The 45463-nt window shown below is 71.1% G+C and carries 48 protein-coding genes and 2 pseudogenes; 29 read left to right on the forward strand and 21 right to left on the reverse strand.

Features of this window, described 5'->3' with window-relative positions; genetic code table 11:
* The first annotated feature begins 158 nt into the window (after positions 1-158).
* The 5 genes from CHC11_RS39095 to CHC11_RS39110 all read left to right on the forward strand — a co-directional run bounded on the left by CHC11_RS39095 (position 159) and on the right by CHC11_RS39110 (position 3724).
* A complete protein-coding gene (locus CHC11_RS39095) occupies positions 159-707 on the forward strand; it encodes a hypothetical protein (protein WP_143227474.1) in 549 nt (182 codons plus the stop codon).
* 418 nt (positions 708-1125) lie between these two features.
* The gene (locus CHC11_RS39100; RefSeq protein ID WP_089316956.1) at positions 1126-1641 is read left to right on the forward strand and encodes an RNA polymerase sigma factor; all 516 of its coding nucleotides are present in this window, start codon (positions 1126-1128) and stop codon (positions 1639-1641) included.
* Positions 1642-1832: 191 nt separating this feature from the next.
* Positions 1833-2021 (forward strand): helix-turn-helix domain-containing protein, encoded by a 189-nt coding sequence (locus CHC11_RS43165; RefSeq protein ID WP_281258444.1) that lies wholly within the window; start codon positions 1833-1835, stop codon positions 2019-2021.
* A 492-nt stretch (positions 2022-2513) separates the two neighbouring features.
* Positions 2514-2771, forward strand: a complete 258-nt coding sequence (locus CHC11_RS40905) for a hypothetical protein (RefSeq protein ID WP_143227475.1) — start codon at positions 2514-2516, stop codon at positions 2769-2771.
* Positions 2768-3724: a hypothetical protein gene (locus CHC11_RS39110; protein ID WP_089316957.1), complete on the forward strand. Its 957-nt coding sequence runs from the start codon at positions 2768-2770 to the stop codon at positions 3722-3724. Before CHC11_RS40905 ends, CHC11_RS39110 begins: the two co-directional genes overlap by 4 nt.
* A gap of 75 nt (positions 3725-3799) precedes the next feature.
* Here CHC11_RS39110 and CHC11_RS39115 read toward each other — a convergent pair whose 3' ends face one another.
* From CHC11_RS39115 to CHC11_RS39130, 4 genes are all read right to left on the reverse strand, one after another.
* Positions 3800-4747, reverse strand: a complete 948-nt coding sequence (locus CHC11_RS39115) for a hypothetical protein (protein ID WP_089316958.1) — start codon at positions 4745-4747, stop codon at positions 3800-3802.
* Positions 4744-6996: a type IV secretory system conjugative DNA transfer family protein gene (locus CHC11_RS43640; RefSeq protein ID WP_089316959.1), complete on the reverse strand. Its 2253-nt coding sequence runs from the start codon at positions 6994-6996 to the stop codon at positions 4744-4746. Before CHC11_RS43640 ends, CHC11_RS39115 begins: the two co-directional genes overlap by 4 nt.
* 65 nt (positions 6997-7061) lie before the next feature.
* The gene (locus CHC11_RS39125; protein ID WP_089316960.1) at positions 7062-8513 is read right to left on the reverse strand and encodes a DUF2637 domain-containing protein; all 1452 of its coding nucleotides are present in this window, start codon (positions 8511-8513) and stop codon (positions 7062-7064) included.
* A complete protein-coding gene (locus CHC11_RS39130) occupies positions 8513-8770 on the reverse strand; it encodes a hypothetical protein (RefSeq protein ID WP_143227476.1) in 258 nt (85 codons plus the stop codon). The genes CHC11_RS39125 and CHC11_RS39130 overlap by 1 nt, the downstream gene beginning before the upstream one ends.
* A gap of 128 nt (positions 8771-8898) precedes the next feature.
* Between CHC11_RS39130 and CHC11_RS39135 the strand changes: the two genes are divergently transcribed.
* The 4 genes from CHC11_RS39135 to CHC11_RS39150 all read left to right on the forward strand — a co-directional run bounded on the left by CHC11_RS39135 (position 8899) and on the right by CHC11_RS39150 (position 12309).
* Positions 8899-9711 carry a GntR family transcriptional regulator gene (locus CHC11_RS39135; RefSeq protein ID WP_143227477.1) on the forward strand — a complete coding sequence of 271 codons (813 nt, stop codon included), beginning with the start codon at positions 8899-8901 and terminating at the stop codon, positions 9709-9711.
* Positions 9708-10247, forward strand: coding sequence for a GNAT family N-acetyltransferase (locus tag CHC11_RS39140; RefSeq protein WP_089316963.1), 540 nt, complete (start codon positions 9708-9710; stop codon positions 10245-10247). Before CHC11_RS39135 ends, CHC11_RS39140 begins: the two co-directional genes overlap by 4 nt.
* A 515-nt stretch (positions 10248-10762) precedes the next feature.
* Positions 10763-11470 (forward strand): ParA family protein, encoded by a 708-nt coding sequence (locus CHC11_RS39145; protein ID WP_089316964.1) that lies wholly within the window; start codon positions 10763-10765, stop codon positions 11468-11470.
* 2 nt (positions 11471-11472) lie between these two features.
* Complete coding sequence (locus tag CHC11_RS39150) at positions 11473-12309, forward strand: hypothetical protein (RefSeq protein WP_143227478.1); 837 nt, start codon at positions 11473-11475, stop codon at positions 12307-12309.
* Between the two features lie 119 nt (positions 12310-12428).
* Here the strand turns inward: CHC11_RS39150 and CHC11_RS39155 are convergent, their stop codons facing one another.
* Genes CHC11_RS39155 through CHC11_RS41875 form a run of 3 tightly spaced genes read right to left on the reverse strand, consistent with a single transcriptional unit; the run spans position 12429 to position 13770 of the window.
* Positions 12429-13046 (reverse strand): hypothetical protein, encoded by a 618-nt coding sequence (locus CHC11_RS39155; RefSeq protein WP_089316966.1) that lies wholly within the window; start codon positions 13044-13046, stop codon positions 12429-12431.
* Positions 13040-13492: a hypothetical protein gene (locus CHC11_RS41870; RefSeq protein WP_089316967.1), complete on the reverse strand. Its 453-nt coding sequence runs from the start codon at positions 13490-13492 to the stop codon at positions 13040-13042. The genes CHC11_RS39155 and CHC11_RS41870 overlap by 7 nt, the downstream gene beginning before the upstream one ends.
* Positions 13489-13770, reverse strand: a complete 282-nt coding sequence (locus tag CHC11_RS41875; protein WP_089316968.1) for a hypothetical protein — start codon at positions 13768-13770, stop codon at positions 13489-13491. The genes CHC11_RS41870 and CHC11_RS41875 overlap by 4 nt, the downstream gene beginning before the upstream one ends.
* A 177-nt stretch (positions 13771-13947) precedes the next feature.
* On the opposite strand from CHC11_RS41875, the gene CHC11_RS39170 reads away from it, so the two are divergent.
* Positions 13948-15198 (forward strand): NsdA family TPR-like regulatory protein, encoded by a 1251-nt coding sequence (locus tag CHC11_RS39170; protein WP_089316969.1) that lies wholly within the window; start codon positions 13948-13950, stop codon positions 15196-15198.
* Here the strand turns inward: CHC11_RS39170 and CHC11_RS39175 are convergent.
* On the reverse strand, positions 15185-15886 hold the full coding sequence (locus tag CHC11_RS39175; protein ID WP_218826445.1) for an HAD family hydrolase: 702 nt from the start codon (positions 15884-15886) through the stop codon (positions 15185-15187). The two genes, CHC11_RS39170 and CHC11_RS39175, sit on opposite strands and share 14 nt — an antisense overlap.
* Positions 15887-15953: 67 nt before the next feature.
* Complete coding sequence (locus CHC11_RS39180) at positions 15954-16628, reverse strand: hypothetical protein (RefSeq protein ID WP_143227479.1); 675 nt, start codon at positions 16626-16628, stop codon at positions 15954-15956.
* Positions 16629-17310: 682 nt separating this feature from the next.
* On the opposite strand from CHC11_RS39180, the gene CHC11_RS39185 reads away from it, so the two are divergent.
* From CHC11_RS39185 to CHC11_RS39205, 6 genes are all read left to right on the forward strand, one after another.
* Positions 17311-17538 (forward strand): hypothetical protein, encoded by a 228-nt coding sequence (locus CHC11_RS39185; RefSeq protein ID WP_089316971.1) that lies wholly within the window; start codon positions 17311-17313, stop codon positions 17536-17538.
* Between the two features lie 24 nt (positions 17539-17562).
* On the forward strand, positions 17563-17730 hold the full coding sequence (locus tag CHC11_RS41880) for a hypothetical protein (protein ID WP_179279234.1): 168 nt from the start codon (positions 17563-17565) through the stop codon (positions 17728-17730).
* A gap of 13 nt (positions 17731-17743) precedes the next feature.
* Positions 17744-18430, forward strand: coding sequence for an Lsr2 family protein (locus CHC11_RS39190; RefSeq protein WP_089316972.1), 687 nt, complete (start codon positions 17744-17746; stop codon positions 18428-18430).
* Positions 18431-18470: 40 nt separating this feature from the next.
* Entirely contained in the window at positions 18471-18659 is a 189-nt protein-coding gene (locus CHC11_RS39195) for a hypothetical protein (protein WP_089316973.1), read from the forward strand.
* A gap of 82 nt (positions 18660-18741) precedes the next feature.
* A complete protein-coding gene (locus CHC11_RS39200; protein WP_425427385.1) occupies positions 18742-19587 on the forward strand; it encodes a deazapurine DNA modification protein DpdA family protein in 846 nt (281 codons plus the stop codon).
* A 34-nt stretch (positions 19588-19621) separates the two neighbouring features.
* Entirely contained in the window at positions 19622-19978 is a 357-nt protein-coding gene (locus CHC11_RS39205) for a helix-turn-helix transcriptional regulator (protein WP_089316974.1), read from the forward strand.
* On the opposite strand, the gene CHC11_RS39210 is transcribed toward CHC11_RS39205, so the two are convergent.
* The 3 genes from CHC11_RS39210 to CHC11_RS39220 all read right to left on the reverse strand — a co-directional run bounded on the left by CHC11_RS39210 (position 19975) and on the right by CHC11_RS39220 (position 21842).
* A complete protein-coding gene (locus CHC11_RS39210; RefSeq protein WP_089316975.1) occupies positions 19975-20283 on the reverse strand; it encodes a hypothetical protein in 309 nt (102 codons plus the stop codon). The two genes, CHC11_RS39205 and CHC11_RS39210, sit on opposite strands and share 4 nt — an antisense overlap.
* A gap of 570 nt (positions 20284-20853) precedes the next feature.
* Entirely contained in the window at positions 20854-21159 is a 306-nt protein-coding gene (locus CHC11_RS39215; RefSeq protein ID WP_089316976.1) for a hypothetical protein, read from the reverse strand.
* Entirely contained in the window at positions 21159-21842 is a 684-nt protein-coding gene (locus CHC11_RS39220; RefSeq protein ID WP_089316977.1) for a hypothetical protein, read from the reverse strand. The genes CHC11_RS39215 and CHC11_RS39220 overlap by 1 nt, the downstream gene beginning before the upstream one ends.
* Positions 21843-22055: 213 nt before the next feature.
* On the opposite strand from CHC11_RS39220, the gene CHC11_RS39225 reads away from it, so the two are divergent.
* Entirely contained in the window at positions 22056-22787 is a 732-nt protein-coding gene (locus CHC11_RS39225; RefSeq protein ID WP_089316978.1) for a hypothetical protein, read from the forward strand.
* Positions 22788-23639: 852 nt separating this feature from the next.
* On the opposite strand, the gene CHC11_RS39230 is transcribed toward CHC11_RS39225, so the two are convergent.
* Positions 23640-24215, reverse strand: a complete 576-nt coding sequence (locus CHC11_RS39230) for a hypothetical protein (RefSeq protein WP_089316979.1) — start codon at positions 24213-24215, stop codon at positions 23640-23642.
* A 184-nt stretch (positions 24216-24399) separates the two neighbouring features.
* Between CHC11_RS39230 and CHC11_RS39235 the strand changes: the two genes are divergently transcribed.
* The 3 genes from CHC11_RS39235 to CHC11_RS39245 all read left to right on the forward strand — a co-directional run bounded on the left by CHC11_RS39235 (position 24400) and on the right by CHC11_RS39245 (position 27392).
* On the forward strand, positions 24400-24657 hold the full coding sequence (locus tag CHC11_RS39235) for a hypothetical protein (RefSeq protein WP_143227480.1): 258 nt from the start codon (positions 24400-24402) through the stop codon (positions 24655-24657).
* 326 nt (positions 24658-24983) lie between these two features.
* On the forward strand, positions 24984-26534 hold the full coding sequence (locus CHC11_RS39240; RefSeq protein ID WP_089316981.1) for a hypothetical protein: 1551 nt from the start codon (positions 24984-24986) through the stop codon (positions 26532-26534).
* A 60-nt stretch (positions 26535-26594) separates the two neighbouring features.
* Positions 26595-27392 (forward strand): hypothetical protein, encoded by a 798-nt coding sequence (locus tag CHC11_RS39245; protein ID WP_143227481.1) that lies wholly within the window; start codon positions 26595-26597, stop codon positions 27390-27392.
* A 22-nt stretch (positions 27393-27414) separates the two neighbouring features.
* Here the strand turns inward: CHC11_RS39245 and CHC11_RS39250 are convergent, their stop codons facing one another.
* Both CHC11_RS39250 and CHC11_RS39255 read right to left on the reverse strand, forming a co-directional pair.
* The gene (locus CHC11_RS39250) at positions 27415-27771 is read right to left on the reverse strand and encodes a hypothetical protein (protein WP_143227482.1); all 357 of its coding nucleotides are present in this window, start codon (positions 27769-27771) and stop codon (positions 27415-27417) included.
* Between the two features lie 8 nt (positions 27772-27779).
* Positions 27780-28139, reverse strand: a complete 360-nt coding sequence (locus CHC11_RS39255; protein ID WP_143227483.1) for a hypothetical protein — start codon at positions 28137-28139, stop codon at positions 27780-27782.
* A 713-nt stretch (positions 28140-28852) separates the two neighbouring features.
* Between CHC11_RS39255 and CHC11_RS39260 the strand changes: the two genes are divergently transcribed.
* The 4 genes from CHC11_RS39260 to CHC11_RS39275 all read left to right on the forward strand — a co-directional run bounded on the left by CHC11_RS39260 (position 28853) and on the right by CHC11_RS39275 (position 30533).
* Positions 28853-29173 (forward strand): hypothetical protein, encoded by a 321-nt coding sequence (locus tag CHC11_RS39260; protein ID WP_089316985.1) that lies wholly within the window; start codon positions 28853-28855, stop codon positions 29171-29173.
* 29 nt (positions 29174-29202) lie between these two features.
* Positions 29203-29520, forward strand: a complete 318-nt coding sequence (locus tag CHC11_RS39265; RefSeq protein ID WP_089316986.1) for a FliH/SctL family protein — start codon at positions 29203-29205, stop codon at positions 29518-29520.
* A gap of 37 nt (positions 29521-29557) precedes the next feature.
* Complete coding sequence (locus CHC11_RS39270) at positions 29558-29965, forward strand: RapZ C-terminal domain-containing protein (RefSeq protein WP_089316987.1); 408 nt, start codon at positions 29558-29560, stop codon at positions 29963-29965.
* 277 nt (positions 29966-30242) lie between these two features.
* Complete coding sequence (locus tag CHC11_RS39275) at positions 30243-30533, forward strand: hypothetical protein (protein ID WP_089316988.1); 291 nt, start codon at positions 30243-30245, stop codon at positions 30531-30533.
* Positions 30534-30558: 25 nt separating this feature from the next.
* Here the strand turns inward: CHC11_RS39275 and CHC11_RS39280 are convergent, their stop codons facing one another.
* The 3 genes and pseudogenes from CHC11_RS39280 to CHC11_RS40910 form a co-directional block, all read right to left on the reverse strand.
* The gene (locus CHC11_RS39280) at positions 30559-31203 is read right to left on the reverse strand and encodes an effector-associated constant component EACC1 (protein WP_143227484.1); all 645 of its coding nucleotides are present in this window, start codon (positions 31201-31203) and stop codon (positions 30559-30561) included.
* A gap of 632 nt (positions 31204-31835) precedes the next feature.
* A pseudogene (locus CHC11_RS44030) lies at positions 31836-31943 on the reverse strand (hypothetical protein); the annotation flags it as partial.
* The gene (locus CHC11_RS40910; protein ID WP_143227485.1) at positions 31897-32292 is read right to left on the reverse strand and encodes a hypothetical protein; all 396 of its coding nucleotides are present in this window, start codon (positions 32290-32292) and stop codon (positions 31897-31899) included. The pseudogene CHC11_RS44030 and the gene CHC11_RS40910, both read right to left, overlap by 47 nt.
* 758 nt (positions 32293-33050) lie before the next feature.
* Between CHC11_RS40910 and CHC11_RS40915 the strand changes: the two genes are divergently transcribed.
* Positions 33051-33491, forward strand: coding sequence for a hypothetical protein (locus CHC11_RS40915; RefSeq protein WP_143227486.1), 441 nt, complete (start codon positions 33051-33053; stop codon positions 33489-33491).
* A 390-nt stretch (positions 33492-33881) separates the two neighbouring features.
* Here CHC11_RS40915 and CHC11_RS39295 read toward each other — a convergent pair whose 3' ends face one another.
* The gene (locus tag CHC11_RS39295) at positions 33882-34877 is read right to left on the reverse strand and encodes a tyrosine-type recombinase/integrase (protein WP_089316992.1); all 996 of its coding nucleotides are present in this window, start codon (positions 34875-34877) and stop codon (positions 33882-33884) included.
* A gap of 105 nt (positions 34878-34982) precedes the next feature.
* Positions 34983-35636, reverse strand: coding sequence for a hypothetical protein (locus CHC11_RS39300; RefSeq protein WP_089316993.1), 654 nt, complete (start codon positions 35634-35636; stop codon positions 34983-34985).
* Between the two features lie 144 nt (positions 35637-35780).
* Between CHC11_RS39300 and CHC11_RS39305 the strand changes: the two genes are divergently transcribed.
* Together CHC11_RS39305 and CHC11_RS40920 are read left to right on the forward strand one after the other, a co-directional pair.
* Positions 35781-37229 (forward strand): coiled-coil domain-containing protein, encoded by a 1449-nt coding sequence (locus CHC11_RS39305; RefSeq protein WP_089316994.1) that lies wholly within the window; start codon positions 35781-35783, stop codon positions 37227-37229.
* Between the two features lie 5 nt (positions 37230-37234).
* Positions 37235-38017, forward strand: a complete 783-nt coding sequence (locus CHC11_RS40920; protein WP_143227487.1) for an HNH endonuclease family protein — start codon at positions 37235-37237, stop codon at positions 38015-38017.
* Here CHC11_RS40920 and CHC11_RS39315 read toward each other — a convergent pair.
* Positions 38014-38730, reverse strand: coding sequence for a nuclease-related domain-containing protein (locus CHC11_RS39315; protein ID WP_089316995.1), 717 nt, complete (start codon positions 38728-38730; stop codon positions 38014-38016). The two genes, CHC11_RS40920 and CHC11_RS39315, sit on opposite strands and share 4 nt — an antisense overlap.
* Positions 38731-39292: 562 nt before the next feature.
* On the opposite strand from CHC11_RS39315, the gene mobF reads away from it, so the two are divergent.
* Positions 39293-44482, forward strand: a complete 5190-nt coding sequence (gene mobF, locus CHC11_RS39320; protein ID WP_179279235.1) for a MobF family relaxase — start codon at positions 39293-39295, stop codon at positions 44480-44482.
* Between the two features lie 33 nt (positions 44483-44515).
* A pseudogene (locus CHC11_RS39325) lies at positions 44516-45453 on the forward strand (IS5 family transposase).
* Positions 45454-45463: the final 10 nt, after the last annotated feature.

The following is a 45463-nucleotide window of genomic DNA, read 5'->3' on the forward strand; positions in this document are numbered from 1 at the left end:
CGTGGCAACCCGCTACGACAAACGCGCCTACGTCTACCTCGGCACCGTCACCGTCGCCACCCTCGCGATCTGGCTTCGCACCTGATCCAAGAAACAGGACCTAGGCCGCTGAGCCCCGACGAGATGACCGTCCAGCCCGCCAGCGTTACCGTGACGCCATGAGCACCGCCGGCGGCCGCGATGATGGGAAGCTGCAACCGCCTCCCATGTGGTGGGAAATCGCGGATCAGTTCAAGGACGTTGAGGCGCCCGACAGCACCCCCCTCAGCGACCAGGAACGCGCCGAGCTGCGGAAGCGACTGAACGAGCCAGGCAGGCAGCGCGGACTGACCAGCCGCGAGCAAGCGGCCCGCTGGGAGATGGGCATCATTCGCCCAGGGCCCGCAGTGGAGGAGCTCTACCAAGAGGTAAAGCGCAGCCTGGATGCGCCCAGCACCAGCCCGACCAGCCGACTATTTGGCCGGGGCATCCTGGCGGCGATCGAGTTCGCGACCGGAGTGCAACCGACTGCGCCGGTATCGGGCGAACCTGCCGAGGAGAACCCGCCGCCGGTCGGGCAGCTCTCCCGGGAGGAGGAGCGGGCCGCAGACATCGCCGCTGGCCACGTCCGCGCCCAGGTCAGCCGGGATTACGCCACCGGGGTGGAGCACACCATCATGTGGTTGCTCGCCCGTACTGACACCCGCCCGTGGGGCCGTCTCCGCTGAGCAGTCTTCGAGGTCGTGGGCGGCCGTCGTTCGTTCGCCTTCTGCGGCGAGCCTGAGAATCCGATGAGCACCGGATTGCACGATCGGGCCGCTTCCGCGCTCTTTGTAGGTGATGCGTGCCGCGGCCGGTGTCGGCCGCGGGCCTATGAAGGGATTCGGGGATGGGGACGGCACTGGAAACAGGGCTTGGGATGGTGTCGCCCGCTGTCGGGGTGCGGGTGCTCATTGGGGCCGCGGTCATGCGGGCGGGAAACGTGCGTCAACTGCTGGTGGACCACGCACAGCGGCGGACTCTGCTGACTGTTTCCCAAGCCGTTCCGGAAGGAAGCGTGCTTGTGGACGAACGACCTGATGACAGCAAGCGCATGCTCCGGGCCGGTGTCGCCGCACGGCCGCCCCTAGCTGCGGAGGCGAGGCGATGAGCGCCGAGGCGCATGCCGAGCCGCCGCTACATGAGGACCTCGACGCCCAGTACGGCAAGCTGATCGAGAAGCAATGGCCCAAGCTGCTCGCCCTGTGCCTGGCCTACGGACGGTCTCGGCCCGAGGCCGAGGACATCGTGCAGGAGGCGTTCTTACGCTTCCACGAACGACGCGCCAGCATCGAGCGCCCGGCCCCCTACCTTCGGGTGACTGTCGCGCGGCTGCTGGCCCGGCCCGTGCGTGAGCGCCCGCGCTCCGAGGTCGGCGCCGCGACCGCCGCCGATCGGTGCGGCATCGACGACTTCCTCGGGCATCACCTCACCCGCACGGCACTGGAACAGCTCCCCGTGCGGCAGCGCGAGGTGTTCGCCCACGACTTCATCGGATACTTCACCATCGCGGAGATCGCCGAGGCGCTCGGCATCGAACCCGCGACCGTACGATCCAACCTCCGGTTCGCCAAGGCAAGGTTGCGCACCTGGTGGGCCGAGCACGGAGAGGAGCTGCGGTGACCACCAGCGATCAGGCCGTCAAGGATGCGCTGCGCGCCGACTTCGACCAGCTGGCCAACGACATCTACGCCAACACGGACATGGACCAGGTGAAGGCTCAGCTCTACGCGGCCATGCGGCAGCGCCCGCCGCTCCCCGCGCCGCCGCCTGAACCACCGACACCCCTAGCCAGGCGCACCGGTGAGCGGCCGCTGTCGGACGTCCGATTCCTCACCGTGGCCGAGGTCGCCGCGATCATGCGGGTGTCGAAGATGACCGTCTACCGGCTGACGCATTCGGGCGAACTGCCCGCCATCCGCGTCGGCCGCTCCTTCCGCATCCCCGAGCAGGCGGTGTACGACTACCTGCGCGACGCCTACGAGCGCCACCAAGCGATGTGACCTCGAAGAGCAAGGCTCGGGTCGGCGGCTCCACCCGCCAACCCGAGCCCGGAAGCTTCGGCTCGATGCGTGCCGTCTTCCTGACGCGTCCCCGCTGCCCGCCCGAACCACCGACCAAGCACAAGGAGACTGCTAGCTCGGCGTTCCAATATCGAAACACCGTCAGACGGAGATTAGACACTAAGTACCCGCCCAAGAGCGAACGCCGACCTCATCTGTCGCCGTCAATCGCCGATGATGCACGAGGTTAAACACTTTTCACCACTCGTCCACGCCATTGATCGCCTGCCCGAATGCAGTTCAGTGGAAAGGGGTGCGTCCAGTTCGCCCGACTTGCGAAGTCCCCGGAGTTTCGTTGCGAACTCGTGAGCGAGTCATGGCAGAATGGCGAGCTAGCGACGCGCTGATCTTCACGGGCTCCACCCCCTGATCGGCCGCCGCCCCGCGAAATTCCCGCCCGAACCACGGCAACCACAATTGGAGTAACTGCACGTGAACAGCGACAACCCACCGGCCCGCCGAGGCCGGTCCGCCGGCGATCCCGAACCCGGCAGGCCCCAAGGGTGGCTGGAGGCGATCACCGCCATGGCCACCGTGTTCGGCATCCTCCTTCAGCAGGGCTACCCCGCCTTGTACGCGCTGCTGGTCGTCCTCGCTCTGGTCGTCGGCGCCACGATCGTCGTGCGCCAGCTCCAGCGCGGCCCGGACGACTCTGACGACGGCCCCGGGGCTCCTCGGTGGGCACAATGAGTGCCCAGCCCACCGGCCCAGATACGGCCACGGCCGAACTCCAGGCCGAGTACGAAACGTTCACCGTGGAATTGCAGCGGCTCCGCGCCGAGATGGTGGCGAAGAAACCGACCCTCAACCGGACGAAGGCCGAGTTGAGCGTCGTGGTGGCCCAGATCTTCGGGCGGCTGCTCAGGACGTACGGCAATCCCGAAACGGTTGCGGCCAGGGCGCGCATCGAGGAAGAGGACCTATGGTGGCTCCTCTCCGGCGAGTTCCCGCACAGTCGGATTGAGGGAAACGCGAGGATAGTCCAGATCCCGGAGACCTTGAAAAACCTCGTGGTCAGCCTTGCCCGGCTCGATCCCGACGAGCCATGGAAGACCGCCGCCGAAGCCGGACAGCACGTAGACCGTTACGTACGCCTCCTTGAGGAAGACCGGACACTCAGCCGCCGACGCGAAGAGGTCCGGATAAGGAGGGACAGGGTAAAGAGGCTGATTGAGAGGACCCAGGGTGAAGCTCGACCGTACCGGCAGGAGACGCCGCGGCAGAGCGCCACGTCTCGGCGTCCTCCGACCCAGCGTCCGTCGCCGCCCTCCGATGTGCAGGGGCACGAGTACAAGCCTGACCCGCTTCAGGCCCGCACGCCCGGCGAGTTCATCGACATGCTGGCGGCATACCGCAGATGGGCAGGGAATCCGAGCTTTCGGGAGATGGAGCGCAATGCCACTGGCCAGGCTTGCTACAGCACCTTCAGCAACCTGCTGCGCTCCAAGAAGGTGCCGCCCCGGCTCAAGACAGTGGAGGCCTTCGTGCTCGCCCTGGGCGGCGACGAAGAAGACAGGCGCCGGTGGGCGACGGCTTGGCGCCGATTCCAGGCCCTCGGAGACGAGCGGACCACCCCACTAGCCAGCGGAACGGACGAACTCACCATGATTAGGGGAGGCTTGGGCGAACGCCGAACCGGGTGAAGCGGTCTGGGTGAGGCACAGAGACGACAAGGACCGGTCTCCCCCGGAGACCGGTCCTAGTCTTTGGTGGACGCGTCAGCGCTGGTGTTCCTTACCGTCGCGCTCCTGTGCGTGTGCGAGGGCTTCCTCGGTCTCGCGGAGGGCGCGAAGGTACTGGTTGTAGTCGTCGTTGGTGAGTCCGTGCTCGTCCATGAGGGCGACGATGCGTTGTTGTGCATCTGCCACAGCGTCGGCGGGGTAGCCGGCGCCGGGTTGCCGTCGCAGGTTCAGGCGGTGGATCTCGGCCAGGACATCGCGGCGGGCGAGGTCTTCGAGGGCGGACAGGTCATCGCGCGGGGGCAGCGGCACCGCGTGCGGCGTGTCCTGCCCCGGTTGCGGGCAGCCTCGCGTCCGTCGCTCGGCGGTGGTCATGACGTCATCGAGCCAGCGGTGCCAGTCGGCCGCCGCGTGCGGCCGGGCGTTCTCGTCGTCGTAGGCCGCCCGGTAGGCCGACCGCAGCCACAACATCGCGTTGATCAGGTCCGGATGCTGGAGCCAGCAGCCGCGCAATGTCTGCTGTGTCCAGGGCCAGCCGACGAACACCACCTCACGCACCCACGCGACCAGGGCGCCGAGGACGTCGGGCAGGTCTTGGGGATCGATGTGGGCCAGGTCGACCGGCCGGGCGTCGAGTTCCTCGCCTGTTCCGCCGCCGTTGTCGGTGAGCGCCTGGACGCGGTCGGACAGGATCGCCACCTGCGTGGCCAGCGCCGACAGCTTGTTGATCCGGCCGGACACCTCACCGAGCTCGGCGAGGGACTCGCCGAAGTGGTCGCGCAGCTCGGCGAGGTGAGCGCGGGTCTCGCCGACTTCGGTGGACACCACCGACAGCGCGGACAGCACGGAGGCGAAGTCCCCGCCGCCCGTGCTGGAGGCACCCGAGGAGGCGCCGGCGTCGGCCAGGCCGCCGAGGTACTCGTCTTTGGCCGGGCCCGCCGGGGCGGGGATGCCAGGCCCCGCCCCGGTCGGCTGGTCATCGCTCACCGGTCACCGCCCGCACGGCGCTGCCACGGCGACCACCCGGGCGGAACCGCCGAGGGCTCCCCTTCCGCCGACCCGTCCGCGGCCGCTTCGGTCGGCAGCGATTCGGCCGGGGCCGGTTGGGTCGGCAGCGGCAGCAGCGGCACACCGGCGGGCGGAGCGTCGCCGCGCTTGCCCGCCCCCCACATCGGATGATCCGGCACCGCCGAGGGCAGCTCAGGCAGCGGCGGCGGCGACGCTGGACCGGGCGCCGGGCCCGAGCTCGCCGGAGTCCCGTGCTGCGGGAGCGGCGGCGGACCCGGGCGGGTCGGCAGCGGCAGTAGCGGCGCCGCTTCCGGTGTCCGGCGGGCCCGCCGCGCGCCGAGCTCGTCGGGCGCCGCCGGTACCTGGTCGACCACTTCCGGGCGGACGGCCAGGTCCGGGCGCGGCCGGGGGATCTCCCGCGGCTCCACCGGGCTCAGCCCGGCCGCAGGCCGACCCGCCTTCACCCACTGCTTGAAGTACCGGCGCTTGCGGAGCTGGACCAGCGTGATCAGCGTCGGGGCCGCCGCGGTGCTGCGCAGCACCAGCGCCTTACCGGGCGGGATCTTGCGGATGTCTCCGGCCGGGGTCGCGTCGACCTCGCCCCACCGAGGCCGGCGAACCGGGTTGCCCCGCTGGTCATAGCTGACCTCGTCGGGGTCACGGACATCGATCTTCCCGTTGAGCTGCGCGACCTTGGCAAGGAGCCGTTCCTCCGTGACGCCCGCGCCGATGATCTTGCACTTTGCCGAGCCCCATAGCGCGTCCGCGCCCTCGCGGCCCCACCGCTCCACGATGCGCGCCCAGGTCTGGAAGTACATGTTGATCCGGATCCCCGACCCCGCGCACCACGACGCCCACTCATCCACCGCGATCGGTGCGGTGTTGCCGAGTTCGTCGCCCTCGATCGTCAGCGGCGGGTCCAGCCGCGAGACCTGCTGACCGTCCCGGTTGGTGTACTTGTTGCCCAGTTCCCATGACGTCGCCTTCATCTCGGCCAGGAACGCCGAGAAGATCGGCGCGGTTACGTTCCCCGCGCCCGCCGAGGACACCAGATAGACCGTGTCCCGGCTCAGAAGGAACGACTCGAAGTCGAACCCGGGGCCCGCGACCGGGTGCAGCATCTCGACCACGCCGGGGTGGAGCATGAAGCGCAGGGTGCGGGTCAGCGTGGTCTCCACGCCGCTGCGCGTGCGCTGGTCCATGGAGGTTTGGAAGTACCGGAGCGTTTCCAGCGACCGCAGGTCGGACCCGGCGTGCTCGTCCAGGATGTAGAGCGGGTGGTCGCTCTCCTCCTTGTCCAGGATCCAGGTGTAGACCTGCCGCATGGACCCGCCCATGAGCGCGGCCGCGTGCATCAGCGCGGCCAGGGTCATGCACCCCCAGTCGGCCCAGAACGAGGCTTCGCTCAGGCCCTTGTTCTCGCTGGCCTCCACCATGTGACCGGCCCGCCGGACGGCGACGGTGATGTCCTGGCAGCCCGCTACCGGGTTCCACCGCATCGTGGAGGCGTAGGAGCCCACCCCTTCGGGGTTGAAGATCGTGACGTTCCCGACCTGCTCGCGCAGGCCCGCAGTGTCGCGGATCAGGTCACCGCGAATCGAGGTGGCCACGACCGGGCCGGGCGCCTCCACCAGCGACGCCGCCGCCTTCTGCGACTTGCCTTCCTGCGGAGGCGCGATCATCAGCGTGAGGTCCTCGAACGTGCTGTAGACCCCCCACCGGTGGATCCAGCCCTGCGCACGCCCGTGGAAGCTCGCGTACTCCTCCCACGGCCCGAACCACCGGTCTTGCCAGGTCAGGGACTTACGCCCGAACTTGGCCACCCGGCGGGCGGACAGCCGCCCGTAGTCCTTGTACAGGGTCCAGCGGGAGGCGTAGCCGGGCCCCGGCCGGCGACGCAGGTAGGCCCGCGCCCGCGGCCCGAGACTCACCCCGCTCCGGTGGCGCCTGTGCCCCTTGCCGGAGCTGCGCCGCCTCATCGTCCCGGCGACCGCGGCGACGGCACCGCCCGCGAGCGCCGCGGGCACCAGCGGGCCGCTGCCAGCCAGCCGCCCGAGGTCGTCCACCGGCCCGGCCAGCGGCAGCAGCGGCACCCCGGCCGCCGCGAAGGCGGTCAGGTTCGGCGAGCGCCTCCAGGGCGCAGTCTTCTTGGAGTCCGTGTGCTCGCCGTTGTGCACCCGCTCACCTCCCGGACCGCCCGCGGCGGCCGCCGACTGATCATCGACCATTGTGCTTGCCGGTCCTGACAAATGGGAGTCGATTCCGTTTCGATTGGTTCCGCTCACGTTCGGATTCACGCGTACACCCCCTGTTCCGCGCGCTCAGCGAGGGCGGCTTCCACGATTTCGCCCATGTATGTCCGGGCCGTCCCCTCCGAGGCGAGCCCGGCCGCCGCGTACAGCTCGCGGGCGAGCTCGGCCACGTACGACCGGTCGAGGTACCGCGGGTCGCCCTGCTCGCCGAGCCGGGCGTACAGCTCGGCCAGGCGCACCTTCCCCGAGGAGTTCCGCATCACCCGGTCGTAAGCGGTGCGCGCCTGCCGGAGCTCCTGGTCACGCTCAGCCCGCTCGGCAGCCCACCGCCGTTCGACCGCGTCGACCCGCTGAGCCAGAGCCGTGCGCTCGCGCTCGACCTGGCGGAGTTGCTCGGCCGCACGCGCCCGCTCCTGCTCGACCAGCGCGCGAGCCTCCGCCCGCTCCTGCTCGACCAGCGCGGCGGCCTGCTGCTGCACTTCGCCGGCGGTCTGCTGCGACCACGACCGGGCATCCTCGATCTGCCGCTCTGCCTCCGCCCGCGCCGCGCTGATCTCCTGCTCGGCCCGCTTCCGGGCGGCCGCGATCTCCTCGGCCGCCTCGCGCCGCGTCTGGTCGGCCTCCTCCCGTGCGGCCGCCTTGATCTCCTCGGCCGCCGCGAGGGCCGCCTCACGCGCACGGGCCGCAGCCTCTTCGGCGCTGCCCGCCTGCTTGATGGCCCGATCGGCCCGCAGGCTCGCCGCCGTCCGACCGGGCGCGAGCGGCGCCTCATCCCTGACCCAGTCGAACAGACCGCCCCACGTCGACCGCCAGGCGATGCACATTCGCGCGAGCCACAGGCCGAGCCGCGCGACTAGCCAAGGCAGGCGCAGGAAGCTGGAGAGCACCGGACTCTCGTCCAGGTCCAGGCCCCGCCGGTTGCTCGCCCAGCGGCGGACCTCCACCACGAAGGACTCCAGCATCCAGGCGAGCGCAATCGGCGCGATGACGGCGACGAGCACGCCCTCCGGCGAGTGCTGGGCATACATCACCTGCGCGCCCAGCGAGAGCGCGAAGAAGATCAGGACACCGACCCGGGCCCGCACCGACGAGCGGCCCCGCAGCGCCGCGACCAGCGCGACCAGCGCCATGGCGACCCATCCGGCGTCCGGGAGCGCCGCCGTGATCGCGGCCCGGGTGTGGTCTCCCCCGTTGTGCGCGAGAGCGAACAGCCGCTGCGACTCGTAGGCGACGTAGCCGGCGCCGACCAGGGCGCCCGCGATGACCAGGCCCGCAACCGACAGCAGCGACCCCGACAGCACATCGCGGCCGCCGTCCTTGCGCTCGGCGCGGGACGGCCCGGTGTAGGCGTACTGCCGGATCTCGCGGACACCCGGCTCCGAGCCCCATGGGGCTCCGGGCGCGATCTGCCCGCCGTTGACCATGTGCGGCGTGACCCGGTCGAGGTCGGCGCTGTCGCCGCCCTTGCGACGCCATAGGCTTTTGATGCTCATCAGTGCTCCTTGCTGATGTGTCGAGGGCTCGGGACGCTGGTCTTTGGCGGAGTGGCGTCCCGGGCCACCTCTTCGGCGAGGTCTCGCAGCGACGGAAGCGCGCTGTCGAGCGCGGCGTTGACCGCCTCGCCGATCGTCATGTCACGGACCGCCGTGAACAGCCGGAGACGCCGCTCCACGTCGCTGGCGATGCGGGTCGACAACTTCTCGACCAGCGGCGCCGTAGCCGTTCCGCCTGAAAGCCTGGAAGCTGGCATTTCACCTCCCATGGATTGCTGACTCGTCTACCTGCGATGTCTTGTATAGAGCAGCTAGAGAACGAAAGTCAACGATCTCTGCGAGAATCTTGCCTAGACAAGCCAGAGGAGACAGCGAAGTGAGTCCAGTGAGCAGAGGCCGAGACGCCGCGCTCGGCGATATCAAGAGCCGCATAGCCGATCGGCTGCGTCAGGGGATCGCGGCCGGGACCTACCGGCCCGGTGACCCCCTGCCCAGTACCAACGAGCTCGCCGCCGACGAGGACGCAGCCCCCATGACGGTCCGGGCGGCCTACGCGATGCTCATCAGCGAGGGCCTGGTGATCAGCGTCCCGCGCAAGGGGTTCTTCGTGCGTGAGACGCTCGCGATGACCTGGCATATGAACGCTTGGCAGGACCCGCGGCGACTGGAGAAGGTTCCGCTCGACGGCTGGACCGCCGACGTTGAGGCCGCGGGTTTCGTTGGGCGGCAGACCATCGAGGTGCGCATGGTCACCGCCGATCACTGCATCGGCGGGCACACTCTCGGCGAGCTCCTGGACCTTCCTGCCGGCGAGCCGGTGGCCGTGCGCGGCCGTGTCCGCTTCATCGGCCGTCCCGAGAACGGAGGCACCGAGCCGGAGTCGATCGCCGATAGCTACTACCCGTACGCGCTGATCCGCGACACCGCGATCACCCGGCCCGAAAGCGTCAACACCGCGGCGATCCTCACCGAGCTCGGCGCCGCGCTGCACCACTACGACGACGAGCTCATCCCCCGCCTCGCCACCCAGGCCGAGGCGCAGCAGCTCCAACTACCGCCCAGCACCGCCGTATTGGAGATCATCCGATCGGGCTACACCAGCGAGGGCCGCCCCGTACTGATCCAGCACATGATTCGCCCCGGGCAGGGAAGCCGCTTCATCTACCACGTCAGCTACCCGGAGACCGACGAGCGATGACCTCCCCCTATGTGCTGCGCCACGCCGAGGCCGGCGACGTGCCCGCCATGGTCGCGATGCGCCGCGAGGCCGAGCAGTGGCTCGCCGAACGCGGCATCGAGCAGTGGACCGCGAAATGGACGACAGTCGGCGCTGAGAAGCTCGAACGCGCCGCACGCCAGCGCCGCGCGTGGGTACTCCAAGACGCCGGCGCCGTAGTCGCCACGGTGACGCTCGGCGGCCCCGACGAAGACCTCTGGCACGTCGAAGACGGCCCCGCCCTCTACCTCTACAAGCTCATGGTGGCCCGCAGCCACAGCGGGCGAGGCATCGGCGAAATGCTCCTCGATTGGGCATGCGACCAGGCCGCCCGCTACCGCTACCCCGCCCTGCGCCTGGACATCTGGCCGAACAACCACAGACTCGGCACCTACTACGAGTCCACCGGGTTCCGGCACGTCCGCACCGTCGACGTACCGGGCCGCGACACCGGGCGCCTCTACGAGCGCCCCGCGGCCCACGCCTCCCCGGCCTGCCTCGCCCAGCTCGGCCAGTAGAGGCACACTCCCCCGCTGTGAATCCAACAGAACCCATTGACGGCCTTATCTAGCTGCTCTATACAAGACAGAGCAGAAGTAAAAGCCCGGAGCGTCGACATCCGCCAAGACACCACGCCCCGGGCCTACCTCGAAAGGCAGGACCAGTATGTCCGATCAGCGCACCAGCAGCGGCGGGACGGCCACCACCAGCACCAAGGGCATGTACGGCAAGGGGCTTCCCCACGGCGGCGAGGACCGCAAGGGCAAGGGCAAGGGCAAGTGAGCAGCAAGGCGTGTTGCCCCAAGTGCAACACCAACCGCAACGTCACTGACCTAGGGCGTGCCGGCGGCAGCGGCCCCAGCCAAGACGTGTGGAGATGTGACGACCACGGGGAGTTCCGCACCCCCGCCCGCTGAGCGTCCCCATCCCAGAATGTGGCCGTCCCCCATCAGGGGGGCGGCCACACCGCTTTGTGGTGGCCTTAGTCATGAGGCGTGGCCCCTCCCCCGGCGGTCTGGCACTCTGAGTCGCTATGGACGTCGAGATCACGACGATCGCCGCCTGGAAGGGTGGCGTTGGCAAGACAACGCTTGCGTACGAGCTCGCATACCTACTGGATGCCGTGCTCGTTGACTTCGACTGGGACGCCGGCGGCGCCTCCAAAGCATGGGGCTACCGACACGAGGTCAGGCAAAAGGCGCCCTTGCTGGATGCGCTGGAGTCTGGCCGCACCCCGACGCCGCTGAGCGGCGGCCCCCGGAAACCTGATCTTCTGCCCTCGCACCCGGATTTCGCGGTCAACCAGCCCGAGCCGGAGGAGCTCGGCGAGCACCTCAGCCGGTGGGCAGCCGAATGGGGCCGCCCGGTCGTCGCCGACACCCACCCCGGGGGCGGCGATGCGACCTACGGGGCAATGTCCGTGTCCCGGTGCGTGGTCGTCCCCTCCGTCCTGGCGACCAAGGAACTCAGCGCCCTGGAGGGCATGCTCCAAGAAGTCCCGGACTATCCACTCCTCCTAGTCCCCAACATGGTCAGGGCTCCGAAGGCCAAGCACCGCCGGAAGTTCAGCGAGCTCGCGACCGAAGCGCAGGTCCCGGTCGCAACCCCCATCCCCTGGTGTACCTGGATCCCGGACCGCCAGCTCAGAATCGCGATCACGTCCGAGCCCGTCCCCAAACGCGCCGCCGACTACGCGGACAAGGTCCGAGCAGTCGCCGACGCGGTACGGCAGTATTCGTAGTCATGTCGGGACTAGACGACCTTGAAGCCCAGGCCGAGCAACGGCGCCGCACCCGTACGCCACCGCCGCCGCGCAACCCTCACGGTACGAAGGCGAACGTCCAGCCGAGTGCAGCCGGGCTCGCGTCCCTGACGGCCGAGTCTGTGGCCCGCGCCCTGCCGGCGCCCCACGAGCCGACCGCCAGCACGCCGACCCTCGCCGCAGCCGAGCGCAACGAGCTCGGCCGCTGCGAGACGGCTCTCCGCGCGGCAGACGTCGCGTTCTGGATCCGCGGCCGCATGTTCCAGACCATCCGGGACGCCCGGCTGTACCGCGAGACTCACGCGACGTTCGAGGAGTACTGCCTCCAGACCTGGCAGCGCACGGCTCGGCGCGTCAACCAGTTCATCGAGGCGTGGCCGCTCGCCGAGCGGCTCATCCTGGAGTTGGGAACAATTGTTCCCAAGATCAACGAGGGGCAGGTGCGTGCCCTCCTCCCCCTCGCGGACGAACACGGCGACGCCGCCGCCGTCCACCTGTACCGCGCGCTCGCTCAGGCGGACGTCCAGGTGACTGCTGAGGTGATCAAGGCCGTGATCCGGCTACTTCCGGTCGGTCCATGGGACGACGCGAACGCAGACAAGGCCGTCGCTGCCTATCTCGTCGGCCCGCGCGTCCTGCCTGCGGCCAACAAACGCGAGCAGCCCGACCAGTGGGCAACCACCCTCGCCCAGATCACCAAGGGCGTTGACCGACTCGCCGCCGCCGCGGCGGACGACCCCGAGCGCGCCCGCACCGTCGCCGACAGCCTGGAGGCGGCCGCGGCGAAGATCCGCGCTCGCCTCCCCCAAGGCGCATAGCTCCGGGGCCGGAGTGCGCCGATCCCGTGCAAGCGAGAAGACGGCCCCCGCCGGGTGCATCTCGGCGGGGGCCGTCGCGGGACGGAAGCCACGGCAGGGGGTCCGTGGTCCCAGAGAATCTATCCGTCCCGCAGATCGGGGCCCGCGCCGTAGCCGGCGCGGTGGGTGCCGAAGTCGAGCTCATGACGGCGGCCGCCGTCATGGACACCGATGGAGCGGAACCGCGCGGCGAGGAGATCAAGGCGGCGGCGGGCCTCAGGCCCGGGGATCCAGTACCGAGCCGGCGGGGTGCCCCACCCGGCCGCCCGGTAGCAGTGATCGGTGTAGTCACCCGGCTCCCACCGGTACCGCTCGCGGGATGTGGCGTGGGCGAGGGTGATCCGGGTGCGGGTCTGGATCCGGAGCCACACGGTGTACTGCGCGAGAAGCGCGTGCACCATCTCGTCTACCGGCGCGCTGACGGCGATCTCAGCGCCGTACTCGGCTCCTGCGGTGAGCTCGTGCAGGGCCGCCTTGAGGGCCAGGACCCGGAGCGCCTCGCCGAACAGCGGGGCGCCGTCGTCGGTGAAGCCCCAGCGGACCACGATCCCCACGCCGCCGAGCGTGGACCAGTAGTCCGGGTGGCGGTGGGTCGCCTCCGCGAGGTGGACCACATCGGGATCGGCGCGCAGCGCGGCGAGGATCTCGGCCGCGCGGACACCGACCAGGGCGGGCGGGGGCCAGTCGACATTCAGCACGCGCGCCCCAGCCCTTCGCCGCGGTGCTGCGGGCCGGCCGCAGGGCCACCGGGGATCCAGCCCCCGGCGCGGCCCCGGGCGATGCAGGGCTCAGCCGCCCGGGAGGGCTCGGGGTGGTAACCGTGGCGGTGCGGCCCGCCCGGGTCCGCACCGCCACGGCGGTCAACAAGGCCCCGGGCCTGGGCCTCACGTTCGGCCTCGCGCATGGCCGTCGCCAGGGTCTGCGGGTCGGCGCCAGCGAGCGCGAGCGCCGGGCACGAGGGCCACGCTGCGTATGCCCAGATTTGCCGGGACGCGGGCCCGTACATGACGACCCAGCCGGGCGAGGTCAGCGCGAGCTGCTCGGCCGCCGCGCGGCCCCGCCTGAGCGCCTCGCGCTCGGCCTGCCGCCGCCGCGCCTTCTCCCGGGCGGCCTCCCGCGCCGTCTCCGGCGTCCGGCCCCTCACCGGTCCTCACCGCCGTCCGATGCGGCGGCCTCAACCTCGGCACGGCGAGCCTGGAGCACCTCACCCTGGAGGACGAGCACGCGGCGCAGCTCGCGCAGGTCGCTCCCGTCCACGGTCTCGCAGACGTGGCCCTTCCGGAGCTCCTTGGGCAGGTGGGTCCGGCGGGTCGCGTACCAGTGCCCGCCGTCGCTCGCCCAGATCGACCAGTCCGGGAACTCCTCCGCGAGCGCCGTGCGCTCAGCGGCCGGAGAGGGAGGGCGTACCGTCCTGCCGGTCATCTGTCATCACCTGCTGTCGGCTCTGGAATCGGGCTCATGGGGACCGTCCCGGCCACGATGGGCTGTCGTGATGTGGTCACCATCAGTGAATCTGTGGCAGCCGCCACATCTCCAGGGGGAGACTGGCGGAGGGCAGGGGAGGGAACCCTCCCCCCGGCGTCGGAAGGTGCATCGCAGGTGACTCCCGGCAGCAAGGAGATCGGGCGGCGCCTGCGCGCGGCCCGGGAGGCGCCGCCGCGGTGGTCGCGTGCGGAGATGGCGCGCCGGTTGCGCGCCGCCGCCGACTCTGACGAGCGGGCGCGCCTGCCACACGTGGCGAGCCTGGCCGACCAGATCAAGCAGTGGGAGGTGGGCAAGTGGGCGCCGTCGGCCCGGTACCGCGAGTTGTACGTACGGGCCACCGGCCGCACCGCAGGCGAGCTGTTCGGCGCGGACACCGAGGCTCAGGCAGCCCCGCCCCCGTTGGACGCCCATCCCCTGCCGATGCTGCTGACGCCCCCCTCCGCAGGGGCCGAGTCGTCCCGCCCGCTGACGGTCGCCGGGGTCGAGGCGCTGCTCGGCAGGCTGTACCGCCTCGATGACGAGTTCGGCGGGAACGAGCTGTGCAAGGTCATCGAAGGCCAGGTCAATGCAGCGTTCCGGCTGTTCAACGAGGCCCTCAGGATCCAGACCGAGCGCCGACTCCTCACGGCGGTAGCCGGGCTGACCCAGATGGCCGGATGGCTGTCCATCGACGCCACCCGGCACGCCGACGCATCCCGCTACCTGTCCGCGACGGTGTACGCCGCGCACGAGACCGACGATCTCGGCCTGGCCTCACACGCCATGGGCTACATGAGCCTGCACGCCTTCTACCGCGACCAGCCGCAGCGGGCGCGCACCCTGGCCGATGCCGCCCTCAGCCTCGCCCGCGCCGAAGCCACCCCCCGCACCCGCGCCGCGCTCCACAATCGGTCAGCCCGAGCGCACGCGCGGCTCGGCGAGGTCACCCCGTGCCGCCGACAGCTCGACCTCGCCCGCGCCGAGTACGCCCGCGACCAGACCCGCGCCGAGCCGCAATGGACGACCTACGTCAGCCCGGCCGAGATCGCCGCCCAGCGCGGGGCGTGCATGCTGGACCTCGCACTTCAGAGGATGCTTTCCCCTGCTGAGGCCGTCGCCGCGCTCACCGAGGCGGTTCACCTCGCCGAGACCACCACCCCCGACCACGCCCGCGACATCGCGCACTACAAGACGCGCCTTGCCACGGCTCACCTGCTCCAGGACGAGCCGGAGCAGGCCGCCCGGGTCGCCGGCGAAGCCCATGACCTCGCCATCCGGATCGGGTCGGCGCGCATTGACGAGCGTTTCGCCGAGCTGGTCGCGCGGATGCAGCCCTACGACGTCCCGGAAGTACGGGCGTTGGTGGACCGCGTCACGACCCGCTGACGTCGAGCACCGCCCGGACAACGGCGTCGGTGTCGGCGAGGGACTCAAGGACGAGCTCCGCGCCGGCGGCCCGCAGAGCGCTCGCATCACTGGCCCCGGTAGCCACCGCCACCACCCGGGCGCCTCCCTCGTGCCCGGCCAGGACGTCGTTCGGAGTGTCGCCGACCAGGACCGTGGTGGTGGCGTCGAACGTCTCGCCGTAGCGGCCTTCCGCGCGGGCCTGCGCGAGCTTCACCAAGGGCGGCCGCTCGGCGTCGTCCAGGCCGTAGGCGCCCGCCTCGAAATCCACGAACCCATCCAGCCCGAACACCGCCAGCTTGCACACGGCGATCGGGCGCATGTTCCCGGTCAGCACGGACTGGAGGACATCGCCGCGGCGCTCCAGCGCCTCCAGCGCGGCACGCGCACCCGGCAGGGCCCGCCCGCGCGTCCTGATGTCGTCCTGCCGCGCCGAGAACGCCGCCGCCAGCGTCTCAGCGAACGTCCGCATGAGCTCGTCGGTGGGCTCGATGCCGTGCAGCCGCAGAGTGTCGGCAGTGATCGCCAGATCCGTGCGGCCGGTCATGTCCGCGAGCTTCTCCAGCGGGCGCCGGGTGACCCGGCGGAAGACGTCACCGTAGATCTCATCGCTGAGTTCACCGATGCTGATCAACGTGTGGTCTATGTCCCAAAGCACCAGGGTTCGCACGCACAGATCGTAGAGGCCACGCACGGCCGGTAGCGGGCATAGCCGCGGTTACCCTGGCGCGCTCATCTCAGCCGACCGGCACCACGGCGCCAACCAGCCGCCCCGCACCGGCCGCCGCGGCGAGGCGCTCACCCAGTCGTTCCAGCGCGCCGGAGACGCCGAGGCCCGAGGCGACCAGCAGCACGCAGCCGCCGACCGCCGCGGCCGCCGCCCACCCGTCCGGGAGGACGAGTTCGCCGTCATACAGGACGGCCCCGTCAGGCTGCGTGAGCGTCAACCGGTCCGAGCCGAGCGCGGCATGCCAGCCGGCGGCCGCGCCCACCTCAGGGAGCCCGGCCAGATCGGCGACCAGGCCGAGGCCCTGGCCGAGAAGATGCGCGGCGACCTGGTCGACGCGCTCGCCGCCGCGGTCGCCGCCGGCGACGGTATCGGCCAGGTCGACCACCAGCAACGGCACGTCACCGGCCAGGCCCGCGATTGCGGTCGCGGGTCGGGGCATCGCGAGTGACCTTTCCAGTCCGGACACGTCCCGGACCCCGTCAGGAACACACCACGGGTGCGCCAGCCGCGCCGCCGTCACCAGGCCCTCGCGCAGGAGCACAACCTCCGCGATGCCGTCCACGGCACCGGCTCCGCCGCATGTGACGCAGGCCCACCCCTCCGCCGCCGAGCGAGCGAGCTGCTCGACGTCGGCCGGGTCGATCTCGCCGACGAGCTCGGGTCCCACATCCACCATCACCACGGCGCACACTCCTCCGGTCAGATCCCGTGTTTCCACGGTAGGGCGCGCACCGGGGCGGGACCCTGCGATTCACAGCGTGGCCGAGCTCGGACGCCGACAGCCAGCCGTGCGGATGTCCGGCCGCAGACGGGCAGCGGGAAGGACCTCACAGGGGTGCGGTCGGCGCCCGGGTGCGGCTCGCCATGGGGCCTGATCAGTCGAAAATGTGTTCGGATACGATGCGCCTGTGCAGGTGGGAACCTTTGGCCCAGGGCCGCGATGGTGCCCCTACGGGCATCGACTGACGCCCGGGAACGTCCTGGTCGGCTGGTCGCCATGCATCTGCTCCGCGGCCACCGACGCCCGCCGGCGAGGACTCTGGGGACACCGGACGTACACATGCTGGGAGTGTCACCAGCACGCGATCACGAGTGTCTGCTACGACCCGCCGCACGTAGGAGGAGGCCACTCGGAGCGCGCCGGCGCCCGTCCTCCCCAAGGCCGCACCCAGTGCGACGAGCCGGGATCCCCGCCCCCCGCCGGCGACACCGGCAGCCCCAACGAGGCGTGACGCTCGGCCGATCCCCCCGAACGGGCATGTCGCGTGTCGCGCGACATCACCGCGATCCGCCGTCGCATCGCATTGCAGTTTTAAAACTGCTACAATGAGGAGGAAGCCAAGCCCCACGAGAGGACGACCCCCGTGACCCTCGCAACGATCACCCTCCTTTCGGCCCTCGCCGCACTGCTGCTCTACCTCGCCCCCCTTCACACGCTCGGCGCCGGCGCCGCGCTCGCCACCCTGCTTCGCCCGGACCTCACGATGACGGCCGGTCACCTGCTCGCCGTCCTGGTCATCACGGCGGCCGCCGCAGTCGCGTGGCGCGAGCTGCGCGACAGCGGATGGCGCCTGCTGATCATCCGCAGCTAGCGCAGTTTTAAAACTGGAGTTGTCATGCCGGACAAGCCCCGCTCGCGTCTCGACTGGAGCAAATCCCGCGTCAGCGCCGCACCGGAGCCGTGCGTGATCTGCGGAAAGCCCGCGCTGATGCGCTCGCCGGACCGCGACGTCCCTTGTCACAAGACCTGCGCCGAGCAGTGGCTCGGCGACCACGACCGCTGAGGAGGACCGCCCGATGATGACCGACGCCGACGCCGCTTGGATCCGCGACAACGTGTGGCCCCCGGCCATGCGCCGCACGTTCGGCGAGGTCCCCGGATTCTTCGTGGCGTGCGCGTGCCAGTACAGCGGCGCCGAGTGCCGCCACGGCGACCGGTGCCACCGCCGCGAGCCGCTCACGCTCCCGCTCGGCGCCGTCTTCCAGCGCGGCGGGGAGCACGCGGCGATCCACCCCGAGCCCTACCGGCACCCCACGCCGACCGCGACCGGGCCGAAGCGCACCCGGCACGCGCAGGTCTGGTACGCCGACCGCACATGCCGGTGGGTGTGCGACTGCGAGTGCCACACCGAGGCCGGACGCGCCGCAGTCCTGGCATGGCTGATCAAGACCGGGCTCTATCCCGAGGGGTCCACCGAGGACGAGCTCACGCCGCCCGCCTACCGCGCCTACCGCGCCGAGAAGGCGACCCGGGCCGGCATCACCGCCAGCCACGAGCGCCGCGAGCGCGCGGCTGCCGAGCAGGCCGCGGCGGCGGCCGCCGCTGACGCCGAGTTCCGCGCCACCCGCACCCGGCGCGAGGCCATCCGGGAATGGGCCGCCGAACACCACTGGCCGATCGGCAAGGGCCGCATCTCGGACGCCGTCATCGAGGCGTACGAGGTCGACCAGGAGGACGGCGCCGGACAGGGCGCCCTGTTCTGACACCACCCGCACACATCCCGCCTACCGAAGGAGCGCGCACGTGATCGGCAGAACCTACCTGAAACGCGGGCGGCCGGTCGTCGTCCTGACCCGCTGGGGACGCGGCCGCGGACCCCGCAACGTGCTGATCGAGCGGGAGACCGGGGAACGCGTCGTGCGCCCCTTCCGGGGCCTGCGGCGCCCCAAGGAGCCGCCGCACAGCGGCGCCGAGCAGGACGCCCTGTTCTAGGCCGACCACGGCCACGCCAAGCAGTTTTAAACCAGAGGGAGGGGCGGGGATCATCTGCGACGAGCAAGAGCTCACGTTCTACCTGGGCACGCACCGGCCGGGATGGCTGCTCACCGCGCCGCGCGAGGTCGCGCTGTTCATCTCCCACCACACCCTGCGCAAGCTCGTGACGCTGCCGCGCCCCGAGTACCGGCACTACGCGGTGGACTCCGCGGCGTTCACCGAGCTACAGCGGCACGGCCGGTTCACCACCAGCCCGCGCGAGTACGTCGAGGCCCTGGCCCGCTATGACGAGGAGATCGGCGACCTTGCGTGGGCCGCCCCGCAGGACTGGATGTGCGAGCCCGCCGTCATCGAGGGCGGGACGTGGCTCGGGCAGCAGTTCGCCGGGACCGGGCTGAGCGTCGCCGAGCACCAGGTCCGCACCGTCGCCAACTTCGTGGAGCTCGAAGCGCTGTGGCCGCAGTACGGGTACGGCGAATGCCCGGTGATGCCGGTCATTCAGGGCTGGACCATTGACGACTACCTCAGGTGTGTCGAGCTCTACGAGGACGCAGGCGTACGGCTCAGCACCGATTACCCGGTGGTGGGCGTCGGGTCGGTGTGCCGCCGCCAGGGCACCGCCGAAATCGGCACCATCTTCCGCGAGCTCGCTGCCCTGGACCTGCCGCTGCACGGGTTCGGCGTCAAGACCGCCGGACTGCTGCGGTACGGCCGCTGGCTCACCACGGCCGACTCCATGGCATGGTCGGCCGCCATGCGCAGGCGGCCGCCGGCGCCCGAGTGCGCCGGGCACCGCAAGCACTGCGGCAACTGCATGCACGCCGCCCTCGCATGGCAAGAGGGCCTGCTCGACCGGTTCCACGCGGCGATGGACGCGCCGCAGCAGCTCGACCTCATCCACGACGCCGAACCCGCCCTATGCTGACAGTTCTAAAACTGCCGACGAGAGGAGCCCCCTCATGGCCGACCGCGACGAGCCGACCGAACGCCGGGGAACTGAGCCGGTCGAGGCCGTCGACCTCGCCGAGCACGCCCAGCAGCTCGCCCAGGCCCGCGCCGCCGGAACGGCAGCCGCGGCCGGGCGCCTGCTCGGCCTGCCCGAGCTGCCCGGGGGAGACGTGTGGGCCGATATCGCCGGAGCGGCCGCCGTGACCGGCATCGCGCCCAAGACCATCAGCGGATGGCTCACCCGCGGGGGACCCAAGTCGGCCCCGTTCCCGGCCCCGCACCGCTTCCTGTACCGCAACTACTGGCCGTTGTCGGAGCTGGAGGACTGGACGGAGGGGTACCGCGCCGAGCAGCAGGCTGGCGCCTAGCTGGTCGGCATCGTGGGGGCGAACAGGTGGCACGCCCGGTGCCGCAGATCCTCGGCCGCGAGGATCCGGGCGGCGTCGCCGGCGCTCGCAGCCACCGCGCGACACTCGACGCAGGAGGGGCAGCCGGTCACGTAGTCCGGCACCTGGTCGAGATGGTCTGCGACCAGGTGCCGGGCGAGCTCCTCTTGAACCGTCAAGGTGGCGGCCTGCCGCCCCGCGGCGAGGTGCGAGCGGTAGAGCTCGTACAGGTCCACGCAGACCACGCACGCGAGCAGCCAAGCCGGGGGAGTGGGGAAGGGGACCATGTCGGCGACCCTACCCCCGGCCAGAACCGCAGGGCGGCCGCCGTTCGATCACCCGGCCCCCGAAGTGCGCCGATCACGGCCCCGCCCCTGCGGCAGGTGGCGCCGGCGGTTCCGGCCGGTCCCACAGCAAGCGCAGGAGACGGAAGATCCGTTCACAACGCGCGTCCGGAAGTGCGACGACCAAGGCGATCAGCAGCAGAACAGCGCCGATCTCACAAGCCAGCACGGCCAAGCCGTAGCTAGGACCCGCCACCCACGCGCCCGCGTTACCCGTCGCCGCGGCGGTCGCGGCGACGGAGCGGACTAGGCGTGTGCGGGTCTGTTTCGATGACCCGCCCCGGCTCATGCTGGATTCTGCGCAGCACAAGAGGAAGTGCCGCCGCCTGGCGGCACGAAACTAGCAATAAGTATTCTTTATGCCCCTCTAGTTCCCCCTTGCTAGGTCAACGCTATCGGATCAGGTGTTCGAAGGCGGGGGCCTCTAACCGCGTGTCGCCACGACCGCGCGCAGGCATGAAGACGGCCCCGGACCAGGAGGTCCGAGGCCGCTCGCTCGACGGTGCCCCCCGGTCAGGGGCCGGGGTCGAGGCGGGTTCGCGCCGGCGGTAGCGCTCGACTGCCGGGGGACAGGCCAGGGCGCGGTGAGCGCCGCGGCGGCGAGGAGGCCGAGGCGTCGCCGGCGTCGGCCCGTACGCGGACCGGCGGGCCCGCTGGCGTCACCTCCACCACGAGTCGCAGGCCCTCGCCGCGGCGGTTGGGGAGCTCGGTCTCGTCGCCGACGTGCATCAGGCCGGAGGCCCGCATCAGCGGGAGGAGGAGCTCGGCGACCTCGCGGACCTTGTCCGGGTCGTCGTGCATGATCCGGAGCTGCACCATCAGCGCGTCTCCCCGTTCGCGGTGGGCAGCGTGGCCAGCGGCGACCGGCGCCCCGCAGGCGTCGCGCGCACCACGTCCAGGTCCACGCCCGGGTGGTCGGCGACGCCGTCCAGGTCGAGGGCCCGGTACAGCGGCACGTACTGCCCGTAGCGCGAGCGCCCCCAGTCGGCCGGCGCCACGACGCCGGCGCGCACGAGGTGCCCGAAGTCGCTGCGCCGGATGCGCAGATAGGCCGCCGCTTCGCCAGCGATCATCAACCGCCCGTCCCGCTCGGCCTGCGCCAGCACTGCCGCGGCGTCCGCCCGCCCGGCCAGCGCCTCCAGGTCCCGCCCGCAGTACAGGGGCCGCTCCTTGTACGCGCCGATGACCTGGAGCTGCCCAGTACGGACCAGCTCGCGGACGGCGTCGCCGGAGACCTCGATACCGAGTCGCTCGCCGAGCACCTCCACCGCGCGGCCCGCGCCCATGTCCGGCAGCGCCCCGACCTTCGGCCGCAGCCCGTCCAGCCGCTCGCGGATCCGGGCGGCGGCGTCCGCCGACCAGCGCCCGCCCGCCCGGTCCGGCCCGTCGACCAGGCCGAGGCGCTGCGCTCGCTCCAGCCACCACCAGTGCGGCACGCCAAGGTGATCGGCCAGCTGTAGCGGCCCGAACGACGAGAGCCGCCGCTCCTTCGTCTGCGTCATCACATACCCCGTTTACCGGCCCCGCCGGCAGCCGGGCCGCACTCGCCGGACGGCACCCGCACCGGGTGCCGAGAACGCCCCGAACGTAACCCCCGCAGGCCCCTGCCGCAACCGCTTCGCGAAACCGGATATGGCCTCTGACCAGGGAACTTTAAAGTACGTTCTTTACCTTGGCGATTGACACGTACGTGTCAAAAATGCGAGGATGGGAGCATGACGACGACATCCGCCACCGTCCCGACCGACAGCGTTACCGCGCCGCTGGTCGCCGCCCTGGAACACGTGTGGGCCGCGATCATCCGGCGGCATCCGGACGTGCCGTCGGTCGTGGTCACCCTCGCGTCCGGCACGATCGGGGTCCCCGCGGGGAGCGTGACGCTCGGGCACTTCGCCGGAGCCCGGTGGGAGCACCTGGAGCACGGCGACCTCGCCGAGTTGTTCGTGGCAGGGGAGGGCCTGGCCCGTGGCGCCCGCGACGTGCTCGGCACGCTGCTGCACGAGGCCGCGCACGGCATCGGCCACACCCGCGGGATTCGCAACACCTCCCGCCAGGGCCGCTACCACAACACCGAGTACAAGAAGCTCGCCCAGGAGGTGGGCCTCACCGTGGCCAAGCTCGACCCGATCGGCTGGTCCGACACCGACGTCCCCGACAGCACCGCCGCCGACTACGCGCTTGAGATCGACCAGCTCACCGCCGTGATCCGAGCGCACCGCCGCTCCGAGCACACGGCCCGCATCGTCGCCGCCGGCGGGGGAGCAGGGCAGGACGGCGACGAGCAGGGCGCCGGCGACGACGTGCGCACCAGCAACAACAACGGCGTGTCCGCGCTGTGCGGGTGCCAGCCGCCGCGGCGTATCCGGGTCGCGCCGTCCGTCCTGGCTCTCGGCGCGATCGAATGCAAGGTCTGCGGAGAGCCGTTCACCGGCCCGGACGACGAGTGAGCACCCGCCCGCCCGGCGTCACGGTGAGATCAGGAGCTGGCCTACCCGGGGTCGCAAAGACTCGTGCAGCCAGGTCCCCTGGGGCGGCTATCCGCCGGTGGGTAAACCGGTGTACGGTCGAGACGCGCTAGACCACATAACTGGAATTTTTAGGCTGATCCCAAGGGATGACCTGGGAGAACAGCATAAGAAGAGGGCCCCTGCGGCGTCGCCGGCCAAGCAACCGCCACAGGAGCCCCTGCGCAGGAGGCCCTTCGGCTCGTTTCCTCGTCAGAGGAACGGCCAGGGGCCTTCACCGTTCAACCAGTCCCGGATCAGCCGGGCGACTCCGACTGCCAGGCGTCCTACGCCAGCGAAGGTCGTAGCCTTCTGCCAGTTCGACGCGCTCTCAGCGGGGGCCCGCCTTGCGCTTTTCCGAGTGGTGCGACGGCTCGGCACCTCCCGATCACCTCCTCTTCTCCCCGGCCTGAGGGCCGGATCCCCGCCGACAGGTGCCGGAGAGCCAGGAGGCGATGGGCGACACGGTACAGGGCCGCACCTGTCCCAGGCGCCTGCACAGTACGGGCTCCCTTGCCTGAACTACCTGCATTGGGAGTATTGGGAGCATCGAGTGCATGTAGAGTCCCCAGACCGCCGAGCGTCCGTCAGGGGCCGCCAGGGTGCGTTAGTGATTGCCCTGGTCAGGTGGCTGCCTGCGCTCCTTCCATAACTGGCGTTGGCCGTATCCGGCCACGACACGCCGTAGAAGGGGCAACCACGACCCGTCGAGCGGTACCCAGCACGCTGCATACACCGCCGGGACCTGGTGACTTTAAAGTACGTTCTTTAAAGCGACCGCTCCGCGCGGCCCCCTCAGCGCTGCTCGGCGCCGTCCTGGTCGGGCCACAGGACGCGCCCGAACCCGGCCCGCCAGATCTCGCCCGGCGTGGTGATCTGCGCGGTGAGCTCGTCGTACTCCCGGAGCCGGACCCCGGTCAGCAGGCCCGGGAAGGCGTCGCGGAACTCGCGCAGCTCGTCAATGGGGGAGGAGTGCCAGCAGGCCGCGCGGACCTGCTCGACCAGGCCGACCGGCAAGTTTGCGCCGATGCGCTCGGGCCACCCGGTCGACCGCGACCCGGGCCACCGCCCCGAGATCGCCGTCTCCGGCGCGTCCGGCCACTCGCGATCCCACCCGCGCGCCGCCAGCTCGGCGTGCACTCCGACCGCCAGCACCGCCGCGGCGGTGTCCAGCAGCTCGCCGCGCTCGCGGAGCTCGGCCAGCCACGCCACCCGGGCCACCTTGACCGCAGCACGGCCCGCGGCGCCAAGGTGCGAGTCGTCCCAGCGCGGATCGTCGGCGACCAGCAGCCGCCGGCGCGCCCGCTCCGACGCCACCAGGTCCGCCAGCCGCCCCTCAGTCCCCAGCCGCACCCACGCCGCGACACGCACAAGACCCTCCGCCACCGAAAAAGCGCCCCCACTTCATTGGAAAGAACGTGCTTTAAAGTTGGCCGGTCAGCGCCCATCCTGCCCGCTCAATCCGGAAGCCGCGATACAGGCCGCGACGAAATAGTTACCCGACACGCGCCCAAAGTCCCCAGTGTGGGCCCAGAGATCCGCCATGATCTCCCGCATGGCTACCCCGATCGGCGCACAGCAACGGCGGCAGAAGAAGCGCCGGGCGAACGGCCCCGGCGTGGAGCTCAAGGCGCGCACCTCCCCGGAGACGCGCGAGCTCGCCTCACACGGCGCCGCGGCTCGCAACGTCACGCTTGCTCGCTATATCGAGATGCTGATCGAGGAGGACGAGATCGCTCGTCATCACCAGCGGCAGCACCAACAGGCACAGATGCAGGACGAGCAGGACGAGGCTTCCAAGCGTCGGGCCTAGTACCTCAACGTTCGCCCAGGGAGGGCACCGCATGAGCTGAGCGAGCCGAGCAGGCTCGGAGAAAAGCAAGAGGCCCCAAGCGCAACGGCGTCGGAAACCACACGCGCTCTAGGGCCTCTCCCCAACACCCGGTCCCGACCGGCGGCTTTCTGTTGCCTCGAAACCGGGCCGAACGTCAGGAGCCCAGGATAGCCGACAGCCATGGGCTGAGTCTCCTATGCCCTGATTCGGGCGAGTCGCAGCAGGACAGCGACTCAGATTCAGCCGAGACGACAACTCACCGCGCCCGCCGCCGGCGACCCCGCCGTGGCAGCCCGGTCCACCACTTGAAGATCCCCGCCCCCGGCATCGGACGGCGCACGGCCGTCGCCCGAGCCCTGGCGGAGCTGGAGGGCTCCCGCCGCGCGGTCACCCTGGCCGAGTGGCTCGACTCACTCGACCAGGACGAGGAGCTCGCCTACGCCCGCGCCGACCGGCGCCGCAACGTCCTGGCCGTGCTCGGCGCGCTCGCCCGCGCCGCCGAGTGGCCGGACATGCCCGGACGCCCCCGCGGCGAGGAGATGACCAGCCGCCCCGGGTGGGAATGGCTCGCCGCCGAGGCCGACGTCTCCCGCTCCACCGTCGCCGCCATCCTGACGTGGGCCCGCCGCCGCGGCCGCCTCGCCGTGGTCGAGACCGGCACCACCCCCACCATCCGGGCCGGGAAGCTCTACCCGCTCCCCGACCCGCACGCCGACCAGGGCAACCGCGCCGCCGTCTACGTGCTCGCCGTCCCGATCCCGCCCCCCGACCAGCCCGACCCCACCGACGCCGAGCAACCCGCCGCCGCCCTGAGGACAGAAGTTGGACCCCTCCCCGCCTCCGTAGGAGCGGGGATCTCTAGCCCTGCGCGCGCAGGTACGCGCGCACGCGAGGAACAGGGCGAAACCCGACAAACCATCAACGAGGACGGGGGGCTGTGGAAAACCTCGCCCGTGCCGGGTAGCCGCAGCATCCGGCTCGCCGTCGCGGCCGCGATGCGCGCCGCTGACAGGACGCTGTCACGGCTGTCCGCGCGGCACCTCCGCCACATCTTCCGCCCCTGGTGGGACGCCGGATGGACACCCGCCGACCTCCTTTACGCTGTAAACCACCGGACCAGCGGCGAGCCCTGGCCCTACGCCTACGCCCCCGGCGACCTGCGGCACGTCGCCGGATGGCTGCGCCACCGCCTCGCCCACTGGCTCGGCCCAAACGGCGCGCCCGGCCCCTCGCGCAGCCAGGCCCTCGCCGCAGCCCGCCGCGCCGAGGCCGACCAGCAGGCCCGCCGTACCGCCGCCGCGGCGGCCGCCCGCGCCGCCGCGGCGCCCGCCGACGCCCCCGGGCCCGCTGCCCAGATCAGCGCCGTCCGCGCCGAACTCCTTGCCCGCCTCGCCACCCGCGGCCGCCTCGCCGGCGTCCAGCAGGCCCGCCGCCGCGCCGCCCAGGCCCGCCAGCCCACCGCCCCGCCCAGGCCCAGGACCACCAGCACCGCGCCCGCCGTCCGGCAGGGGCTCGGCGTGATGCTGCCCGGCCCCGCCTGCCTGCCGCCGCACCAGCCCAGCACCGAACCCCAGCACCCCGCCGCCGTCCCCGAGGCGTCCGAGCTCACCGTCGCCGACCTGCGCGAGCTCCAACAGGCCGCCGACAACGCCGCCGCCATGACCGGATGGGCAGCCGGAACCGCCGCCCCTCACCGCCCCGACCAGCAGACCGCACCCACCCCCACGCCGCCGCCCGCCGCCCAGGTGCTCGGCCGCACCCGCTCCCGCCAGGTGAACGCCGCTCGCGACCGCGCCACCGGGCCCGCACCGTTCGGCCCGCTCGCCGCCGAGATCATCCGGCAGCCCGGCCGATAGCGCCCCCGCCGACATGGCATGAAGTAGGCTTCATGAAGCCAACTTCATGAAGGAGGATGCGTGTCTGAGGAGTTCGCAGACGTGTCGGTTCCGCCGAGCCGCACCGCAGTGTTGATCGAGCAAGCCCAGCTCGCCGCCGTGCTCGCCGACCACAGCGACGAGCACGCCGAGATCGAGATTGCCCGGCTCGTCGCGCGCAGCCCGTTCCGCGACGCGCCCGCGCAGTTCAGCGAGGCCGAAACGCTGTTCGCCGTCCTGCGCGGCGCGCGGCGCCTGGCCGACACGCTCGACCGGATCGAGAAGACCGCCGCCCGCATGGCCCGCGAGCGCGGCGTCACCGTCGCCGAGCTCGCCCGCGTCGCGCAGATCTCCGAGCGCGCCGCGATGACCCGGTACCGCCGCCGCGGCGACGCCCCCGCCGAGGACCTGCTGACGCTCGCCATCGAGGCCCGCCGCGCCGCCCGGCTCGACCCCAATGACGTGCTGTTCGCGCTCAACGCCCGCGCCGACCGGGTCCTGTGCGGGCTGTCGACGTCCGACCAGGCCACCGACCCCGAACGGGTGCAGCTCGCCGACGAGGTCACCCGCGCGCTCCAGTTCGTCGGCCTCCGCCTGGAGTACGCGCCAGGGGAGCCGGGCCGCTACCACGACCAGGACCCCGCCGACATCTTGGCCGCCGGCGGTCTGGTCGAGATCGTCCAAGACGTCGAGTTGCTGATCGCATTGGACAAGCACGGCCGCTACGACGACTTCACCACCCCGCCCGAGATCCTCGCCGCGCTCGCGGCCGCCGTCGCCGAGCCCAACGATGACGACGAGGACCAGGACGACGAGCCGGACGCCGAGCCCCAGCACTGACGAGCGGGCAAGGTCGCCCGAGTCAGCGCGGAGTTATCCAGACTTCCAAGATCTGTTCCTGGGGATCGGGGCCAGTGTCGGGACCGACCCGCCAGCCCTGAGCGGTCAGCGCCCGGGTGTAGTCGTCCATCACCGTCCTGACGTTCACTCCGTCGAGACCGGGGTCGAGGGCGGCGGCGACGGAGAATGGGCCCCCGTCCTCGCCGTTCTCGACCACGAACCCGCCGCCGTCCTCGCCGAACTCTTTAAGCCCGGCCCTGCGCAGGGCACGGCGGATACGTTCGGCGTCACGGTTGCGTTCATCCCACAGCGGCCGGCGGCCGCGCCCGTACCCGTAGCGCGGCCGCGCCTTGTCCAGGCTGCCCAGCAGGCGATTCATCAGCTCTCTCATCCCTCACCGTCCAACCCCTCGGAGTCATAGAGCTTCACGCTGGTGACCGGGCGCCGGTCATCGGTGTGATGCAGACGGATGTAAGCCGCCGAACCGGCAAAGAACGAAAAGTGCTCAGCCTCATAGAGCGCCGTGGTGACAGCGTCCAGCAGTTCGGCCGCACTGATGCCGGTGAACCCGTCGACGCGCACCGGTTCGGACCGGCCGGCGACGTGGGCCCACAGCACCCCCGATCCGCTGGTCTCTGCGGCCCGATTGTCCGGCGAACCATCGGAAACGAACAGCGAGATGAGGCGGTCAGCGCGGATGACCTCCGACATCGAGGCACAGATCCAGACGTGAGACAGAGCAGGCATGCTCTCGATTCTGGAGGAGGGGCGACAGGTTGCAAGCTAAAGCGAGCACCGGGTAACAGCCCGCCCAGCGCACCACAGCCCTCCGGGCTGACGGCGGCCTGCGGCCGCCCCCCTTTTCCCTCCCGACCCGAGGCCGGATTGTCCGCGGGCCGCAGAACCCGTCAAGGAACCGCCCTCCGGGTCGCTTCGCGATCGCAAGCGACGAACCCTTGACAGAACCATGCAGCCCGCTGGCTGAACTCTGTTGTCGGCTCGGGAGAAAAAAGGGGGCGGAGGGAGGGGAGGCGCGGAGGCCGGTTGCCGCCCGGCTGCTGCTGAGCACGGGGCCGGGAACAGGCCGCCCACACCACGCTCACCACCAGCAGGCCACGCGGCCGCCAGGAGGACGACGCCACGCGGGCCGGGTTCCAGCGCGTGGCCGGGCTGGAATGGTGACCAGCGTTGAGGCTCACAACGCTGCCAGGTGGACGGCGAGCCGCCCGCACGCAGGCCCCCGGCTCGACCCGGGGCCGGGGTTCAAGCTCGGCGATTTCTGATCATTGAGGTAGGCGCGTCAAGCAGCGCGCCGAGCTCGCCGAACAGGCCGCGGCGATGCCAGCAGCAGCCGGGGCCAGCGCACCCTCGGAGGAGAAGAAACCGCAGCTCACTAGCAGTGCAGTTTTAAAACTGCTATACTGGAGAGGTCAACAAGGAGCCGCACAGGGAGATGGAACATGGCAGCGAACACCGACCGGCAGACCACCGTCTATCTGGCCGTCAGCGCCCAGGGCGGCAGCAACGTCTACGCCAACGGCTGGACCTGCCGGGACTGTGATGACACCTACGACCCGCACTACCGCGCCGGCGTCCCCTGCCGAGCCGCCCACCAGCACGCCGCGCGCACCGTGGCGAACTGGAACGCCTACAGCGACGGCGCCCGCGTGGAGGTCGTGAAGGTCCCCGCCGGCGCCCCCGCGCAGGTGGCCCCCGCGCAGGTGGCCGCCGCGGCGCGTGCGGCGATCTCGACCCCGGCGGCCTGGGGGAAGCAGTTCTAAAACTGGGAGACGAACGGGAGGTAAGTGCAATGGTCGACATCACCAGCCGCGCGGCGGCCGCGGGCATCCCCGCCGAGATCCTCGCCGAGGCGTTCGCCGAGGCGTACCGGCTCGGATTCGCCGCCGGTTGCGAGGTCGGCTACGCCCAGGCCGAGGCCGACATGGCGCGGGAGTGGGCGCCGATGGCCGCCCGGGTGCGCGACCTGGCACGCCGACCCGATCACGCCGAGCTGGAGCGCCGCCGCTGGGGCGGCCGCCGCGGCGACTTCTCCCGCCCGCGCCCCGGCGACCACCCGGGCGGCCCCAAGCCCTGGACCCCCGCCCGAACCCTGGTAGCACAGTTTTAAAACTGTTCTTCCGACGATCTCGCGAGAGGACCCGATCATGGAACACGAGAACCCCGTCCACGTCATCACGTTCGGCTACCTGCACGGCGCCCCGCCGAGCGCGCATCTGACCGTTGACCTGCGCGTGCACTTCCGGGACCCGCACGTCAACCCGGCGCTGCGGCACCTGACCGCCCGGGACGCCGCCGTCCACGAGGCGGTGCGCACCACGCCCGGCATTCTGCCCCTGCTCGACGGCGTCGAGGGCGCCGTGCTGGCCTACCTCGCCGGGCCGTCCGCCGGGCCCGTCACCATCGCTATCGGGTGCGCCGGCGGCCGCCACCGTGCCGCCACGGTGGGCGAGTTGCTGGCCACCTCTCTGGCCGAGGCCCACGGCCTGGACGTCACGCTGACCCACCGCGACATGGACAAGCCCGTCGTGCACCGGAACACCGGGGCGCGGTAGCACCGACATCCGCCACCCACGGAGAATCAACGACCAGGAGGGAACCCCGTGACGCGCACAGGAGCGACGATCCACCACGACGACCAGGACGACGACGACCAGGAGACCGGCCTGTGGTGCTGGGTCTGTGGGTCTGAGGACCACAACCCCCGCCCAAGCTGCACAGACTGACAGCACAGGCACCGAGCAGGCCCCCCAGGGAAGGGACCCCCGGGGGGCCTGCTGCTGTTCTGGGACTGATCCCCCGATCGCCCGGAACGGTGGCAGCGTTGTTTCCATGACGGAGCCACCCGCCAGCGGCGCAGGAGACGACGGGGTCACCTACGAGGAACTGCTACGGCAGACCGGGTTGATCTACCGGAGGTTGAGCCGGTCCGGCGTGATGACCAAACGCCAGCTCACCGAGGCGTGGGACGCCGTGGAGGCCGCGATCTATGTTGCCCTGGACACCACGGACGACCCATCCGGCCGGACGGTCGGCCGTGCTGCCTTGAACGCGGCGCGGGAGGTACAGGCCAAGTGGTTGCCCGACCAGTCGCCCGGGGCGGGTCACACACCGTTCCCGTAGACCTGCTCGACCAGGGATATCCAGTTCAGTTCCGGGTGGAGTCGCCGCCATCTCCTGAACCTGGCTCTCCCCCGCCAGGGTCATCCGTGCCCGATAGCAGCTGCCTCAGCTGCTCTTGGAGACCAGGATCGGGCTCCTGACCAGGGCGCTGTTGCATGACGAGTTGGGTGACATTGAGCACGCGCTCGACGTCGGCGGCTGAGTATCCATGGATTGACCGGACCTTGCCGTTGGCTCGGAAGATGATCTTCTTTCCTCGGTGCCGGGTGAAGAACCTCATCAACGCTGTGGCCAGCACGGTACCGACGCCGCCAGCCCCGAGGGCGGCCACCAGCGCGTTGCCGATGAGGGGCGCCACATCGCCGGGACCTGAGGGACCTTGTATGCCGATCTGCTTCTGCTCGGTGTGGAACTCCACACCCGGCTGCCCGTCAAACAAGGCCCGGATAAACCCCTTGCGGTCGTAGCTCTCAATAGGAAAGCCACACCACGGCGAAGCCAGATGCAGACCCGTAGACTCATTAACACGCCACTCGTCCCATGCGCGGATCCCATCGTTACCCGCCTCGAACACCATGCGGAGGGCGCGGGGGCCGTTCACGGCCACCGAGACTTCGTGGCGGTAAGGGTGGAGGTACCACGGCGGTTCCCAGAGCGTGATGTCAACCAAAACGTCGCCATCATCTGAGTCGTGAGGTTCTGAGAGCATGGATGGTCCCGTCTATCCTGGTCAATCTATTCTGCTGGCACACCTTTCGGCCGATTATGTCTGTGATCACGGTACGATGACAAGGAACAAAAGAGACGGTAGCGACCCGCGGGATAACCGCTGATTATCGTTCACCTGTAGCACGCTGAGCTGGGACCCCGTGGCCGCAGCGCGTCCAGCCGCTCGCGGATCCGCTCGGCGGCGGCTGCCGACCAGCGCCCGCCTGAGCGGCGCAGGGGACGACAGACCCCCTACGAGGAACTGCTACGGCAGACCCGGTTGATCTACCGGAGGCTGAGCCGGTCCGGCGTGATGACCGCACGCCAGCTCACCGAGGCGTGGGACGCCGTGGAGGCCGCGATCTCTGTTGCCCTGGACACCACGGACGACCCATCCGGCCGGACGGTCGGGCGCGCCGCCTTGAACGCGGCGCGGGAGGTACAGGCCAAGTGGTTGCCCGACCAGTCGCCCGGGGCGGGTCACACACCGTCCCCGTAGACCCGCTCGACCAGCTCGGCGACCTCGCGTTGACCGGCTCGGAAGTACCGGCCGGCGGTTTTGAGGTCGGCGTGGCCGAGGAGGTATTGCACCTGGGCAGGGTCGGCGCCGTCGCGGCGCAGCCGGGTGCCGTAGGTGTGCCGGAGCCGGTGTCGCCTACTCGCTGTTGCGGATCCAGATGTACCGCGAGCAGCCCTTTCCACTGGCGCACGCGTACAAGCGGATCCCGCTGCCCTTGCCTCCGTAGGCGTTCACAGACTGGTCTTCGTAGAGGTCGCGGTTATCCCCCCTCCAGTTCTGAATGAAGGGGTTGGCAAAGCGGCCTTTTCGGTAGTACTTCCACGATCCGGAGCGGGTTCGCAGGTAGTTGCTCCAGTTCAGCGACGCCACGTCGCCGTCCCGGAAGCTTCCGTTGTACAGCGAAAATTTGTCTCCATGCTTCTGGAAACACGCTGTCGCGAAACTTTGTGTCACGCACTCCGTGCCGGCAGCGGCACCCGCGCTGTGCGCCTGACTGTGGACCGCCGCCTGCGAAGGCGCGAGCGGGATCATCAGGGCCGCTCCTGCGACTACCGTGCTTGCTGCCGCTATGGAGATCCGTTTGCCTGCGCGCATGATCTGCCTACCTTTCCGTGACGACTGGAGCGACCTCCCGTGGAGACGCATCTCGGGGCCAGTGTTAATCACAGCCCTTGGTAGGGGTATCGTGGAAAACACGTACAACAAGCCTAGCGGATGATCTATTTAAGATATTTAGGGAGCTGAAAACAAGATATATAGGGTCGGGTGCGAACGGTGATCGTCGGAATGGCTTGCTGGACCCCCGCCAACCGTGGCGGGTTCTGCCGGACTGTAGGCGCCCGGCGTTTGGGTTGAGCCAGTTCAGCGACGGTGTCTGACGACGTGGCCGGGACTGGGGTTTCGGCTGTGGACGGCGATGCTGAGCAGGGGGCCGGATTCGTGGTCGCGCTGCCGCCTGAGCCTTGACCTGCGTCAATACCTTCCGGCGGAAAGGTGGCATATTTCCGGTAACGGTGGCCTTGTGGAGTAAACTCTGGGAGTGTGACTTCCGGTGCTGCGCTCCCGTGCGGATCACCTCGAGCCGACTGCTTTCATCGAAGGGCCTGATAGTGATGGCGGACCAATCTGGAGGGCCTGTCGGACCTGAGCGCCCGCAGGGGCCGGCGTCGAGCGCCGCGCCGCCGAAAGCCGAATCTAGCTGGCTGGCTACCACTGCTACTTTGGTGAGCTTATCCATCTTCATCTTCGGTGTAAGCAACTTTACTGACCTCAGAGACAAAATTGTGGGCGTGAAAGACGAAAACGCGGCCCAGCGCAAAGCAATCCTCACCGAGTACATCCGCCGTGTCGAATTGATGTGCACCGACGCGACTATGAGCTGGAAAATTCCAAACACCGTTCCGGACGTCACAACTATCGCATGGTGGAATCAGATACTTAATGCACGCAATGAATTCGTGCAGAATTGGGCGGATTCTGTAAATATGCCCAAGGAATTCACTGGGGCGGCAGATATGATCGCAGCAAGAGAGAACTTCAGGGCCGCTTCTGGATTCTGGGCCGCTTTGTCCGTGGATGACAAGAGACGCGACTGGTCCGCCTACAATGCCCATGCCGGACAGTACCAAGAAGCGATGGGCGGATATCTTTCCGCTCTCTATAAATATTTCACTTTTGAGTCGTCCTGCTTGATTCGTTGGCCCTCGCCACCTCTGGCGCAAATACGATAACGACCGTGCCGGGGCCGTCCGCATCGGTTCGGCGGGCCCTCCCGGCGAGTGCTCCCGGCTGCGCCGCTGTTTCCTCTTGGGTCGCGACGCGCCAGGTCAACAGGGGTTTTCCGGGCGCCCGGGAGCCGACGGGAAACAGGACCACCCGGGTTCCGTGCGCCGCGCCGAGCGCGAAGACTGACCGGCGGTGACCGACAGCGAACCGCTCGCGGCGTCCCCGCGGCAGCGGATCCGGCCCCGGCTGTTCGCCGCCCTGGTGCATCGCGGCTGGCCGCGCCGGATGGTTCCAGTCCCGGCCACGTCGTCAGACACCGTCGCTGACCTGGCTCAACTCAAACGCTTGTACCTGGTAACACGAGTCTTACCGACACCCCAGTCCCGGGAGACGCTTTACGGGAAGGCGCGCTCGACCAGCTCGGCGACCTCGCGCTGCCCGGCCCGGAAGTAGCGGCCGGCGGTTTTGAGGTCGGCGTGGCCGAGGAGGTATTGCACCTGGGCAGGGTCGGCGCCGTCGCGGCGCAACCGGGTGCCGTAGGTGTGCCGGAGCCGGTGCGGCCGCAGGTCCGCGACCCCGGCGTCCTCGCCGACCGCCAGCACCACCTGAGTGATCCCGGAGATCGTCAGGGGCCCGCGCTGCCCGGCCCACAGCGGCCCGTCCTTGCGGCCGCGCTCGGCGAGGTAGTCCAGCAGCGCGGCGCGGGCCGGCGCCGGAATTGGGACGGTGCGCACCTGGTCGCGCTTGCCGTGCAGCCGCACGGTTCCGGTCCGCGCAGTCACCGCGACGTCCTCCACCCGCAGCCGCGCGCACTCCTCCACCCGGGCGCCGGAGTACAGCAGCACCGCCACGATCGCCCGGTCCCTTGCGCCGCGCCGCGCGGCCGCGCGCTCGACCGCGCCGGCCTGCCGTTCGGACAGGGCGTCCGGCTCGCCGGGCGGGGCGACGCGCAACGCCTTGACGCCCAGGCGCAGGCCCGCGAGCTCGCACATGAGCGCCACCGCCGCCCGCTCCTGGTTGACGGTGGCGACCGAGGCCCGCGCGTCCAGGCGCGACCGGCGCCAGGCACTCACCGCGGCGTCCGCGCCGATCACATCGGCGAAGGCGTCCGGGTGCAGCTCGGCGCCGCCCTGGTCGGCCAGCCACGCCGTGAACGCCCGGCAGGCCCGCCGGTAGGCCCGCACCGTGTGCGCGCTGAGCGCGGCCCGGTCGAGGTGCCGCTCGACGTCGGCCAGGGCGCGGCCCGCGGCCGCCACGGTGCCGGCGACGGCGGCCGCCTTCCACTCGGCCGTCAACGCAGAGGCCGCGCCCGCCGCCGTGGTGTAGGGCGCGGTGTCCGGCCGCAGCGCGACCACCTCGCCGCCGTCCCCGGACCGGCTGTTACCGCCCATCGCTCGCCCCCCTGCTGTTATCCGCTGAGTCGCGGCCCCGCCGACGAGGCCGCCGGGACGACGTTATCCGCTGAGACCGACGGGCGACTCAGCGGATAACGCTCATTATCCGCTCAGTCGATGAAGCAACCAGGAAGCACCGGTGACCATCAAGAAGATGAGGAGCCCCGCCGCGAGGGTGAGGCGAAGGAGATCCGCCGCGCGATCCACGGGATCGATGGGATCGACCGACCGAGAACGGACCCGAGCGTTGGGCAGCGGAGCCTCACAGGACAAGTCCGGTTCGCCCTCCACGAGAACGCTGAGGGTGATCCGCTGGCGACGTCCGATCAACCCTGGGCCAATCAGTAGGGCTTCAGCGTCGGTGGCAACTGGTGGGGGTGGTGTCGACGAGGCAGAGTCCGTGGTCTTGACCTGGAGGAGTTCCACGATCGCGGCGCCCAGGTTCAGCCGGATCGGGGCGCCATTGTCGAAGGCGGACCGTGGGATGTCCCGGCGCCCCCGACCAGCGAGGACTACCTCTGTCAGATACGGCCGCTCTAGTTTGACGCCGCGATGCCGCAACTCCAGGTCATCGCGCACCCCATCGGGCGCGGTGAGTAGCGGCGCGACCGTGCGCAACCCATAGTCCAGCCGTTGCCTGGCGAACCGGGTCAGGTAGGTGACGGCCCCGGTCCCGAGCCCGACGAGCAACGTGACCACCACACCCGTAGCCGTCCAGAACGTGCCTGAGCTGTACCACGCACCCGCAATCGACATACCGGCATCCAACCGCGCGGCAGGCGCCGCCCGTGGGCGATGCCCGGATTCAGACGCGAAACGAGATCATCATTTCAATATTACATTTCATTATTTCATCTCATTGCATAGCTCACTGCTATGCAATGCTGATATGATGAGGGCATGAGCGAAGACAAGGGCCCGACTGTCCAGCCCGCAGGCGTCGACCAGCAGTCCGGCGAGCAGCCCGTCGGGGCGACGTGCGCCTATCCCGGATGCACCAACGAGCCGCGCCGGGTGGGGCCCGACCACCGCGGCGCCAAGCCGAAGTACTGCGACCAGCGCGACGACCAGGGGCGACCCGCGCACACCGCGCTCAGCGCGTTCCGCGAGCGGCAGCGCCTGGACCGGGCACGGGCTGCCGGCGGCGGCGCCGAGGCCGTCGAGCCGGGCGACCTGGACCGCCCGGTGACGATGGCGGCCGCCCGCGCCGCGCAGATCAGGCGGGACGTCGTGGCCGACATGGAGCGCTTCGCGGCCCGGATGGAGGGGATGCTGTCCGCGCTGCGCGCGGCCGGCGACCCCGAGGCAGCCGAGGCGCAGATCGAAGCGGTGCAGGCCGAGGCCGCCGAGCAGATCAGCGCCGCCCGCGCCGAGCTCGCCCGCGAGGCCCAGCGCCGCCAGGCCGCCGAGACCGAGGCCGCCGAGGCCCGCGCCGCCGCCGTCGAGGCCGACGAACGCCTTGCCGCCGCGCAGCAGGCCGCAGACGAGCGGGTCGCCGCCGCCCGCTCCGAAGTCGAGCGGATCACCGCCGACACCTCCGAACAGGTCGCCGCCGCGCACAGCGAGACCGAGCAGGCCCGCGCCGCCGCGCAGGCCGCCCAGGACCAGGCCGCCGAGCAGATCGCCGCCGCGCGAGCCGAGGCCGAGGAGCGCGTGACCGCGATCCGGGCCGAGGCCGCGACCGAAGCGGCCCAGGTGCGAGACGAAGCGGCCGCCGAGGTCGCCGCCGCGAGGCAGGCCGCCGAGCAGGCCCAGGCCGACGCCGAGGCCGCGATCGTACGAGCCCGCGAGGAGGCCGCGCAGCAGATCGCCGCCGCCGACCAGGCCCGCGCCGACGCCGAGCGCACGGCGGCCGCGCAGGTCGAGCAGGCCCGCTCGGAGGTGGAGCAGGCCCGCGCCGAGGCCGAGCAGACCCGAAGCGAGGCCGAGCGGCGCGTCACCGCCGCCGAGCAGCGGGCCGCCCAGGCGCACACCGCCGCCGAGGAGCTCCGGGCCGAGCTGGACCGGGCGCGGACCGACGCCGACCGCGACCGCAGCACCGCGCGAGCCGACCTCGCCGCGGCGCGCGAGGAGATCGCCCGAGTGCGCGAGGAGGCCGCGCAGCAGGTCGCCGACGTGCGCGCCGGAGCCGACCGCGAGCGCGACCTCGCCGCCGAGCGCCTCGCCGACCAGCAGGCCCGCGCCGAACGCGCCGAGCGCCTCGCCGACCAGGCCGCCGAACGCGCCGAGAAGGCCGAGGCCCGCGCCGACCGCCTCGCCGACCAGCTCACCGCCACCGGCGAGCCCGGCGAGGCCGAGGAGCCGACGCCCGCCAAGGGCACGCGCGGCCGCCGCAACAAGGAGAGCTGAGAGCGATGACGCGGCAGAGCCCCCGGCCCGGCGCCGTTCCTACGCAATTGACGTTCGAGGACGCGCTCAGCGAGCTCGCCGCCAAGCGGCCCCAAACGCCCGCCGGCGAGGTCGCCGCCGCCGACCGGTCCCGCGAGGGCGCCGAGCGACCCGCCGGGGGCGCCGCTTCATCTGCCGAACCGGCCGCCAGAGGATCGAGCGGCGAGCGTGCAGGGTCGAGCGAGACGGGACAGCTCACCCTCAGCGGCGTCCCCGCCGGCGGCCGCGAACGTGGCCGCGGCGGGACGGTACCGAGCGAGATCTGGCGGCAGTTGCTCGACCACACCGACACCCGCCGCCGCTATCAAGCGCGGGTCTACCAGCGCGAAGCGGACCGGTGTTGGTACTGGCTCGGCGCCGTATCCGACACCGGGCACGGCAAGCTCAAAGCGTCCCGGGCCGCCGGACGGTCGATCGTGGTGACGGCCCACGTGTACGGGTGGCAGCTCACTCATGGGCCGATCGCTGCCCGCGCCGGCGAGGACCTGGTGATCGGGCACCGCTGCGACGAGCCGAGCTGCCAGAACCCCGAGCACTGGGAGCTCATCCCGCGCGCCCGCAACGGCGAGGACTACCGGGCCCGCCGCCATCGGGGAACGGGCCCGCTGGCCGACCACCGCGGCGCCCACGGCCGCGCGGTCGCGATCCGGGAGGCGATCAAGACGGCGCGGGACGCCGGGACGGACGTGGAGGCGGCGATCACGGCCGCGATCGCCGCCGGGTACGCCCAGACGCCGGGGCTGTTCTAGTCCCGCAGGGAAGGGTCAGCGGGGGCGATGTAGGGCGGGAACCGGCGGGCCGCAGCCTCAGCCAGCCGCGCCACGGTCGCCGGATCGTGGACGGCCGGCAGGCCGGTAATCCACCGGCGAACCTGTTTGGCCCTCAGCAGCGGGATCCCCTCGATTTCCGGCCGCCGCCAGTACGGCAGCCGCGCCCCGTGAACGGCGAGAACCGCGTGAGCTGTTACCGGCGCGCCGATATCAGCGGAGAGTCCCTGCGCGACGCGGCGCCGTTCCATCGCGGTTGCGGCGATGACTTTCGCGCCTTTGGTCCGGCCGACGATGACCCGGCCGCGCCGGGCCCGGACCATGGTGTTTCGGTGCCAGTTCTTGGAGTCGACCACGACCGGCCCGCAGGGCCCGATCACCAGGTGGTCAATGTTGGCGGTATCGCCGGGCCGGTCGAGGTTGCGATCGTGAAGGACGGTGTATCCGCGACGTTCCAGCGGCCGCAGGTACCGCGCGGTTGACCGCTCCCCTTTCGCGCCCCGCCGCCATTTCGCCGCAGCGTCATCGCGCAGCGCAGGCCGGGCGAGAGCCGCGCCGAGGGCGATTACGGCCAGGCCGAGCGCGGCCTGTGCCGAGCCGGTCAGCCACCAGGCGGCGACGAAGACGGCGGCGAGGCCGACCGCGAGCAGGACCAGGCGGCGCCGGCGCCCTTGCCGGGCGAGGCCGCGCGCCATTTCTTGCGCGGATGCTCCCGCGCCCGCAGGGCGCGCAGGACGGGCAGTCACGAGGGCGTTCCTTTCGGGGGGAGAAAGCGCGGGAACGCCGCGCCGGTAACAGTTAAAGAATGCCGCCGCGCTCCCGCGCGGGCAGGCCGGTACGGCGCCGTTCGCGTCGTCGCCCAGGGCTCGTACGGGGCGGGCCGGCGCCCGCTCGCGCGCCGCGCGACAACGATTCTGGAGCCGTCCCGCCCCGCTCCATCCCGCACGCTCGGTAACAGCCCACGCGGAGCGCGGCAGCCGCCCACCATGGCGACAGCAGCCAACCCACCACCCGCCAGCACCCAGCCCAGCCCATCACTCACCACTCCCCGCCCCTCTCTGCCTCCACCACTCCCAGCGCCCTGCCGCCCCTCCACCATCGCACCTTCACCGCTCCCTCCCTGCCGCCCTTCATAGTCCTCACACCTACGCATTATTAATGATCATGGTAGGCTGGTCGCTGCGCGATGATCTCCTAGCGTCGCGCCGCTGGTCACCGGCCCGGACGCGGGCCGCCGTCACCGAAGGGGGTCGCCCGGTGCTGAGCATCGCTCCCGGCTACGACCCCAAGTACCTCACACGGCAGGTCGGCCGCGGCGCGGAAAACTACTACCTGTCAGCGGTCGCCGAGCACGGTGAGCCGCCCGGAGTGTGGTGGGGCCGGGGCGCCGAGGCGCTCGGCCTGGAGTCGGGTGGGGAGATCGACGGCGCGGTTTTCGAGGCGCTGTATGAGCATTTCCTCGACCCGCGTGACCCGTCGTTCAGTGACCCGGACGTGGCGACCGAGGACAAGGCCCGGCTCGGCCGGAGGAAGTCCCGTTTTCAGTCGTGGGAGACCATCCTTGAGAAGTCCCTAGCGGGGGAGCCGGAGGCATCGCCGGAGCGTCGGGAAGAGCTTCGTATCGCAGCGAAAGGCCAGGCCCGGCAGGCGGTCATCCACCACGACGTGACCTTTAGCCCGGTTAAGAGCGTGACGCTTGTCCATGCCGGTCTGCTGGCGGCCGGACGCCGCGCCGAGGCCGAGGGAAACGCCGCGCTGGCCGCGCAGTACCGACAGGCCGCCGACGTGGTTTGGGACGGCGTAATGGCCGGAGCTGACGCGAGTCTGCGGTATCTCCAGGAGCACGCCGGCGAGGCCCGCACCGGGTATCACGGCGCCAAGGTCGCGGGCCGCACCACCGGCCGGTGGATCGAAGGCGGAGGGTGGGTCGTCGGACGTTTCCGGCAGCACACCAACCGCGACGGCGACCCGCAATTGCACGTCCATCAGGCCATCTTGAACCGGCAGCAGTGCGCGGACGGGAAATGGCGGGCCCTGGACGGCATGGCGATTTACCGGGCTCGGCCCGCGGCCGCCGCGCACGGCGAACGGGTCATGGAGGAGTTCCTCACGCGCCGTCTCGGCCTGGAGTTCAAGGCCCGGCCGGACGGGCAGGGCCGCGAGGTCGTCGGGGTCTCCCCCGGGCTCATCGCCGAGTTCTCGACGCGGCGTGCGCAGATCACTGCCGAGCTGGAGAAGCGGGTGGAGGCGTTTGTGGCCGCGCACGGCCGCCAGCCCTCCCCGCGGGCCATGTTCAAGCTCGCGCAGGAGGTCACCAAGGAGACCAAGAACCCCAAGCCCAAGAGCAAGGACGCCCCCTCCCCCGCCGAGCAGCTCCGGCAGTGGGAGGAGCGCACCACCGCCAAGGAGGTGCAGGAGCTCAGCGGCGTCCCGGCCGACACGCTCGGCAAGGTCGAGCCCGGGACGCCGGCGCAGGAGCTCGCCGACGCCGACCTGGGCGCCGTTCTACAGGCCGCTATCGCCGACGTGCAGCGGGACTCGGCGACGTGGACGCGGTACGAGCTGACCAGGGCGATCAACCGGCACCTCCCCGACTACTTGGGCGGGCTTCACCCCGAGCGGGTCGAGGCGCTGCTAGAAGACCTCACCGAGGCCGCGCTCGACCCCGCCGGACCGGCCGCCGTGCGGTTGCTCAACGCCCCCGATGTGGTCGACGTCCCCGCCGATCTGCGGCGCCAGGACGGCCGCAGCGTGTTCCTCGCGCAGGCCGCCGAGCGGTACACCACCGCCGGGCAGCTCGACCGCGAAGCGGCGCTCATGGCGGCCGCGCTCGCCCCCGGCGGGCCGCGCTTGACCGCCGAGCAGGCCGCCGCAGCGGTCGGGATCAGCGCCGAGGAGGCCAAGCGCCGCACGCTCGCCGGCGAAGCCGTCCCGGAAGCGGCCGGACCTCGCCCCTACGACGACCAGCACCGCGTGATCACCGGCATCCTGACCTCCGGGCGCCGAACGGACGTGCTGATCGGCGCCGCCGGTACCGGTAAGTCCTTCACCGTCTCCCGGCTCGCCGCTGCGTGGCGCCAGACGATGCGGACACCCGCCCTCGGCCTCACCACCTCGCAGAACGCGGCCGGAGTCCTCAAGCGCGAGGGCCTGGACGAGGCGATGAACATCGCCCGATGGCTGCGCGCAGTGGACGAGGGCGAGGCGTCGCTGAGGCCGGGACAGCTGGTGGTGGTGGACGAGGCGTCCATGGTCACCACTGACCACCTCGCCCAAATCCAGGCCCTCGCCGACGCCGCTGGCGCCAAGGTCGTGTGGGCCGGAGACGACGCTCAGCTCAGCGCGCCGGAGGCGGGCGGGTCGATGCGCCGGGCTGTCGACATCGGCGGCGCCCACCGCCTGGAGACCGTGGTGCGGTTCAACGCGCAGTGGGAGCGGGAGGCGTCGCTGCTGCTGCGCGAGGGGCGGCCGGAGGCGCTGACCGCCTACGACCAGCACGGCCGACTTCTTGACGGCACCGGCGAGCAGATGCAGGCCGCAGCCGTCGAGGGCTACCTCGCCGACTACCTCGCCGGTCACCGAACCCTGCTGCTCGCCGCGACCAACGAGCAGGCCAGCGAGCTTTCCGGCCGGATCCGTGAGGAACTCCGCGCGCTCGGCCGCGTCGGCGGCCGCGAGACGTCTCTCCGAGACGGGAACCGCGCCGCGATCGGCGACCTCATCACCGCACGGCGCAACACCAGCATCGAGGAGGACCCGAGCGGCCGGGCGGCCGCCGAGCTCAGCGCCGCCGACCCGGACCAGGTCCCGCCCTCAGAGATCACCAACCGTGATGTTCTCCGCGTCGGAGCCGTGGGCGAAGACGGGTCGATCATTGCCCACCTGATAGGCGACGACGGAACCCCCGGCGCTCGCGTCACCCTCAGCCGTGACTATGTACGGCAGCACGTGGAGCTCGGCTATGCCGGGACGGCGCACTCAGCGCAGGGCCGCACGGTCGACACTGCGCACGCGCTGCCGGGCCAGGGGACGACCCGGGAAATGCTGTACGTGATGATGACGCGCGGCCGCCGGTCCAACGTCGCCTACGTCGGTACCGAGGCCGAGCGTGTCGCCGACATGCGGCCGGGCCCCGAGCAGGCGCGCGAGCGGTCCGCCGAGCTTCTCGGGCAGCAGCCGCCCGCAGGCCCGCGCCAGGACCCGCAGCTTGTGGGGGACAGGATCTCGATCCTTACGGCGTGCCTGGAGCAGCAGGAGGCCGACCAGACCGCGCAAGAGGCCCTCGTGGAGGAGGGCGAGCGGCCCCGCCACATGGCGCACCTTGGGGCGATGTGGACCGACCAGATTCGCGAGGAGCTCCCGAAGGCGTACATCCGCCGGGCCCGGGAGGCCGGTGTGCTGTCGCCGGGCGACGCGGAGACGCTGCGCCAGGACGACGCGCTCGGCACGCTCGGCCGGTTGCTGCGCCAGATCGAGATGAGCGGCCGCGACGCTCAAACGATCTTCCACGAGGCCATCACGGAGCGGGAGCTCGGTTCTGCTGACTCCCTGGCCCAAGTGCTGGCGTGGCGTATCGGGCAGGCCGCCCAGGAGCGCGGGATCAACCTGGACCGGTTGGAGATTGCCGAGGAGCTCATCGGCGCCACGTGGGCCGAGCGGACCCCGACGACCGGCGACGAGCGGACCGACCGGTTCCTGTCCGAGCTCGCCGCACAGCAGCAGCTCCGCGAGACCGAGCTCGGCTATGACGCCATCCAGCAGCCGCCGGCGTTCCTGGTCGAGCAGCTCGGCGAGCCGCCGGCGGTGGACGACGTCGCCGCGCGCACCAGGTGGGCGGAGCGCGCGGGCCGGGTGATGGCCTACCGGGAGCAGTACGGGCACGTCTCGGACACCGACGCGCTCGGCCCGGCCCCGTCGAGGACCTCGCCCGAGCAGCGCGCGGCATGGTGGGGGGCGCACGACGCGCTCGGCCGCCCGGACGCCTCGCGGGAGATCCGCAGCGCCAGCGATGGCGAGCTGTGGGTGATGCGGGCCCGCTACGAGCGCGCGGCCAAGTGGGCGCCCGCCTACGTCGGCCCCGAGCTCGGCAAGGTCGCCCGCGAGGCCCGCGAACGTGAGGCCGAGGCCGTCCGGCTGCGCGCCCGCGCCGCCGCGGTCCAGGGCCGCGACGCCAACGCCGCCGCGGCGCTCGCCGACCGGGCCGCCGGACAGGAGACGCTCGCCGCGACGCTGCGCCAGCGCGAGGCTGCGCTCACTGAGATCCACGAGGCGCGGCAGGCGTGGAGCAAGGCGACCGAGGCGGAGGCGCTGATGGCGATGCGCGCCGATGCCGAACTTCGGCGCCGCGAGCACGTCGACGCCGACCGGTTGCCGCCGCTGCACGTCGACCAGGCCGACGCCGAGACCCGCACCGAGCAGGAGCGCGCGGCCGCTCGCGCAGCCGAGCAGGAGCGGCGCGCCGAGGCCGCTCGCGCCGCCGAGCGGGTGCTGCCCGCCGGGCAGCTCGTTTTGGACCTGGATGACCCGCAGGTCCGCGCTGTCGACGCTTGGAGCGGCCGGGCCCCGGCCGCCGAGCGCGCCCAGGGCTGGCACGACCGGCCGTGGTGGACGTGGCCGGAGATGATCCGCGCCGAGGAGGAGAAGCACGCCATCGACCGGCACCGGCGGGCATGGATGCGCGGCGAGGTAGCCGACCCGCCGCCGCAGCCCGAGCCGCTCACGCCTGACCAGCAGGCCATACACGAGGCCGCCCGCCGTCAACGTGCCGAGGCCGCCCGGTTCGTCCAGGAGCAGGAGGCCCAGCAGCAGGGCGAGCGGGTCGGACAGGCCCGCACCGCCCAGCAGGACCAGGCGCCCCAGCGCGACCGGAACGAGGGCCAGGAGCAGCCCCGCCAGGCCGCCGAAGGCCCTGCCGTCGAACGCGAGGACGTCCCCCGCGCCGCCGGGCGGGAAGTGTCCGCCGGGCAGCTCACGCTGGACGTGTTCGGCAGCGGCGACCGCACCGAGGAGCCCGGATCGAGCGATCTCGCCGAGGCCGTCGACAAGGCCCGCGCCGCCGCCGGGATCGCCGAGGTCCGCCAGGCCGAGCGCGAGCAGCAGCGCGAGCAGGCCCGCGAAGCCGAGCAGTGCAGCCGCGCCGACGAAGCCGAACGCGCCCAGGTCATCGACGTGCGAGCGACCGAGCGGGCCGAGGCCGAACGCGCAGCGCTGGAGGCCCGCGAGACCAGCCGGGGCCAGCAGGCGCAGCGCAGCGACGTTGAACAGGCGCGCGAGGCAGCTCGCCTCGCCGCCGCCTCCTACCCGCACAGCATTCAGGAGAGCCTCCGCCGGAGCGGCCCGAGCCGTACCGATTCCGACCGGCCCAAGCCAACCCCGGCGCCCCGCCGACGTCCGCCCGAGCCCGGCCGGGATGGGCCAGGGCTAGGTCCTGTTTCCTGGATCTCCTGAGGTGATCAGGGGGTTGGGTTCAGGCTGTTCAGCATGGGTGGCCGAGGGGATCTGACGAATGGCGAGTGGGAGCGGCTGGAGCCGCTTCTGCCTCGTGGTGGTGGTCGTGGCGGCCGGTGGAGTGATCACCGGGTGGTCATCAACGGTGTGCTGTTCCGGGTCCGGACGGGTGTGCCGTGGCGGGACCTGCCGGAACGCTTCGGGCCGTGGGAGACGGTCTACAAGCGGCATCGTCGCTGGTCGGCCGATGGGACCTGGGAGTTGCTGCTGTCGCGGGTCCAGGCGGCCGAGGACGCCGAGGACGAGATCGACTGGGAGGTGTCGGTGGACTCCACCACGGCGCGGGCCCACCAGCACGCCGCCGGCGCACCACAGGCGGCGCCGCCGGTGGTTGCTGCTCAAAAGGGGCCCCACAGTTGGACAAAGTGGGGCGATCCGGTGCTGCGGAGTCTGTGCGTCCGCCTGGCGGAGGTGGTCAGGCAGCCGAGTGCCTAGGCCGTTCACGTGGTGGCTTCACCACCAAGATCCACCTGTCGGCCGACGGCCGGTGCCGGCCCCTTTCGCTGGTCCTGACGCCGGGGCAGCACGGGGACAGCCCGCAGTTCGAGGCGGTGATGGAGAGGATCTCGGTGCCCCGTGCCGGGCCGGGCCGGCCCCGGACCCGGCCCGGCAGCGTCAGCGCCGACAAGGCCTACAGCTCTCGCAAGAACCGCCGCTACCTGCGGCGACGCAAGATCCGGCACACCATTCCCGAGCCGAGGGACCAGCGGGCCAATCGCCGCAGCCGCGGTTCGGCCGGTGGTCGCCCGACTGGTTTCGACAAGCAGCGGTACAAAAAGCGCAACGTCGTCGAGCGGGCGATCAATCGCCTCAAGAACTTCCGGGCCGTGGCAACCCGCTACGACAAACGCGCCTACGTCTACCTCGGCACCGTCACCGTCGCCACCCTCGCGATCTGGCTTCGCACCTGATCCAAGAAAC

It is taken from the genome of Actinomadura mexicana (assembly GCF_900188105.1).
Classification (GTDB): Bacteria; Actinomycetota; Actinomycetes; order Streptosporangiales; family Streptosporangiaceae; genus Spirillospora; species Spirillospora mexicana.

Bases quoted from the DNA above. Each gene is read 5' to 3' on its own strand.
- CHC11_RS39215 (WP_089316976.1), bottom strand. From the start codon at position 21,159: ATGGTGCAGCTCCGGATCATGCACGACGACCCGGACAAGGTCCGCGAG.
- CHC11_RS39205 (WP_089316974.1), top strand. From the start codon at position 19,622: ATGGCCGACCGCGACGAGCCGACCGAACGCCGGGGAACTGAGCCGGTC.
- CHC11_RS43640 (WP_089316959.1), bottom strand. From the start codon at position 6,996: ATGGTCGATGATCAGTCGGCGGCCGCCGCGGGCGGTCCGGGAGGTGAG.
- CHC11_RS39190 (WP_089316972.1), top strand. From the start codon at position 17,744: ATGATGACCGACGCCGACGCCGCTTGGATCCGCGACAACGTGTGGCCC.
- CHC11_RS41875 (WP_089316968.1), bottom strand. From the start codon at position 13,770: ATGACCGGCAGGACGGTACGCCCTCCCTCTCCGGCCGCTGAGCGCACG.
- CHC11_RS39110 (WP_089316957.1), top strand. From the start codon at position 2,768: ATGAGTGCCCAGCCCACCGGCCCAGATACGGCCACGGCCGAACTCCAG.
- CHC11_RS39145 (WP_089316964.1), top strand. From the start codon at position 10,763: ATGGACGTCGAGATCACGACGATCGCCGCCTGGAAGGGTGGCGTTGGC.
- CHC11_RS39100 (WP_089316956.1), top strand. From the start codon at position 1,126: ATGAGCGCCGAGGCGCATGCCGAGCCGCCGCTACATGAGGACCTCGAC.
- CHC11_RS39265 (WP_089316986.1), top strand. From the start codon at position 29,203: ATGGTCGACATCACCAGCCGCGCGGCGGCCGCGGGCATCCCCGCCGAG.
- CHC11_RS39140 (WP_089316963.1), top strand. From the start codon at position 9,708: ATGACCTCCCCCTATGTGCTGCGCCACGCCGAGGCCGGCGACGTGCCC.
- CHC11_RS41880 (WP_179279234.1), top strand. From the start codon at position 17,563: ATGCCGGACAAGCCCCGCTCGCGTCTCGACTGGAGCAAATCCCGCGTC.
- CHC11_RS39210 (WP_089316975.1), bottom strand. From the start codon at position 20,283: ATGGTCCCCTTCCCCACTCCCCCGGCTTGGCTGCTCGCGTGCGTGGTC.
- CHC11_RS39225 (WP_089316978.1), top strand. From the start codon at position 22,056: ATGACGACGACATCCGCCACCGTCCCGACCGACAGCGTTACCGCGCCG.
- CHC11_RS39150 (WP_143227478.1), top strand. From the start codon at position 11,473: ATGTCGGGACTAGACGACCTTGAAGCCCAGGCCGAGCAACGGCGCCGC.
- CHC11_RS39095 (WP_143227474.1), top strand. From the start codon at position 159: ATGAGCACCGCCGGCGGCCGCGATGATGGGAAGCTGCAACCGCCTCCC.
- CHC11_RS39270 (WP_089316987.1), top strand. From the start codon at position 29,558: ATGGAACACGAGAACCCCGTCCACGTCATCACGTTCGGCTACCTGCAC.
- CHC11_RS39260 (WP_089316985.1), top strand. From the start codon at position 28,853: ATGGCAGCGAACACCGACCGGCAGACCACCGTCTATCTGGCCGTCAGC.
- CHC11_RS39275 (WP_089316988.1), top strand. From the start codon at position 30,243: ATGACGGAGCCACCCGCCAGCGGCGCAGGAGACGACGGGGTCACCTAC.
- CHC11_RS39255 (WP_143227483.1), bottom strand. From the start codon at position 28,139: ATGCCTGCTCTGTCTCACGTCTGGATCTGTGCCTCGATGTCGGAGGTC.
- CHC11_RS39315 (WP_089316995.1), bottom strand. From the start codon at position 38,730: ATGGCGCGCGGCCTCGCCCGGCAAGGGCGCCGGCGCCGCCTGGTCCTG.
- CHC11_RS39235 (WP_143227480.1), top strand. From the start codon at position 24,400: ATGGCTACCCCGATCGGCGCACAGCAACGGCGGCAGAAGAAGCGCCGG.
- CHC11_RS39130 (WP_143227476.1), bottom strand. From the start codon at position 8,770: ATGCCAGCTTCCAGGCTTTCAGGCGGAACGGCTACGGCGCCGCTGGTC.
- CHC11_RS39250 (WP_143227482.1), bottom strand. From the start codon at position 27,771: ATGAATCGCCTGCTGGGCAGCCTGGACAAGGCGCGGCCGCGCTACGGG.
- CHC11_RS40910 (WP_143227485.1), bottom strand. From the start codon at position 32,292: ATGATCCCGCTCGCGCCTTCGCAGGCGGCGGTCCACAGTCAGGCGCAC.
- CHC11_RS39220 (WP_089316977.1), bottom strand. From the start codon at position 21,842: ATGACGCAGACGAAGGAGCGGCGGCTCTCGTCGTTCGGGCCGCTACAG.
- CHC11_RS39305 (WP_089316994.1), top strand. From the start codon at position 35,781: ATGAGCGAAGACAAGGGCCCGACTGTCCAGCCCGCAGGCGTCGACCAG.
- CHC11_RS39295 (WP_089316992.1), bottom strand. From the start codon at position 34,877: ATGGGCGGTAACAGCCGGTCCGGGGACGGCGGCGAGGTGGTCGCGCTG.
- CHC11_RS40920 (WP_143227487.1), top strand. From the start codon at position 37,235: ATGACGCGGCAGAGCCCCCGGCCCGGCGCCGTTCCTACGCAATTGACG.
- CHC11_RS39125 (WP_089316960.1), bottom strand. From the start codon at position 8,513: ATGAGCATCAAAAGCCTATGGCGTCGCAAGGGCGGCGACAGCGCCGAC.
- CHC11_RS39300 (WP_089316993.1), bottom strand. From the start codon at position 35,636: ATGTCGATTGCGGGTGCGTGGTACAGCTCAGGCACGTTCTGGACGGCT.